We start from the raw sequence: 57,671 nt of genomic DNA, 5'->3' as shown, positions 1-57,671 counted from the left end.
CCCCATTCATCCACAACGCCGACAATATGTCCACGCTGTTTCAAAAAACGGAGCAGCAACTTATCCAGAGTCAAGGAATCAGGAATCAGCTGAAGGGGACGCATCAACTGACGCAACTTAATATCTCGATGACCGTCAGCCAACTTGTTGTAGGCATCGCGCCTCAAAATCGTTCCAATCCAATTGTCCTTATTCTTTTCGTAAAGGGGAATTCGGGAGAACGGCCAGTTTCCGCGTTCGTCCAGGGATTCACCCAAAGTCTTATTGGCATCCAGCGAGAACACCACCTGGCGCGGTGTCATCACCTTACGCACGGGAACCGATTTCAGCGCAAGAATATTCTTGATCACCAGGGACTGCTGACGGTCAATCACGTCTTCACGCAGGCCAAGGCTAACAAGGCTGTTTATATCCTCGATGCTCACATCCTTCTTTTCCTCGGATTCTCGAGTCCAATGTTTCGTCAAAGTCAGACAGAGCCAGATTAGTCCAGTCCAGGAAAGAATCTTCGTAATGTAGTAGAACGGAACTGCAACTAGGGGGGCTACAATTTTGGCCTGTTTCACGCCGAGAGTCTTAGGCGTAATTTCACCAAAAAGAAGAATCAGGATGGTCAGCACAATAGGTAAGGCCACCTGACCTGCAGGAGGCAAATTCCTTACAGCCAAGGCCGTCGCCAAGGAAGCACCAACAGTATTGGCAACCGTATTCACCACAAGAACCGACGCAATATAACGGTCAATATTATCCTTTACATGGGACATATAGCGGGCCGTAAACTTCTTCTGTTTTTGCAGAAGTTCTATGGTAGCAGGAGGAACGCTATAAAAAGACGCTTCCGTCACAGAACAGAACGCAGACGCCCCAAGACACAGAAGAACTGTTATGACAATACCTAACATTATTCCATCTCCCACAAATTGGGTTCAATGGCCCACAACTGAGTCTGATTCATTTCAGTAATGAAATTCACAAAAGCCTTAGAACTAGGCATCGGCAAAGTATAAGCCTTGTCAGAATCAAGAATCATCAAATCCACATCCGTAGACTTACCTACTCCAGCAAGATCCTTTGCCGCAGCGATGGCATCATCGATACCGCCCAGCTTATGAACAAGCCCCGCAGCAACAGCCTTCAAGCCCAACATAACACGTCCGCCACCATAACTGGAATCTACCGTAGCCTGGGGAATACCAGTCGCCCTCGAAACCACGCCAGTAAAGCGGTCATAGAAATCATCCATGTATTCCTGGAGAGCCGACTTTTCCACATCGGTCCACGGACGGACAAAAGTCTCGGCATCCGCATAATCGTGAGTTTTCACCGGTTCTGCACGAAGTCCCAACTTACTCATGAGTCCCGAGGCGTCAACCTTGCCGCCATAAATACCGATGCTACCCACGATGGCCATGGGTTCTGCCACAATAAGGTCTGCACCACAGGCAATATAATAACCGCCAGAAGCACCCATATGACCAATGCTAGCCACCACAGGAATTCCCCTTTCGCTTACATGACGAAGTGCCGCCCAAATCTTATCAGAGGCAATAGCGCTTCCGCCAGGAGACGAAATGCGGACAATCAACGCTTCTGCACCAGATCCAGGCAACTTGCGAAGAGATTCCGAAACAGATCGTTCCATGCGATTATCAATGGACCCATCAATATTCAGAACAGCAAACTTTGTGCGGGGAGTCCAACTTTCATTGAAAATCTTCTTGTCTGTAGGACGCCAGGTGCGGTAACTAGCCCAAGGCGCATCAAAACCAAAGAAAGACTTGATTGCATAGGCGGGAACCTGGTCAATATACAGCATGGTATCCACAAGCCCAGCCTTCTGTGCAGCCTTCGCCGTAACCATAGGCTTTGTAGCAAGCGTATCTAGATAGGCCACTGCAGAATCGATCGACATGGTCTTGGCGATTTTACGATTAGCAATAATCAACTCAAGAGTTTTCCACAAATCCCTATACAGGGAATCCATATTGGAACGGGCCTCCACAGACATGGAATCGGCAATATAAGGTTCTACGGCAGACTTGAATTTACCATGACGCAGGAATTCAACTTTTACACCAAGCTTGTCAAACAGACCTTTATAGAATAAGATATTTCCGCCCAGGCCACGCCAATTCAGATGAGCCGAAGGCTCCACCACAATACGATCTGCATTGGAAGCTGCCAAAAGGACAGATGGACGAATATCATCAAGATAGGCAACCACCTTGCCCCCGCGAGCACGATGCTTCATCACACAACGGTTGATTTCATCGGACACTCCGATGTTTCCCTTATAGCCCGAAAAGTCAAGAATGACAAGACCACTAGAAGGATCGCGGAACATATGTTCAAAAAGATTGCGGACCTTCCAGATACTAATGGAACTCTTGCGGAAAAATGCAAATTCATCCTCCCGTTCAGACACTTCCATATCCAGGGGTACACGAATAATCTGGGCACTCAAACTTGAACGAGGATTGCGGGCAGAATGAAATCCCCAGGCGCCGCCCTTGGGCAACAAATCGTCATACACATGCAAGGCGAAATTGTTGTAACCCCCGATAGGCATCGAAAAACTCAGTCGATACCCGTCATCCCCATAAATGGGTAGCTTAAGTCCCCAGCGGAAACCATAAGATTCCAGTTCTAACAAGAGACGATGATTCTCGAAATTTTCAACGTCATAGCTAAGGCTGAAAAAATACCCCAGACGAAGGGTCGCTCCAAGATTATGAATTCTCTTCTGGGATTCCGGACCGATAAAAAGCAGATTATCACAGGAATAGCCAAGAGAGAGACTGCGGAATGGGCGAATCAGGACACCAGGCGCATAACTCCACTCCGTCCCACGGAATTCAGAACTGCGGAAGGCCGTAATGCGTGTTCCCAAAAACAGGTAGCGGTTCAACCAGTCAGAACCGTGAGTTAGACTCCAACGTGATTCATCAAGCCCATCGGGCCCCTGCACATAATCAAAACCAGCAGCCCAATGATCCAAATTACCGCCGGCACGAATATTGGTAATTCCATTGTCAAAATCGTAGGAAACCAAGCCGCCCTTGGAATCAAAAGCAGGCACCCCCGCAGGGTTCCCCCAGATTCCATGTTCATTTTCCAGGGATACAAAACCCGACTCGCCAGGAATATAGGCGAAGGCCATCGAAACAAAAAAAACAATAAACACCGCAATCAATCGGGTGCTTTTCAAATAGTCAAATCCATTCTTCATAAACGCCATCACTATATAACATAAAAAATTCACGAATATGTTTTTTTCTAAATTTGCCGTGGAAAGCATAAATACAATTCCCTAACAAGGGGAGTCTAGGTATAATGGCAGACAATTTAAAGAAAAAAACCGCGCACGGAGTCATTTGGAGTGCCATAGAGAGATTTTCTACGCAGGGTGTTCAGTTCTTATTCGGCATCATCCTCGCTCGAATGCTTACGCCTGCAGACTATGGTGTAATCGCCATGCTAACCGTCTTTCTGGCCATCAGCCAGACATTCATTGACAGCGGCTTTTCAAATGCAATTATCCGAAAAATTGACCGTACAGAAAAGGATATGGCCACCATGTTCTTCTTCAATATCGGTATGTCTCTGTTTTGCTATGCAGTCATATTCCTGTTGGCACCATTCATCGCGCAATTCTACGCTATGCCAGAACTCACTCTCGTTTTACGAGTTCTTGCTTTAAAGATTATCGTACAATCCTTTAACGCGGTCCAGACAACAACACTTGTCATAAGAATTGACTTCAAGAAACAGGCTAAAATTTCGCTTGTGTGCGCAGTCATTTCCGGCGCCGTAGGCATCTTCTTTGCATACAATGGTTATGGAGTCTGGGCACTAGTCATCCAGGCGCTCTTCAGCACCGTACTCATGTCTACCCTATATTGGCTTGTCGTACGTTGGCGTCCCACCTGTTTTTTCTCCAGGGAATCCTTTAAGTATCTGTTCTCCTATGGTTCAAAGTTGCTCATTTCCGGAATCATTGACACCGTCTACAACAACATTTATCCGCTTATAATCGGAAAGTACTACACCCCCGCCCAGCTGGGAGGATACTCCAAGGCCGAACATTTTGCCCAATTCCCTTCGCTCAACATCACCCGCATTCTGCAGCGAGTATCATTCCCGGTCCTCAGCAAAATGCAGAACGAACCTGAGCGTATGCGCAACGGTTATTTGAAATTTTTAAACATGTCCACCTTTATCGTATTCCCGTTAATGATGGGCCTGTTCGCACTGGCAAAACCATGTACATTACTTTTCCTGACAGATCGTTGGGAAGGTATGATCATCCTGCTTCAAATTCTTTGCCTTGCCATGATGTGGTACCCTGTACATGCAATCAACCTAAATATGCTCCAGGTTCTCGGCAGATCCGACCTTTTCCTAAAGTTGGAAATCATCAAGAAAACGGTTGGATTTACCATCCTCATCATCACCCTTCAAATGGGTGTTTTGGAAATGTGCATCGGCCAAGTCATCTCCACATGGATAAATCTTTTCATAAACACATTCTATTCCGGTAGGTTTTTGAAAGCCGGTTTTTTCACTCAGATGAAGTTCCTGTTCCCCGCATTCCTGAATGTATCCATTATGGCAGCACTAGTCATAGGGATAAACAGCCTGCTACCTGAGAAACAGTATGCTTTGCAGATTGCAACAGGAATAGCAGTAGGTTGCATTTACTATTTTATCACCAGTTATCTCTTTAATAAGAAGACCATTGACGAACTACTAAGCATGATCAAGAGGAAATAAAATGGACAACAAGCTGATTACAGTTACCTCCCCGCTCCTCCCGTCTCTGGACGAGTTCATTCCCATGCTTCAAGACATCTGGGACCGCAAATGGTTAACAAACAATGGTCACTATCATGAAGAACTGGAAAAAGCCCTGGCAGATTACCTCGGCGTAAAATACATCAGCCTGTTCACCAACGGCACACTGCCCCTGATTACCGCTCTGCAGGCGATGAAAATTACTGGAGAAGTGATTACCACACCCTATAGTTTTGTGGCAACCACCCACTCAATCTGGTGGAACGGACTGAAACCGGTATTTGTAGATGTTGATGAAGAAACTGGCAACATCGACCCCGAAAAAATTGAAGCAGCCATTACCCCGCACACCACGGCCATTATGCCCGTCCATGTGTACGGAACCCCCTGCAACATGAAGCGCATCCAGGAAATCGCAGACATCTATGGCCTGAAGATTATCTATGATGCCGCCCACGCCTTTGGCGTCAAAAAAGATGGTGAATCCGTATTGAAGGCAGGCGACATGAGCACCCTCAGTTTCCATGCCACCAAGGTTTACAACACCATCGAAGGTGGTGCCTTAGTTTGCCATGACGAAGCCACCAAAAGGCGAATCGACTTCCTCAAGAACTTCGGGTTCAACGGAGAAACAACCGTGGTCGCCCCGGGCATCAACAGCAAGATGGATGAGATTCGTTCGGCATACGGCTTGCTGAACTTGAAGCAGGTGGACAGCGCCATCGAAAAACGTCAGGCCGTAGCAAACAGATATCGCGAAGCATTCAAGAACATCCCGGGAATCCGATTCCTCCAGGATATTGAAGGTGTTCGACACAACTATGCCTACTTCCCCATCTTCATTAGCGAAGAATACGGCATCAGTAGAGACGACCTGTACGCCAAACTGCAAGAACACAACATCTTCGGACGTCGTTACTTCTACCCGTTGATCAGCACATTCAGCGCATACAAAGGCCTGGATTCAGCAAATCCAGCAAACTTGCCCATAGCACACAAGCTGGCAAACCAGGTGCTCTGTCTGCCCATGTTCGCCGGCCTTGACGAAGAAAGCGTTAGCCGAGTCATCGACGTAGTCGTTCACAAGCGCTAGTAAAGCGGTAATTCCATGACGCAAAAAAAATTGATGCTGCTCGGCGGCCTTCGGTATCTCATCCCCGTTATCGAGGAAGCCCACAAGATGGGCATTTACGTCATTACCGCAGACTACCTGCCAAACAATATTGCACACAAGTATTCCGACGAATACTGCAATGTAAGCATCATTGACAAGGATGCCGTTTTGAAGGCTGCTCAAGAACTAAAGATAGACGGCATCCTATCTCATGCTGTTGACCCTGGGGTGACAACGGCAGCGTATGTTGCCGAACGGATGGGACTTCCCTTCCAGTGTTCCTATGAAGCCGCTTGCATTCTACAAGACAAGTCTAAATTCCGAAAGTTCCTTTCCGACACCGGATTTAACACCCCCAACGCCAAAGGATACAACAATGCAGAAGACGCACTCCGCGACGTCGATTTTTTCAACTGGCCTGTTATTGTAAAGCCAGTGGACTCTGCAGGCAGCAAGGGGGTCACGAAGGTTGAAAGGAAAGAAGACCTAGCGTCCGCCATCGCCACAGCACTATCCGCCTCAATCAGCAAGAACTTCGTCATTGAAGACTTCCTAGATAAGGTGGGCGCACAATCCAGTGCAGACGTATTTACCGTAGACGGAAAGCTGGTTTACCCTGCTTACTCGGACCAGTTGTTTGACGCTAACGCAGCAAACCCATATACACCGGCAATTGAAATTTGGCCCGCCTCCATGGAACAAAAATTCCAGGACGACCTCACCTGCCAACTTCAAAGGCTATTTACCCTGCTGAAGGTCAAGTCCGGCATCTACAACGTAGAAAGCAGAGTCTGTTCCAACGGCAAAGCCTACATTATGGAAGTCAGTCCCCGTGGTGGCGGCAATCGCATCGCAGAACTTCAGGACATGGCCACAGGTCAATCACTTATCCGCGCAGAAATTTGCAAAGCCCTAGGCATGCCCGTAGAAAACATCAGCACTCCCCAATACGATGGAGTCTGGTGCAACTACATTTTGCATTCATCCCAAAAAGGAACTTTGGTATCCGTTGAAATCGATGAAGATTTCAAGTCAAAATACGTCCGCGATATAGGTTTAATTGTAAAGCCGGGTGATCACATAGAGCCCTTTACAGGAGCGAATACTTCTCTGGGCACTCTGTTCCTTCAGTTTGAAAACCGAGACCAATTGTTGAATGCATTGAACAATGAAGCCCAATGGCTAAAAATCTCATTGGAATAACAGTATGAAAAAACGGATTATCTTTTTTGACGCAAACCTGTCAACTTTGCCTGCTATCAGATACGCAAAGTCCCGTGGACTTCATGTAGTTACATGCGATAACAAAGCCGAAAACCCGGGACACAAGGAAGCAGACGAATCACTGCTGATTAGCACATTCGACATTGATCTTATTGATGCATACATCGAAAAGAACCCTGTTGATGCAGTAGTTTATTTCGCCTCTTCAGCAGGATCATTTGCAGGTTGTCATCTCATCGAAAAATACAATCTTCCTGGCATTTCCTGCACAGTCAAGGACACTCTTTCCTACAAGAATAATTTTAGGAAGTTCCTCCAAAACAACGGTTTTACATCTTTCCCGAAATTCACTCTTTTCAACGGGAATGTAATTCCTGAAGAAGCGAAGGCCTTCCCCTACCCCGTTATTGTAAAGCCCACGGATTGCGGCGGGAACAACGGAATCACCAAAGTTTGCAGCGAAGCTGAATTACAGCCGGCCGTGGATTACGCACACAGCGTTTCCAAAAGCGGAAACATTATTATTGAAGAATTCATTGAGACTGATCTTCAGATAAACGGCGACTGCGTCATTGAAAACGGCGAAGTAAAAATATCATTTCTCGGCAAACATTTGTACGCTCCCAACAGCGATATTCTTCCTTACTCCACTATCTTTGGAGAAAACGTCATTCCCCAAAATATTCGAAACGATATTGAGGAAGAAATCAAAAAGCTGGCGTCTGCCATCGGCATCACTTCGGGCGTACTGAATACAGAATTTCGAATTTCAAAGTCAGGGAAAATCAACTTCATTGAAGTAAACTCAAGACACAGCGGAAACTTCATTTATCAACTGATGAACAAGGCTTACGGAGTTAGTCTTGAAGAAATTGGAGTCAAGTTGGCACTAGGGGAACCGTTAAACATTGACGGATGCAAGCCCACTGGATTCTTCGCCTACGCATTGATCTACTCTAACGAAGGCGGAACATTCAACGGCATTGAAATTTCAGATTCATTAAGTCCGTACACGCTCAAGCAATTGATATTCAAGAAAAACGGAGACCCCGTCAACCGCTTTACAAAACTGACAGATCGAGTCGGCATCATGCTTTTGCAATTTCCCACTTACGAAGAAATGCGCAAAATCATCGACAACTTCCAGAGTTACTACAAGATCAACCTTTTGAAATAGCGAACACCTATGTATTCTAGACTTAACGAAATTGCCAGTGAAGTTGGTTCTCCATTTTATATAGTCCATCCAGAACTATTCCGTGAGAATCTCAGGAATTTTTCAAAAGCTTTTAAGGAACTTTACCCCAAGTTCATCTTGTCTTATTCCTTTAAAACCAACTACACTCCGTTTCTGTTGGAAATCGTTAAAGAAGAAGGCCTCTACGCAGAGGTTGTATCTGAAATAGAATACAATCTAGCAGAATTGATAGGTTTTCGTGGAGAACACATTGTTCTTAACGGGCCCATTAAGGACGAGCCTCTACTGCAGCATGTTGCAAACAACGGAAGCATCGTCAATTTGGATTCCAGCTATGAAGTCGCCAACATCCTTAAGTTGAAGCAACAGTTCCCCGAAAAGGATTTTAGCGTCGGTCTTCGAATCAACATGGAGTTGAACACTCGTAATGGAGCCTCGGCAATTCAGGGTGGACTTACCGAAAGCCGTTTTGGATTCACCGAAGAAGTTCTTCAGGAAATCGTTCCCGAACTAAAAGCCGCCAACATAAAAATAAACGCCGTACATGGCCATGTATCAACAACAAATCATTCTGTGGACAATTACAAGATTATCGCAGAAAGATTAGTTCAAATTTGCGAAAAATTCCAATTGAACGATGTTCAGTATGTAGATCTTGGAGGAAGTTTCTTTGGCGCCGCCCCCAAAGAAGTTGATGTATCAAAACGGCCTACTTATCATGATTATGCTCAAGCCGTTTGCGACATTTTCCTGAACAACGCCTGGTTCGACCAGCACAAGCCATACATCGTCATAGAGCCGGGTGCAGCCGTTGTAACCAACGTTTTTGAACTGGCCACTAAAGTCTACCAGCACAAAAATGTAAATGGGAAACACTTCGTTTCTGTGGACGCCAGCATTTATCAAGTCCGTCCTAGCGGAAAAACAAATTATCCTTACGTCGAGTATAGCGAAAACGAACCTCAGGAACAAATCGTTGCAGACGTCGTTGGATCAACCTGCATGGAAGTAGACAAAGTGGCCGAACAAATCAAATTGACCCACTACCAGAAAGGTGATTTCCTTGTTTTTAAGGCTTCCGGAGCTTATCGAATCAATTTGACCCCCTTCTTCATCAATCCTCGATGCGCTATGGTATCCTTGACTGAAGACGGCTACAAAGTCATCCGCAAGCGCCAAGACGCCAAGCACCTATTGGACATGCTAAGGTAATTTGCATTTCATAGAAACATTTAAATTTCTTGAAAACCGCAGACGTTAAAAAACATTTGAAAAAAAACTATGCGGATCGTGGGAATCGCAAAAGCAGAAAAAGGAATATAATAACAATGTGTAACAAGCCATTAGTATCCATTCTTTGCACAACGTATAACCACGAAAAATATATCGCCCAGACCATCGAAGGATTCCTCCTTCAGAAGGTTAATTTCCCTATCGAAATCATCATCCATGATGACGCCTCCACAGACGGCACCGCAAAAATCGTACGGGAATACGCAGAAAAATACCCTGACTTAATCAAGCCTATTCTTCAGACCGAAAATCAATATTCCAAAAAAGTCAGCGTCTGGAACACCTTCGTCTATCCCAAAGCTCAAGGAAAATATTACGCGGAGTGCGAAGGCGATGATTATTGGATAGACCCGAATAAATTGCAAAGACAAGTTGATTTTCTAGAAAGTCATCCTGATTACATCTTTTCTCACACGGCTTTCAAATATTACGATCAGACCAACGACAAATTTCTAGAAGATAAATCAATTCAACAGAATTTGGATATTCAGAAAAATAAGCAAAGCGATTTAAGCCTCTATATCCTAGACGCCAATCAGTACCGAGTCCAAACGGTCACCACCGTCTACAGAAGTTCTCTCTGGTCCAAGATTAACGACGACTTCGCAATAAGCAAATATTTCCTCATGGGAGATACACAGCTATTCTTCTTCGCATCGACTCTTGGTAAAATCCACTACGATCCCACAGTCACATCAGTCTATCGTCTGACGCCCAACTCCGCTTGCCACAGAGGCGAAAAGAACAAGGCTCAATACCGATTCAATCTATCCTGCGAAGAAATGCGCGTGTACCTTTCCAAGTACATCAAAGACGAAGCCATCATCCAGAAATTCAAAAAGGATTTTGGAAAGGCCCTTATTCGCTATGCTGTATTCGATCCGACATTTCGCTCTAAAATCAACGAGGGCGTCATTTCGGCAAAACAGAAGATAGCCTTATTCTGCGCAAGACACAGCAGAATCGCCAGAAGAATCATAAAGAAGAAATGGAGACTCTAGGGAGTATTTTCATTAATCCATCTTCGTCTTCCGACGACCCACTTCCTTAAATTATTTACGGCTTCTCCATAGTTCCGAACACTATTGGAAATCCACTTGCCATGTTCATGAAGGATATCCCAGCGCTTAAAGTTGTTTTGCGCAGGTAATTCTAGGGCTACCCCAAGAGAATCAATAATTCCCTCAGCCCCTTCAAAAATCGGGCTTAACTTTTTCCAATACCGGTCAACTGTATCTGCAAAAGCCTTATTTGAAAATAATCTTGCATTCCAATAAGCATCTCTAGTTCGCCAATTTTCGCTTAACGCAAGAGCCTCGTTATAAATTCGCATTCCCCCAAAAGCTACATCAAAATCCCAAACAGGCCCCATTTTTATCGGGCAACCATCCGACCAGGTAAAATAGACGCTGGTAAAATAATTCGCATCTGGATTTTTCGCAAATTCCGGAATCCAAAAATGTTTTGAAAAAGCGTCAATGTCAATCCATTCAGAGATTTCCTCTATAGACGCCCCTTCAACCGTCAGCAAGAATCTTTCAAACGATTCAACATGATTTAACAATTTTTCCAAAGAACTGTCCGAAGCATTTTTAGGGTAATGAATTCGGAATGGCTTATTCGTATCTAACACATTGGCAAATACAACTTGTTCTCCTTCGTTATATTTGGCATCAAACTCCACCAGATAGGAATCCACATCTTCAGGGAGATTTACCTTATTTTTTCGGACTTCGATACTCTCTGTCAACAGGTAAACGCCCAGATATTCGCTATTTAAATAAAATTCAAAAAATTCACTTCGCGGAGAAAATTCCATTCCAATGTCAGATGCCAACCTATAAGCCAAATGATTTTTCATCAAACTTTTATCTGCATAGTTGGCGACAAGAACCCACTCCTTATTTCGAGGCATCCCCAGCATTGATTTTTTTTCTTCAAAAACGATTTTATAGCCCCGTTTCGGCATATCATTCCAGCTGGAGTTCCCACGTCCCTTGATGCGCATCTTTAACGATTCTCCCTGTGCAGAATCTTCCCCATACACACGCATGCTAGCCCATGTATAAACGCCCTTCTCAATATCACGCTCGCAAGAATCCGTCTCTATGACAATACGCTGAAGCCCAACAAAGGGATACTCAGAATTTTCAAATGGAAATTCATCTTCAAGAGCTATACTTTCTACGCAGGAAGCCAACGAAGATTCCGATGCGCCTTGACCAAAGGAATCATCATCCTGTGACGTTTCCGTACAGGACAATAGCACAAACGCTAGAAAAAAAAGGCAGACCGTTCTTAAAAGCAAACAATACCTCAAATAGATTTATGTTTCTACCCCGAACAAGCCAAAACAATAAAACTTATAATTATCTATATTAGTAATAAATACAAAAAAAAATTATGACTTTCAAACAAAAATACCAGCTATTCAAGACAGAAGTCATCCGACCGTGGATACTTTCATTTCCGAGCCGCAGAATTCGTACACGCTACCTAAAAAAGATCCTGGGAAAGATGGGCGAAGGAGTCTCCTTTCTGCGCCATGTCAAGCTGTTATACCCTAAAGGCATTTCCGTCGGGGATCGAGTCATCATCAATCAAGATGTACTTTTGGACGGCCGTGGAACGCTAGAAATTGAAAACGACACAGACATTGCAACAAATGTAATGATCTGGACCATGGACCACGACCCCAATAGTGAAACTCACGAATCCAGGGCAGGCAAGGTTCATATCGGTCACCATGTATGGATCGCTTCAAGGGCAACCATACTTCCCGGAGTAACAATCGGGAACGGAGCAGTCGTTGCATCAAATGCCGTCGTCACCAAAGATGTTCCCGCCAATGCAATCGTCGCAGGCGTACCCGCCAAAGTAATCGGCGAACGAAAGAATTCGCTCCAGTACAAGCACGACTTCCACCCCCTTTTCCGCTAGCCCATGAAGATTTATTTTGGCATTGACGAAAACGATTGTTTCAATCCGTATGTTTCGATTCTTATAAAGCGTCTAAAAGAAATAGACGACACCCTGGAAGTTGTTTCGGGAATTCAAACCTTCTGGAATGAAGAAATATTATCCTGCAACATCATACACATCCACTGGCCAGATATTCTTCTAAAGAACACAAATAGGACCCCAGAGGATCTGGGGTTACGTCTGCAAGCTATCAAGGAAAAGGGCGGCAAGATTGTAGCAACATGTCACAACATCAAGCCACACTTTGCAAAGTTTCCCTGGCAAACAGAAGCCTACACAGTGGTCTACGAATTATGCGACATGATCTTGCACATGGGGAACTACAGTCAAAACCTGTTCAAGGAATTGTATCCTCGCAGCAGACACGAAATTCTCCCCCATCATATCTATGATGACAGATACAAGGATCCCGTCACAAAAGAAGAGGCTGCAAAAAAACTTGGACTAAGCACCAAGTACACTTACATTCTATGCCTTGGAGCCTTTAGAGACCAGCAGGAACGAGATTTACTACTCGGGCTAACCGACTTCCTAAAGAAGAATTCCATCAAGATTCTTGCCCCATCATTCTTCATCGAGCGAAAGACAAAGGGCATCCGAATTTACCTGCGCCACGCAAAGACAAAGCTAAAATGTCTATTGCTGAATTTACTGCACAACATCAAGACAAGTGCAAAAATCATTCCCGAAGAGGAGATTCCCTTATTCGGAGCGATGGCAGACCTGATGCTATTGCAGCGCGTTGTCATTCTAAATTCAGGGAACGCCTCTATGGGATTCTATCTCGGCAAAGTTGTCGTAGGCCCCGATACAGGAAATGTAGGTCCGTTCCTGAAGGAATCCGGGAACCCCGTATTTGAAGTAGGCAGCAAGGAATCTCTGATATCCAGCATAAAGGAAGGCTTGGCGCAGGCTGCCGCCGGGTACGGCCAGAAGAACAAGACTTACGCACAACGGCATCTATCCAGCAAGACCATTTCTAGACAGCTTCTTGATTTTTACAAGAGCCTCCTGTAACTAATTCATTTTTCAAAAACAAGGTCTTTCTTCAAGAGGTCTTTTAGAAATCCTCCGTCTTCGCGGAAAATAAAGACGCAGGGAACATCAAAGAAGAACGCCTGCTGATTGAACTTGAATGAAGCAGCTCGGAACATTGTTCCACACACAATGTGGTTTGCGGCATCATAAATAATCTGACCCACAGGATCATTTTGAAGAACTAGAATACATTCTTTATGTCCGGAAGTCAAATGACCTGTTTTTGCCCCAACCTCCATGAGATAGGCATATTTTGCCTTTTGAGGAAGAATTCCATGATCAATCCATAGCGAGAAAATTTTTCCATGTTCAACAAATTTCGTTGTACCGATTTCACTCCAGTTTCCTTCACGATTTTCAACCTTTACCTTGAAGGTCTGACCGTCTAGACTGCGATAACCAATTCCATTATGCAGAACCATTAACGATTCAAGAGAGTCGCCAACGGCAGGAACAGACTCAAGCGAAAAATCCGTCGACAACAAGCGCTGATCCAGTGTTGTTCGGATCGGAGAATCAATCCTGCTAGAAATATCAGCCCCCAGGGCAACGACAGTGCCATTGATGAACACCCAGGTTTTCTTGGCAAAGATTCCCGAACGATCAACAATCATTGTTGCGACGCCAATGTTTCCTTCACTCAAGCCACCAACAAATCGAGACTCATTAGTCACACGTTTTTCCTTCTGTTCGGACTTGTCGTAACAAGTAATCCCAGGAAGCATAGACCAATCCCATAGAGGGTAAATATCCTTAAAATCATCCGGGTGACGGTATACAGATAGGACTCCCGCCCCTAACCAAAACCCCTTCCGATTTTCACGATTGATGCTTTCGCTACCTACCGTTTTCCTTGAAGACATCTTGAGAGAGATGTAATAATCATCGGAACGGCAAACCATCAATTCTCCTCGCTCAAAGTAATGGCAACCCGAAAGAAAATTTTCTCCTTTTATTTCCTTTTTCCACAAGGAATAATCTTCCGCACGGGAGGAATCTACACTTTCCAAATTCCTGATAATATAAACGTATCCCCCTGCATTCTTGTTATCGTCCTTACGAGAAATTTCACGGCCTAGAACCATGGGATCCACCATCCCTTTCCACATCATCCAGCGATTTCCATGCAAGGCAAGAGCGCTCATTGCATCAAGTGTTTCCTGATTAAAGGCATATACCGTCCCACGACAAAAGGACGCCCACTTCGCTCCAATAGACAAAGCCATTTTCCCGTACCCGCCATTATACAACAGATTGCCATGCATAAAAAAGGAATGGTCCTTCTGGTGCCCTTCCCTACTTGTAACAAGCATGGTGGACTCAATATTTTTCAGGCCATCATAAATCAGAGAATCTCTTCGCTCCAGAATTCCACGGATAACGACCAGTTCAGAAATCCATGTTCTGTTAACACCATTCCGACTCGGCAATTCAGGGAAACATCGAATAATTTTGGTCCTCAATGAATCAGGCAATTCATCCCACAGCAACAGTGCAATGGGAGCCAGTTCCCTCGGCACACCGACTTCATTCATCCACCAATTATCGTTTACAAAATCCTCTTCGCGACTAAACCAAAAAAGCAGAGACCTTATTGCGGCCTCCTTTATTTTTAGGCACTCACTATTGGCAGTCGGTCCAGCACAGGCATATGCATAGCTTTCCGCCAACGTTCTCGTCTTTTTCAAATGTTCAATGGGAGTATGCCCCTTCTCATGATATTTGGGGCCAGACCATGTTCCGTCAGAATGTAGGTCCTCAACAATTTTCAGGGATTCTTCCGGAGGAACATTCGAGGAATAGTCCTCTCTCAAACGATCTAAAAGGGAATCCAGGTCACTAGCCATGGCCGTAGATACCGCTAGTAAAATAGCGAAAATCAGTCCACAACCATTCATACGATCCCCTATCGGGAATTTCTAAACTGACGAACTAAACTGGAGAAGCTGTGGGAACGCAACAGGGAAATCAAACCACTGAAAGATTTTTTCCAGTTCGCCTGCTTTTTCTTGGCTCGATATTCCTGCATAAAACTTTCAAAGGCGGTCTTGAAAGATACTTCGTCCCATTCCTTATCCAAATACTTATCGTACATGCAATAAAGGAAACTGTCATATATCTGGCAGCCTTTCATTCCGCTTAAACCGAAATCATTCTGCTTCAGCATGGTGTAATACTTGAAGGCCACATCTACAGAGAACGTGGAAATTTCATTTACCACATTTTTCACCACAAAATTCTTCCAGGATTTTTCAACAGCCTTCAGCTCATCAGCCCTCATGGTCTTCTGTAAAAGACCAAAGGTGTTCAAGGTGCAGGGATAGGCTATATCCGGAGAAATGGACGTAATGGAAGTCCCTGTATTGATGCGATAATGAATAAACATCTTATCGCATACGACCATCCGTTTGGCACGAACATTCGCCATGGTCGAAAAGAAGCAGTCGTTCATGCGAGCCTGTTCCTGAAACCGCAAGCCTTCCGCTTTAATGAAAGAAGCCTTATACAGTTTATCCCAGGCAGCGGTTCTGCAAAACTGGAACAAATCCTCGGCAATATCCTTGCCAGAAAAAACCGTTCCCTTGGGCACAAGACGTTCCTTCAGGGAAAACGACTTTGTGGATTGAACACCTGTTTTCTGGTCAAATGTGGCAGCCTTGCAGAACACGATGTCAGCATCATCTTTTTTTGCCGCAGTCACCATCGTTTCCAGCATATTCAATTCAAACCAGTCATCTGCATCCAAAAATGAAAGGTATTCACCTGTAGTCACCGCAAGTCCTGTGTTACGGGCATGACCTGCATTAGACGCCTCCTGTGAAACAACCTTTATGCGAGAATCGCGGGAAGCGTAATCTTCGAGAATGGCAAGAGATCCATCTGTGCTACCATCATTAACGCAAATTATCTCTAAGTCTTTCAAGGTCTGATTGACAACAGTATCCAAGCACTCCTTTAGATACTTTTCACCATTATGAACAGGGATAACAACGGAAACAATTGCGTTCATATCACACCTTCTTAAAAAGGCTCTTTATCTTTTTGCAGATTTTCTTTCTAAAGATGTAGGACTTCAAAATCATACGTACAACAAAAATTTGAACGGAACTCACACCAGCATAATTCTTATAATAATAAGATTCCGATTCAAATCGGAGCATCAGCCTCTTAGAAAAATCATAATTTTTATTTATGATTTCAGAGTGATTATGAAGAAGGTGTACCGCCGGCACATAGTGGGTTACATACCCCCTGTCATGAAGTTTCCTTGAAAGAATTAATTCCTCGGCAAATAGAAATGTATTGGGATCAAAACAGCCAACTTCTTCAAAGATTCTACGGGGAATCAGGAAAAAAGCGCCCATGACTCGGAAAACCGGATTTTGAACAAAATTTTCTTGCAAGTCACCCGAAGTCAACTTTTTAGGCAAAAAGCGAGCCAAGGGATAGCAAAGATTGTCCAACCCCCAACGTAAAAAGAAATTCTTTTCAAAATAAGGGTTCTGCGGACGTCCATCCTTACCGACAATGGACGGGCCGACGATAGCCACATTCGGCTTTTCGGTCTCGGCAATCAGGGTGTCAACCGAAAGAGTATCATCAAGGACAAGCAAGTCATTATTTGTAAAAATCAGATAATCGCTTCCCAGGAACTCGCCTGCAATTTTCGCGCCGGCATTATTTCCCTTTCCATATCCAGCATTGCTAGTATTCTTCCACAAAAGCAGACGGTAGCCATCCACATTCTTTTCTTCCAGAACAGATCCATCATATTCTGTTATCGAAATAGTGGAATAGGCGCTAGACAGTTTCACGAAATTGCCATCGTCAACGCTATTATCAACGACAACAAAAGAAATTTCCGCAGGAGACTTCTTACACTTTTTTATATAGTGAGCAATGCAATTGAGCGTCGCCTCACCAGACTTGTAATCTACAAAGATAAAAGTCAGCATGAAGTTTCTCCGTAAAGTTCAAGCCATTCCTTCTTATGGGATTCCCAGGAATTTCTGGCCATGTACTGCACAGCAAGCGATTCCTTTTCGCCAATCTTACCGCTAACAAAATCAGAATACGCCTCGGCCATCTTTTCAGCAAGAATTTCCACATGTTCGCTTTCGGATTCGTAGTGATAGCCATACAGACAATCAGACTGTTTCAAAATATCCTTGACACATGCAATATCAGGGCAGATCAAAGTTTTCCCAAGAGAGAAAGCCAGCGGAATCGTTCCTGAATTCAGAGAAGAACGATAGCTGTAGGGCACAGTCATAACGCACGCCGACTCTACATAGGCAGACAATTCATCATCCGGAATAAAACCAGGATTAAAGACAATGCGTTTACAGTTTCCAATCAAATTACGTATATCGGCTTCATAGGAAGCAGGTTCCACCTTTCCGCAAATCAAAAGAACAGGCAATTCCACATTCTCGTTTTCACCGAATGCTTTCATAAAAGCCTTCACCAGCACCTCTATATTCTTGTAAGGCTGGATAGCCCCCGAGAACAGCATAATCGGAGAACGTTCATCAATCCCAAACTTCTTGCGAACATCAAGATCGCTTTCAGGGTAAGACCCGTAATAATCTCCATGAGGAACAAGCTTAACCTTCCCTGCATATTTTTCAAGATGGGCAATAGTCAGAGTGTCTTCGCACATCACATGAATAACACTTGAAAAACGGGCCAGCAGCTTAAAGAGAATCTTGTTGTAAAAAGGAGTCTTTACATGAGAAACGATATTGTGAATCGTCCAGACAATACGTTTATTCTTCTGTTTCAGAGCAAGTAAAAAATAGAGTCTCTTTAAAAAGGAGAAAAAAGTCTTACTCTGATCAAACCAGTTGATGTGATAAACATCCGATTCAAACAAATTCCCAGAGCCTTCTTTCTTCATTTCTTTGTAGCTCACACATTGAAAATTGCCCGAAGACTCCAGCAACTTCGCCAGATTAAACAGAAAATGATTTGTTCTTTTTTGACATGACGGATAGAAACAAACTTTTTTCATATCGTACCTCAAAAAAGATGAAGAACTTTCGTGGGAATATATTCAACAAAGAAACGGATAACACCGTAATAGAAAGCCTTAGCCTTCATTCCTGCACGCTGGTGACGTCGGAATGCGTCTTTTACCAAAGTTGCATGATAGGCCCAATTTTCCTTGAAGCTCAGTTCATCGTAGAGGGACTGATGCTTATTCCGGATGTATGAAGTATTTTCGGACCAGTTCAGCACGTTATTAGAAACGCGAGCCTTGACATTCACCTCATCTAGACAAACCACAAGGGCTTCCGGCACAAAATGAAATTCAGCCACCTGAGCCAAACGGATGCACAGTTCATACTCCTGCCAAAAAGTCAAACGTTCATCAAAATTTCCAACTTTTTCAAGCAAATTTCTAGGGAAGAAAAGGCATGAAGTGGAAGTCACGTAAGTGGTACGGATTAGGCGAGACAAGTTCCCAGAAAATTTCTGTGGAGGAATGACGGTATGAAGAGTTTCACCTTCACTTGAAACTTTTTTGAAAGTTCTTCCACAAAAAATGACGGAGCCCGGATGTTGATCGTGGAGAGCTAACTGTTTTTCAAGCTTATTAGGAAGCCACTCATCATCATCATCAAGAAATGCAATAAACTTGCCTGTGGCCCGAGCAATACCCTGATTACGGGCATAATTTCCACCTCGTGAATCCTTGGCATCAATGCGAACGTAAACGATGCGAGGATCTACGGCATAAATTTTCTGGGTATCATCAGTAGAGGCGTCATCCACAACGATACATTCCAAATCCCCCGTGGTCTGCGACAGGGCGCTCTGAATTGCCTTTTCTAAAAGTTGACAACGATTTTTTGTCGTAATGACAACAGAAAACTTATTCACTTACAGCCTCCTCTTCAGTAATCTTCTGAGATTCACCGCTTAAACTTTCTTCCCGCATTTCGTCATCTTCTTCAACACGGCATGCGCCCATACAATACCCCATCAGCATGTAGGCAAATACATTATTGCCGCCAATCTCACCAGACATACAGGCAGACACAAAAAAGACTACCGTAACCAGCATACCTCCCTGTCCATAGTCAAAACGTCGTCGTCTAAAGAAATAGAAGAACGCGAACAGGAACAGCAGAAAATAGGATGAGATTCCACAAAGGCCGTAGTCAATGAGTTGGAAGAAAATCACCGATTCCAGGCCACCAATTTCCTTATCGGTAACGCGGTCATTATAGGCGTCGCGCTCCATCACCGTCTTACTTGTATAACGAACCCCATTTCCATAAATGGGACTGTTCATGAAATGAACATAAGAAAACAGAAGTTGTTCCTGTCTCATCGATATGGAACTACCTTGTCCCTCGACAGAAAATTCTTCAACAAATTTATGTGCAAAATTTGCCACTGCAAACGCAAGCACAACAACGGCAAGGAACTTAATCTTAACATTGACCTTACCTAAGAAGAACAGCAGCAAACCAAGTAAAGAACAAGCAAGAGCCGTTCTTGATCCGGAAAGGCACACTAACAGGAACAGGGCACCCCATACAAACCACACCTTGTTGCGAGGCCACGGAATTCTTTTCATGCAACAGGTAAACATCATCAAGGCACAGCTCATCATACAGCCAAACGCAGAGGGATGAATCGTCGTCACGAATATTCTGTTTCGATAGCTTCTTGAAGCAGAAACGGCACTGTTCAAATCATAAAAGCCATCATAATTCGGGAACGCCTTACAAATCAGGGGGAAGATATAATTCGTACGCAGCACAAACTCGATTACACCCAGCACACATATGACAGCTACAGGATAGAACCACTTTTCCTCAATCTTTATTTCCTTAAAATACAAGCCACCCATATAGGCAACAATAAGGTAGGCATAGCTCTCCATGAAATAGCGGAAAGCATTATAAAGGCCCTTCGAACCGTCCCCATTCAATACAGCAGTTCCTGCTAGAGACATCATCAACAAAAACAGAGGGATACGCAAGGGATGTTTGATGACACCATCAACCAGAGCAGAGCTATTCCTTAAAACAGCCAAGCCAAAGAAACCGTAGAGGAAAGCCTGTTGGGGAGAAATCTGAGGGCTTTGGGTAAAGCTGACGCATTGCGGAAAAAGGATAACGCTTGCAAGAATCCAAGGATAACTCTGATTCTTATTCCCAAGAATCATCATTGCAAACAAAGCAAAGAACGCCAGCAGAACCGCAACACTAATCATATTTCAACTCAACAAATCCTGGTAGCCTCTTTCCAAGCAGCCCTTCACAACATCACCTGTAAAATGAGTGCTGGCACGTTCCCAACCCGCCTTTCCCATCTTCAGTCGCAAGGCCTTATCATTAACGATAGTCTCCAAAGCCTTCGTCAGGGCAAGAATGTCTCCGGGTTCACAAAGAATTCCGCAAACTCCATCTTCAACCACTTCTGCAGTTCCACCAACGAAGGTCGAAATCACAGGCAAACCAAAGCCGAGTGCTTCAACCAAACTCATACTAAAGCGTTCTGCATAGGAAGGAAGCACAAGCAAATCATACTTGGGCAACTGTCTGATATAATCCCCATGTTTCATCCAGGGCGACACGCTGATCAGACTTGATTTCGAGGACTTTTCAACACATTCACGAACCTTGTCCACTTCACCATCGCCAAAAAGGAACAACTCCACAGGCACAGAAAAAGAAGACTTATCAAAGGCTTCAATCAAATCATACACGCCCTTACGATTTCCGAATCTTCCTGAAAAAATCACCTTCACAGGATTTTCATGCAAAGAAAGATCCTCCGGAGCACCGGCAATACTTTCGCCAGGATTCGGGATTACCACGAAATTTTCGGAAGAAGGAGACACCGATCTAACAATATCCTTCATTTCCGAAGAGAGAATGAAAATCTTTTCGGAATGAACGAAATAATCCTTCAACATTAGCTTTACAATTGAAGGCGCTCCATTGCAGAATTTATCAAACAGGCTTCCGTGAATGTGACAAACGTACTTTCGACCGCGAAGACGGAGGCAGCGGCTAATCAAATATTTGCGAAAGAAACTTCCATAACTAGAAGTGTGAATCTGAAAGAAATCAAACTGGCTCGGCGGGCAAATAAGAAGACGCAAGCAAAGCAAAAAAAGAACCGGAAGAGACTTCACAAAGGAGCCATTGTAGCTAGCAATAAAATTGCCCTCAGGCAATTTAAAAAGCTTCTTATAACTCACAAGAACAGAACTGATTCCACCCTGAACATAAAGAGCCGGCCCAATATGACAAATTTTTTCAATCATGAAAGCACCTTAATCTTCGTTTCAAAACTTGAATTTCCAGAACACTTCTTTTGTGCGTACAGCACCTTGCAAGGGACCTTTTCCCCAAAGTGTTCAGAATACCACCCCATCACAGGAGATTCTTCGCCAGACACAATACGATATTCCAGCGACGGATCCGTAGTGATTTGCACCTGACGAGCCCCGGCAACAGAGATTACAAAGACTCCCTTGGAAGTTTCAACCACCTGCGCACAAGGACTTAAATGGAAGGGTATTTCCGCATCATGAGATCCGTCAGACTTTAAAGAGTCCGTGATTATAAATTCTTCCTGGTCCCGCAAGAATTCGACCTTTCGAGAATGACAGACGCCAAGCTTATCATAACCACTGTGGGTTGCAACAACAGAATCATTTTCAACCTGCAAGGCTCTGCACTTAAAATGATTCAACCACATGGTAGGTCCGGCCTGAGTGGCCTGATCCATAAAATCAACGCGGACTGTATTATGGGCAACAGTTCCCATAAAGTATTTACGCCAAACCTTGTGAGTATGATAAGTAAACGTACCCGAATCCACAACAACAGGGAAACCGTCCACATGCAAGATAATGCTCAATGCATCGGCATGACCATGTGCAGCGATACTCAAGAAGCCCAAAGGAGCAGCATCAAAATGGAGAAATGTTTCCCTTCCTCCAGCCATCTTTCTAAAAATGTAATGACCGCTTTCTGTCAGGAACACATTCTTGTCAGGATTATCGCCGTCGGCGTTCAAAGCGTCAAAAGCAGCCTTTCCCTGATTGTCAAAAATCAATTGGTTCTTATCATCCCAACTCAAGTCGGAACGTTTTAGGGAAGCATCAGCAAAATAGGTTGCAAAAGATGTCAGCAGCGATCTAAAGTTATTGAAATGACCACCAGCATCAGGACGCAACAGGAATCCATCATCCCCATCTCCATACATGGGATAATTGTAGTTCACATCCAGCATGGCATTCAAGTAACGAGCCATCTGATGAAGGCGGTCCTTATACGACGACGACAACGGACACCCCGCCTCATCTCCCATCACGGAGGCAAGCAAAAAGAAGTCATCAATAAATTGGATGTACTCGGCAGCCTCTTCTCGATTTACGCCATCGGACACATTCTGCAAGAGAATTTCTCTTTCAAGTCCTGCCTTGGCATAAGCACGATATTTTTCACGTTTTGGAAAATCCCAGCAACATGACGCAATAAAGAGGCCAGCATATTCTGCAACAAGGTGATTATTCGCAGACGAATACAGCGACGGATGCTTCCTTGAAAATTCAATATGCTGGTTCACGAGGGGAAGCCATACTTCACGGACAAATCGTCCGAAGTTTTCGTCAGACTTACAAAGATTTTCAGCATCCAACAACTTCCAGCAATACGCCCAGTTAATTAGACGGATGTTTACCTCGATATTGCTGTACCAGTTTACCCCCCGCAAATAGGGATTCGAATCCATCCACGATGTCACATGATAGACAAATAGATCTAGTAAATCACGATTTCCCGATTCCTTAAAAAGTTTTGCAATACGCGTCAGGAACAGCATGCGGTTAACTTCCCACACATACTTGGCGCTGCCAAATTCATCGGAACGAATATTAATCTTATGGGCAAACGTTTCAGGGAACGATCTTCCCGACGAAAGATCACGATGCCAGTCTATCGGCTTATAAATATCAACAGCCGATTCAAAGATAGGATACATCAAGTGAGCATTTTCATCAGCAACCAAACGGGGCGGAACTTTCCCCTCTAAATTGCATTTTGCAACGTTTCGTTTAAACAGACGTTTATCAAGAACATGCGTGCGGAATCGCTGACCTACACGATAAAAAACCTCTTCGGGAGAAAAGGTCTTAATGCGTTGAATATACCATACTAATGACATTCTCTTTCAAAGATAGAAAAATAGAACAAGTCGACTAAAAATGGAATAAACAAAAAAACTTGAAAAAGCCCAATTTCTTTATTACATTACACAGATGATGATTGAATTAAAAAACACACTTTCCACAATATCGACAATGCTATTGACGGCATTTATTCTTTCATCGATATCCAACTGTGCAATATTTGCCTCAGACGAGGAAGACTCCTCCGAGGAACAGCGTTTACAGGATCGGGCTCACATTTCCATATCAGAAATTCAAATTCAAAATTTAGATTTTAAAGACGATGCAGGTCAATTACCTAGTTGGATCGAACTATACAACTCAAAAGATTCAACCGTCAGCCTCAAAAACGTCTACTTGACAGATAACATAGCGGAACCCGACAAATGGAAATTTTCCAGCGAGGAAATTCCAGCCAAATCATACAAAATCGTCTTCTGCGATCAAAAAGATTCAAATTTTCATACAAACTGGAATCTAGGCAAAAAGGGCGGCAGTATATATCTGCTAAATTCCAAATTTGACGTATTGGATTCAGTCACCTACCCTCAGTTGACAAACGGAATCAGTTACGGGAAAAACAATGACGGGATCTGGGGATACTTCTCAAAAGCCACCCCAGAAAACGCAAACGTAGATTCAAACTGGTATTCGGAAATAGCCAAAACCATAAATCTAAATACAAAATCCGGATTCTACAAAGATCCTTTTATCCTGCAGGCACCGACGCCATCCGACAAGGAAACCATCCGCTGCACACAGGACGGATCTATTCCCAGCAAAAATTCCCCCATTTTCAGTAAGAATCTCCTCATCGAAAAAAACACCATCTTGCGTTGCGCCGGTTTTAAAAACGGAGCACTTACCATAAACACGACAACCAGATCCTACTTTGTCGGCGAAAAAATAAAGATGCCAGTAATCTCCGTTAGCGTAGACCCCATCTTTTTCAAGGAATCCTACTATTACGACAATCACTCATGTTCTGACCCCAACGCGGATGCCGGATATCTCAATGAAACGGAATACCCCGTCCACGTCGAATATTTCGCAAAAGGAAGTTCATCCAAGAAAGCCAGTTTTGAAATTGATGCAGGAATTTCCATTGCAGGAGGCTGCACCCGATACTACCCAAAGAAATCCGTCAACATCAAAATGAGAAAAGTCTATCAAGACGGCAAACTCACCTACACGCTTTTCGACACTCGCCCCAACAACAATAAATTCAAATCTTTCCGTCTTAGAAATCTCGGCAATCGATTCTACAAGGATTATGTAGGAGACGCCGCATTCACAAGCCTTCTGGAAGGGACAACCATAGATTACCAGCGTTCACACCCCGTAGTAGTTTTCTATAACGGCGAATACTACGGAATCCACAACATACGCGAAATATTAAACGCTGATTATATAGAGACCAACTACGGAATCAACTCAAAAACCGTAACCGTCGTAGAACATCACCGCGAAAATTTCAGCGGAAAATCAATTAAAAAATACGTTGATTTCATCAGGTACATCGCCAATTCCGATTTTTCAAGGCAAGACGAATACGACACCCTGCAAACAAAATTGGACATAATAAACTTTACGAACTACATGGCTTTTGAAATTTACAGCCTCAACGACGATTGGCCAACAAATAACGTTCGTGCCTGGAAATCAGATTCCACACGTTGGAAATACATGGCATTCGACATAGATCATGGTTTTAACCTTGATTCCTATGAATGGCAAAAAAGCAACCAGAACATATTCGACTGGATCCGAGACCGTTCAACCCCATGGTCATTTGCCAAGGTTTACACTCAACTCATTCAAAATGATGACTTCAAGAGAGCCTTCATCAATCATTCCGCCATTCTGTTTAGTCACTATCTAACCGCCGAAAAAGTTTCCAATGCAGTTAAGACGATTCTAGCCCAAATTGACTCCGACGAAATGGACCGTGACATGGAACGATTCCCTCGCTCCGTTTCTAAAGACGGCGAGGACATCATAAAATGGGCCGTAGAACGCGACAAATCCGTCATAGAAGATTACAGAAAAGAATTCAACCTAGGCAAGACCACACCTGTTTCTTTCGAAGCCAAGGGAGCTGGCTACATAACCATCGACGGAATGCGGCTTCCAGAAAATCATTCAAAAACATTTAGTGGAACATTCTTTAGAGGAAACAAACTCCTAATAGAGGCCATCCCCGAAAGCGGACACAGCTTTACCCAATGGGACGACGGCGTTACAGAAAATCCGCGCCTAGTTTCCCCAGAAAAGAAGTCTTCCTATACAGCAAACTTTAAATAAAAAAAGCCCTCAAAGTGAGGGCTAATTTTACTGTTAAACCTTCAGCAGCTTCTTATAGGCCCCGATCAGCTTCGGGCGTTCATATTCCCAGCTTAACTCGCTTTCGACACGCTTGCGGCCAAAGCGGCCCATTTCTGCAGCCTTTTCGGGATTTTCAAGCAACCAGAGAATCTTTTCTGCAAAATCTTCCGTGCTAGTATTCTCTGCATAAAGAGAAGCTTCCTGAGCGCTGAACTTACCTTCCTTCAAGGTGAACTGCACAATCGGCTTTCCAAACGCCATGTACTCCATAATTTTATTCATGGTAGACTTGTCGTTCATTTCAGAGGGCAGGTCCGGATTCACACACACATCCGCAGTATTCAACACATCGGCCAGATACTCGTCCGACACGCGACCCGGGAATTCCACATAATCAGAAAGACCCATGGACTGATTCATCTGACGGAGTTCTTCAAGAGAAGGACCGCCGCCCATAATGCAGAAACGGATATCCTTGCGACCTTTCTTATTTACGATATAGTCGACAGACTGGAGCAGCAGATCAATACCTTCCTGCTTTCCCATAACGCCAATATAACCAACGAGATGCTTAAAGCCCTGCTTCACTTCAGGCTTGGCCGGGCCCACTTTCAGCTTCTGGATATTGGGACCGCTACGGACAACCGTCACATCTTCTTCCCGCTTTTTACCACGACGGATGGCAATTTCCTTGTAGGATTCATTAGTGACGATAGCGTGTTTAGCAAAATGGTACGTCAAACGTTCTACCAGGAGCATAGCCTGGTAACCCAAGCCCTTCTTACCGAACTTGGCAATCCACAGTTCCGGATTGATGTCATGATGATCAAAGAGGAACTTGCAGCGGGTCAATGCATAAAACGGGAATGCCGCAATGAAAATCAAGTCAGGAGGATTGCAGGCATGGATTACATCCTGCACGCCCTGCTTCCGGAACACCTTCAAGAGCAGTCTAAATTCATGAAAGAGAGCACAGAAATATTCCTTGAAATAATCCAAGGTTCTGTTTGCTTCAGGAAGCGGATGACGATAAATCTTGATACCGTCGAGTTCTTCGTACGCCAAGGGATACTTCTTTGTCTGGGGACAAATCACAGTAACTTCGGCACCAGCATCATGAAGCGACGTTGCTTCCTGCCAGACGCGCCTATCAAAAGGAACCGGCAAGTTTTCAACAACGATACAGACTTTCTTTCCGCACAACTCAGACATAAAATACTACCAGCAGAAGCCCTCATAATTGGGCAAGCATTCTACAGAAGAATCCTTCACACGGTCCAGATCGAAGAAACGTACGTTCGTGTACTTACGGATCATCGCAGGAATATCGGGATTACGCACGGTCACAATCACCAGGGAACTGCACTTCACCACATCCTCGGTGCAGCCCTTCAAAAGGGGCAGCAAATGAGGAATTCGAGAATTCAAATCCTTAAGGTTCGTTTCTTTTTCCAGAGCCAGGTTCAGGAATCTGTCAAAGATACGGACATTGTAACCGGACTTCATCAGAGCCTCGACCATACGAGTCGAAGCAGAATTTCTCAAATCGTCAGTGCCGGCCTTAAAGGTCAATCCAATAACGCCCACATCCTTGCATCCAGAATTCTTGACCAGTTCAACAACTCTATCGATGTGAGCATCGTTACTCTTTTCAATGGAGTCAAGGACAGGTACACTGACATCATTATTTTCAGCAAGGAACTTCAAACCCTTAAGATCCTTAGGCAAGCAAGAGCCACCATAGGCAAAACCGGGCTTGAAATAGTACGGAGAGATATTCAGCTGAGTATCCTTGCAGAACAAGTTCATCACCTGATGGCTATCGATTCCCAGAGACTTACAAATTGCGCCAACCTCGTTACCGAATGTCACCTTGAGGGCATGGTAAGAGTTATTGACAAACTTGATAATCTCAGCAACCTTTTCGGGAACTTCGGCAATTTCACTGCCAAGAGGTTCATACAAGGTACGCAAGGTCTTAACCGCAATCTCGTTCTGAGATCCAATAACGGTAATGGGAGGATTCAGGAAGTCCTTTACTGCAGTCCCTTCACGCAGAAATTCCGGATTGGAAACAACAGCAAAATCCATATTGACCTGCTTGCCGGAAATTTCAGCGATACGTTCTGAAATCATAGCGTTAGTTCCAGGAGGAACCGTACTACGGATAATGACAATATGGAACGAGTCCTTCTTCTTGAGTGCAGAGCCAATACTTTCTGCAGCGGTTATCAAATAAGAAACATCCAGATGTCCATCAGGTGCATTGGGAGTTCCAACGCACAGGAAAGACAAATCCGTATTCAAGACAGCCTCTTCGACAGACTCGGTTGCAGAAATCAACCCAGCCTTGAAGCCTTCTTCCATCAATTCATCAATGTCTCTTTCGACAATGGTCGGAAGACCCTTGGAAACACGGGAAACCTTGTTTGCATCAACATCGCAGCCCACCATCTTGTTGCCCAGTTTCGCCAAGCATGCAATGCCGACGCAACCCACATACCCAAGCCCAAAGACACTAATTGCTGCCATAAAAAATAATCCTTTTTACTCCGCCTTACCCTTACCGATACTCGTCACTTCGAAACCAATCTTGCGAAGAGCATCTGCATCCAAAATATTACGGCCATCAAACACGAAGGCAGGCTTAGCCATGGAACTGTAAATACGGTTCCAATCCAGTTCAGCAAAGCACTTCCATTCAGTGCAGACCACCACCGCATGTGCGCCCTCGGCGGCCTTATACGGATCTTCGTTAAATTCAACCTGATCCAGTACATCCTTCAGGTCACGCTTTGCATCGGGAATAGCCTTCGGATCAGTTACAACCGGCAGTGCATGTTCAGAAAGGAGGTCGCGAACAACCAGGTTTGCGGGACTTTCACGAGTATCACCCGTATTTGCCTTAAAGGCGAAACCGAAGACGGCAATCTTCTTTCCGGCGATGGTGTTGAACATGGTTTCCAGCATACGGTCCACCACGCGATGGGTCTGCCATTCGTTAATCTTTACCACGCTTTCCCAATAGGCAGCCACTTCAGGCAGTCCATAGTAACCGCAAAGGTAAACCAGGTTCAAGATGTCTTTCTTGAAGCAGGAGCCACCGAAACCGATAGAAGCCTTCAGGAACTTAGGACCGATACGCTTGTCCTTGCCCATGACAAAGGCAACTTCATCCACGTCGGCACCGGTACGTTCGCACAGGGCGCTAATGGAGTTGATGGAGCTAATACGCTGAGCCAGGAAGGCGTTTGCAGTAAGTTTTGTCAGTTCAGAGCTCCACAGGTTCGTGGTCAGGATGCGATCACGGGGAACCCAGTGGGCATAGACATCGACCAGCTTCTGGCAAGCGGCCAAGCCGGATTCAGTCTGGTGACTACCGATAAGAACACGGTCCGGTTCAAACAGATCCTGGATGGCGGTACCTTCAGCCAAGAATTCCGGATTAGACAGAACTTCGAAGTGGAGTCCCTTATCATTGGAATTCAGGATGCGTTCCATTGCGGCGGCAGTACGAACCGGCAAAGTGGACTTTTCCACGATAATTTTGCCTTCATCGGCAATTTCAAGAATATTTCGAGCGGTTTTTTCCCAGTACTGGAGGTCAGAAGCCTTTCCGGCGCCATGACCGAACGTCTTGGTCGGAGTATTCACAGACACAAAGATGATGTCCGCTTCCTTAATTGCAGCCGGAATATCGGTACTAAAGAAAAGATTACGGCCACGGGCACGCTTAACGACGTCATCCAGTCCCGGTTCAAAAATCGGGAGGTTTTCGCTATTCCAGGCATCAATGCGGGCCTGGTTAATATCAACGACAGTAACTTTTACATCAGGACACTTGTCGGCAATAACGGTCATGGTGGGACCACCGACGTAGCCCGCACCAATGCAAAGAATCTTTGTAGTAAAACTCATAATACCCTAAATTTAGAAAAAAAACGTTTTGGACACCCAAAGTGCTACCTAAAAGTGGCTGTTAGGGAGGTTATTTCCTCGGGGAGAATTGTTCGGGTAGCGTCCATGACACCATCAGCCCAGCCAGCCCACACACCACCTGACACCGGAGCAGCGGTAAGAGTCACGGGTGTGCCGGCAAAGAACTTGACAGTCATAGAGTTACGATCCAAGGACAACCCATGGACAAGGATGGTTCCATGCCCCTCCACAGATAGGGAAACCTCCGCCACCTCGCCCAGACCGAAGAATTCCTGCAGTTCCGTCACGATTACGGCCTGACGGGTTTTGGCAAAACTCTTAATCTTATCAAATTGACTACTCATGTAAGAGGATTTATGGTTCCAACAATCCTGATCCCTAGAAATTTCCGACTCAATTTCACCCATCATGGACTCGATTCGAGCAAGAATCCTACTGGACTCAAAATTCATGGAAAGGAGAGTTGTCATACGATTTATGAACGCAATTTTAAACGTCTGATTTTTAAGGAGCGTCCTTAAAAGGAACGTAGATTCCGGTCCGTTGGGCCAAGATTTGCCCTCCTCCGTAGTAGTAAAGTCAAAAATATTGCTCTGATCCGTGGAACTGCCACCAAAACCAAAGTCAGTATCGTAAATGAACCATTTCCATTTTGTTGCGGGATTTTCACAGCGCCACTTCTTAAGATTGTTGGCAGGCCAGTCCCTATTATTTGCAAAAATTTCCGTCTGCATGTAATTCATCAAGTTGTCTACATCAATCTGTTCCGAAACATAGGCATAATTTTCATCCAAAGACAAATCATGATCTTCCATCCAGGACATCAAATCGGTGTAGCCAATAGCGGACCCAGCCGATGCGGCATTATCCGCCTTCAGCAAGTCAATTTCATCGGGGTCGTATCCATAATGGGTTTCGAAATAATATTCCGTAGAGCGTTCACGGATGTTGTGAATACCGTAGTACTCGCCATTGTAATAGACGATTGCGCCACGCCCTCTCTGATAGTCAACGCCAAGCCCTTCTGAAATAGAACTGGCCAAACGATCTCGAATATAGTCGTTGTTAAAATTGCTACCATTATTCCTTAACAGGAAAACTTTAAACTTAGTTAAATCCGGGAAATCAGGGAACAAGGGATAGTTCAATCTTTTGTCGCCATACTTTTCTCGGAATGTAATTGCCACGGATTTTTTTTCATTCTGACGACTGTAGTTTCCGAAAATTTTCAGCCCGGCGTTCTTGGCAAAAGCAGGAGCGCCCTGCCCCACTTCAAGTAGTTCAACAAAAACAGGAACTTCCTTGTCTTCCCAATAGTTGGCACCGTAGTGAGGTTCCGCATGTTCGGCATTGGGACCTTCCATGTAGATTCCCGTATCAGGGTCAAACAGGGAATTGGGATCGCTAGTTATAAAGACCGTCGGAACACTGGGCGTCGTTTCAAAAAGGTAAGTTCGGTTCAAGACTTCTCCAGGGAGGGCGCCCGGAATAAAGCTGGCGCAGCGAACTACAGCGGAGTTGTCCACCTTCAACGCCAAAACCAGTTGGCTATTCTCCGTAGGAACGGCTCCACCAAATTCACAGCGCACCATACTTTCCTTCGGGAACGACACTACAAACTCATCCTGGTAAAAACCTGACGGAGGCAAATCAGTCAAAGTATCCAAAGCAGGCGACCTTTCCGAAACCACATCGGAAACTGTCACACCATAAGGCGTCGCATCGGCAAAGCCCCAGCGGCCATCACCCAAAGACCAGGTCTTTTCAACAGGCAGTTTGGGGTACGCCACAGAGTCCATAATTTCCAACGCATTTTTCATCAAGTATAGCGAACCACCTTCGTTCTTGATTTTGAAGGACGTATGAGGTTCATGCCCTCTGTTTCGCGCGATGTAAGAGAAGGCCTTCACGGTCACTTCCTGCTTTTCCTGACTTTCCGGGCTCATCCTAGTTCCATAAATGATGGACAAGTCAGGGAACGTCTTCCCCGTAGGAAGCAAGGCGCGATACACTGTAGAAGAATCCCCCGTTCCCGTAAAGACCAATTCGTAACCTTTCCAGTCATCAAGTCCCGTTTGCCCCAAACGGAAGGACACCTTTCGATCCCTGGTGATAAAGGCATGAAGCAAAATCTCATTGGTAGCCGAAATGTCCAGCACATCATTTTCGCCGCTACTCCTCGTCCCCACAAAGGACGAAATGGAAGACCAGCCCAGTTTCTCATTTTCGCCTAGACGCATCCGGGCGCCAAACATCCGTCCATTATTTTCCGTAAAGCACAATTTTTTCTGTCCGTCTAACGGTTCAGAATAGCTTTCTCCCGGGGGATCATTCTGGGCATCTGTCCAACTCCAGCAACCCGTTCCAATCAAGCTGATTGAATCATGAGGAGCAACAAAATCAGGCAAATTTTTCCCGGATAGATAAACCAGCATGAAGGAATCTGGCTGTAGAACCACATCTCCAAAAATCCATTTTTCAGGCTTGTCCAGTGAATTGGTCAAAGCCATTCCCTTTAGATTCACCGGTTCGCTGGAAGAATTATACAGTTCAACCCAACCGGCATCACCACCCTCATGATCATCATAGACCGTATTGATGGGATCCACTTCTGTAAAAATAATCGGGCCGCCCACATAGGAAAACTTCGGGGGTTCCGTAACCGTAGAATCTTCCGATGACGAGCTCATTTCAGATTCAACAACCTGAACACTTTTGGTTTCACCACTCTCGCTGGAACACGCTACAAACACCAAGGTCAGCATTAACACCCAGAATTCAATTACCAAAGAATTTAGGCAAATTTTTTTATAGTCTAACATAAGCATACCCGATTCAAATATATACAGAAATGCCCGCCTAAGGGCGGGACTTGCAATCTATATCACACAAGGGCAAACAGATCTTTCACGAATCATTAGGCCTTTTCGCCTTTCTTTAAACGAGGGCGACGAACCACGAACAGGGCCGCTCCCGTAAGAACAAGCGCAACAGAAATCATCTTTCCAAGAGGGAATGCCTCGCTAAAGACCAAGGCTCCCGCAATCGTAGGAACAGCAGCACCGACAGCAGCGCTGAACGGGATAATAAACAGGGCTCTGCCCCGAGAAAAAGAAACTTGGGAATACAAGAAGGCAATGCCGTAAGTGACAATATAACCCAAAGTTCTAAAGTCTAGAAGAAGGGCTCCCACGGAAGAAAGAGTCACATTGTCAAGGTCAAAATCCATGGCGAGGCTCTTATAGAATGCAGCCGAAATTCCAAAACCCACACCCATAATCAGGGAATCCACCATTTCGCGATCCTTAACCCAAAGGTGAGCAACAAGGGTAGCACCGCAAACGACCCCGGCATAAGCCCACAACATAGAAACATCCTGTACGCTGGTCGCTTCGCCAAGGGATTCTACAGAATAAAGAAGGCCTACCACCACAAAGCAGATCGCTACAACAATACGGCGAGTCAGAACTTCTTTCAGAATAACAAAACCCATCAATGCCGTCAAAACCGGATTCAGCACCATCATAGGCTGCACCTGACTCAAGTCATAGCGTGCCATGGCTATGTAATAACCAATAGTCGCAAGGCCGGAACAGCTGATGCCCAACCACCAAAAGCCATTACTCAGGACGCCTTTCAGAAACTGCCAAGGATTAGACACACCACCAGTACGTTTGCCCACGGTGGAAACACCCGATTTTTCAAGGATATTTCCGCAGGCAAAAAGAAACGCGGGGCCAATGGTCAAAAGAAGAAAAAGCATGGGGAGTTAATAGTGAAGAGTGATGAGTGATGAGATTCCTTGAGTGTCATTCCGAGCGAAACGAAGTGGAGTCGAGGAATCTAGCGGTTTAGATATCAATTACGAATTATGAGTTAATAAGCTAGGAGCCTTCGGCGCGATTATTTACCTCAAAGGAGCCCCAGGCTCCGCCCTCATACCTCGTACCTGTCGCCTCGCGTCTTACAGTTCGTCGTAAATTTCCTGATAGATCCAGTAATTACCCATGACGCGCTTTACGTAGTCGCGGGTTTCCCAATAGCTCACATCTTCAGCACGGACATCCCAAGGGAGGCCCTGGCCTGCAGCCTGCCAACGTTTGGTGGGCTTGGGACCTGCATTGTAATTGCCCAGGACATACATATAGTCATCGTTATACTCAGCCTTCAGATCCACAAGGTAACGGATGCCCAGACGGATGTTCATATAGGCATTGTACAACTGCTTCGGATCGAAGTTCTCGATATTTTCCAACTTTGCCAGGGTCTTTCCTGTAGCGGGCATAATCTGCAGCAAGCCGCAGGCGCCAACAGGAGAAGCAATTTCAAAGTTGAAAATGGATTCCTGACGCATAACGCTATACACGAAGAAGGGGTCGATGCGATCACCGGAATGGAACTTCACCTGATCGCGATAAGGAATGGGGAACAGGTAATGCAGGACGGCAATGGGCGGAGCCATAAGACGGCGACGGTCCATATTGTTCTGGAACTGACGAGCCAGTCGGTAACCGGCAGCAGTTTCGCCCACTTCATAGAACAGCTGACCATATTCATAAAGGAAGTCCAGACGCTTAGCATTCTTCTTGCGAGCTTCATCGTAAAGAGCGAATGCCTGATCCGTAAAGCCATAATGGAACAAGGTCTTTATGCGGTTATAACGTCCCGGGCTATAAGTAGCGTCAGGCTTGCCCAGCTTTTGAGAGTCACGAATCCAGGCCAAAGTCTGTTCGGGCGACATGGGAATACCATGGGCATAGGGAACGTCCTTCGCATCCATCAGCTTGTATTCCACCAGCTTCATGCGACTACGATGAGCGTAGTAGGCCAGCGGGAAATCGCGGATACAATCTAGGTAGGCTTCGCGGGCCAGGGAATCCTTGCCCAATTTCATGTAGGCATCCCCCAGGAACATGCGGGCGCCACTTCCACTCCAGAGGAACTGATCCTTGGTCGCATCGGTGAAAGCATCGATAGCTTCCTGCCACTTTTCCTGCTTGAAGTAGACAAAGCCTATGCGGAACTTGGCCCACTGACGCTTAACATTATTTTTGAAACGCTTGTGAGAAAGCTCGCGGTAGCAAACTACGGCGCTATCATACTTCTGATTCTGCTCGTATTCAAAGCCACGAACCCACAAATTGTTGGCGTTTTCCTTGCTGTACTTGCTTACGTCGGCCAGCAGGGAATCGAACATCTTAATTTCGCGGGCATACTTGCTAGAGTTGTTGCGAAGCAGACGCAGGGTAGACTGAATCCACAGAGGACGCATTTCCACAGAATCCAGCAAGAATCGGAACTGCTTAATGGACTCATCTTCCCGCTTCAAGCCGCGAAGAGCGACAGCGCGTTTTTCCCAAAGGTTAATTCGAGTATCCATGTCCAGGCTGCTCACAGGCAACTTGCTCTGGATAGAATCTTCAGGAAGAGCCACCGCAGATTCCGGAGACTTGGCAAGCAAGGCCGCATCAAGAATCTGAATGGAATCCAGCAAGGTCAGGCAGCTAGCAGCCTCGTCCTTGGCGCAGGCCATCTTGGCATAGGCCACCTTCTCCGACAAGCTTTCCGGAGCGCCCTGAACCTTACGCAGGCGACGAATGGCCGAGAAAGCAGAATCCTTATAAGAAGTAGAACTTGTCAACAACTGCATGTAGACGCGTTTCGCATTCTTCAGCTGCTTGAACTGTTCCAGATACTTGGCATAACGATACTTAAGGGCAGAAGCATCGTCAGACTTAGGATACTTATCAATAAAGGCCTTGATGGAATCTGCATGGGCACGATCACTCAAAGTAGAATCGGCCATGGCGGCCTCGATACGGAGGCGGCTTGCCTGACGGTCCCAGGAGGCATCCTTTTCCATGGCCTTGTTCTTCTGGAGGGTTTCGCGCATCTGCTTGAAGTCACCCTGCTGGAACTTAGCCTTGGCCATACGGAGAACGACGGCACCATCCAAGGCCGTATCACGGCCCATCAATTTGCTGTAAGCGTCAAAAGCACTATCCCACTGTTCCTTATAGAAGAACTGGGCCGCATTGGCAAAGTCACGAACATCCCTAGGCTGGGATTCGTCCAGGCTCAAGGCGCGGGCACGATCATATCGAACCACCATGTCCTGGAATCGATTTGGGGGAATCTGTTCAAGTTCTGCATACGGATTTACAGGTTCCACAGGCATAGAAGCCACAAGGCTGTCAGTTGCCTGAAAGGGCTGCGGAACGGCATTATCTATAATAGGTTTATTCTGAACAGAATCCGTCTGGACGGAGTCAACCTGAGCATATGCGCCCACTGCACACATGCTTATTATTGCAACAAAAACACCAAATTTCACTTTTCTCTTACTTCTTGCTGTTATCGGCCTGGCCCACCACACTAAGCACGCCCAGGTCTCTAATAGCCTGCGCATACTTCTTGTGAAGATAGGCGTTTACGCTTTCGGCATCGTCCATCTGAAGCACGGTCAGAGCCGTTTCCCTGACATCTTCAAAGTTGATGGATCGAATAATCTTCTTCGTAGACATGACGTTCCATGGAGTCATGGAAAGTTCATCAATTCCAAGGCCAACCAGCAGCAAGACGCTCATGGGGTCAGCACTCATTTCACCGCAAACCGCCACAGGAATACCTTCACGATGGGCTGCCTTGACAGTTTCATAAATCATGCTAAGCACCGCCGGATGGTGCGGCTGGAACATGTCTGTAATAAGTTCGTTGGTACGGTCCACAGCGAGGGTGAACTGAATCAAGTCGTTTGTACCAATGCTGAAGAAATCCACTTCCTTGGCAAGCTTGTCAACAATCATGACAGCGGCAGGCACTTCAATCATCACGCCCACCTTCACCTTGGCACACTTCTTACCTTCGGCTTCAAGTTCATCACGGCAGCGTTTGATGCATGCCTTTGCACGGCGAAGTTCCGTCATGCCAGAAATCATGGGCAGCAAAAGTCTCAGGTTGCCCTTGGTATTTGCCAGGAGCAAGGCCTTCAGCTGGGTACAGAAAATATCTTCGCGATCGAGGCACACACGAATGGAGCGCCAGCCCATAAAGGGGTTAGACTCACTCACAGCATTAATGCCACTAACCAGTTTATCACCACCAGCATCCAGAGTACGGATCGTCACTGGGCACGGAGACATTGTCTCGAGAATATAGCGATAGGCATCGCGTTGTTCATCCTGCGTGGGAGCATCCTTGCGCAGGAACAAAAATTCAGAACGATAAAGGCCAATACCCGTCGCACCGAAATCCGTTACTTTATCTGCTTCACCCGGAATTTCGATATTGGCGTGGAGGGTAATATACTTACCATCACGGGTCATAGGTTCCAGCTGTCGCATGGTAAACAGTTCGCGACGCTGGCGTTCAAAGACTTCCTGCCTTTCGCGGAAATCCTTAATGTCTTCTTCGTTGGGGTTTACGACAACCTTGCCGCTAGAGCCATCAACAATGACGACGTCCCCAGCCTTGATAATGGCGGCTGCGTTACGCAAACCAGAGACTAGGGGAATCTGGAGAGAGCGTGCAAGAATGGCCACATGGCTAGTACGGCCACCGGTATCCATGGCGAGACCGCTCACCTGCCCCGGCTTAATGGACATCAACAGGCTAGGCAGAAGTTCATGGCCAACCAGGACAACGCCTTCTTCATGAGCCACATCCTCCAGCACAGGTCCGGAGTCTTCCATGGCGGCCATCAGACGATTATACAAATCCCTAAGGTCAGCCGCCTTGTCTCTCATGGCCGCAGAATCAATAGATTCAAAGCGGTCAATGTAAGCCCCAAGAACCACATGCACAGCCCAGCGTGCATTCTTACGGTCCTTGCGAATCTTATCGATAATACCATTTACCAACCCGGGGTCCTGAAGAATCATCAGGTGGGTTGCAAAAATCAGGCTATCCTTCATGCCTGCGCGGCTTTCGGATATTTCCTTGATCTGGGCGATTTCCTTGGCCGTCTTGCTAACAGCCTTCAAGAAAAGCTGTTCTTCGTCTGCCAGTCGACTTTCAGGAAGAGTTTCCTCTACTACAGAAATTTCTCGGTTCGAAACCGGGAAAACCCGGCCCATAGCGAAGCCGGGAGAAGCGGGAACGCCGGTCAGTACAGTGCGTCGCAACGAACCGTGAACCGGATTCAAGCCATCATTCTTAGCAGGGTTCTTCGTTGAAGTGGTCATTGAACAAACCTTCCAGCAAGGAAGCTACATTCTCTTCATCTTCACCATCGATTTCGAACTTTACTTCGGAACCAGCGGGAATAGCAAGCATCATCACGTTCAGGATGCTCTTGGCGTTTGCCTTGGCCCCTTCAAAAACGATGGAGATGTCGCTCTTAGCCTGGCCGGTAATATCAACAATCATACCGGCGGGACGCGCGTGAATACCCAACTTGTTTGTGACCACTAATGTCTTAACTATCATTTTTTCCTCAGAAAATATCCACGTTGACGTCCAGACCGTCCTGCAGAATAATACGGAACAGGCTATCAGCCGAATGAACCGTCTTCACGATGTCGTCATGCAGGGCTCTGTCGTTCAACAAAATACCGGCGGTGTTGTCCTTGGATTCCAATTTAGTCTGGACTCTTCCAACCAAATCATCTAGGTGCTTGGTCACACCTTCCAGTTCGCCAATCAAATTATTTGCGTTACCCATCACCTTATCGGTACTTGCAAACATATTGTCAATGGGAGACTTTACACCATCAATAAGGCCATTCACCTTTTCCGTCACCTGGTTCAAGCCTTCCAGACTCTTCTTCAGCTGGGGATCGGTGGTATTCAGCATAAGCATCAGACGGTCTTCCAGCTTTTCAGCCTTAACAAGCAGGGTCTTGAAACGATCCTGGAATTCCGGATTGACGATAGTCTGGTTCAGAGCCTTCTTTACAGATTCCAGAAGGACCTTGGTACTATCGCAAACTTCACCGGCAAGGCCGATGGCTTCTGCAATACCGGCGTCGAACTGACCCGAAATGGTATCACCCGGGACGAAGTAGCTTGTGGAATCGCCGAGAATCATACCGATCTGACGTTCACCCATGATACCGATATTCTGCACTCTGATTTCGGAATCCTTGGGAATCTTCACGTCGGTACGAAGTCGGATCGTCACCACCACGCGGTGTCCAGAAAGTTCGATATTCTCGACCTTACCTAGACGAACACCGTTCACCTTCACAGGGTCATCCAGCACAAGGGTACTGACCTGGGTAAAACGCAGGTAGTAAGTGTTGAATGTTTCGCGAGGATCCTTTTCGTTCAGGAAAAATACGCCAAATACAAGAATAATGAGCGCCAGTATTACAACCAGGCCCACAGAAAAATACAGTGCAGAATACTTTTTCATTTGGCTTTTAATCTAGTTATTATTCTTCGATACGTTTGATAGGACTATTATTTTCAATGCCATTTACATGGCGATCCAGCCAATCATACAGCAAAGCGTCGCGTTCTGCCTTGGGGAGCAGGAACTTTTCGCGGCCTTCCTTCTGCATGTATACATCCAGATAGGTCATCAGCACGCCACCAGCCACAGAAACATTCATGGATTCGGTAATGCCATACTGAGGCAGCTTGAATTCATAGTCGGCATGGGCCAGGGTGTCCGGGTGGTTACCATGGAACTCGCTGCCCAGGTAAAAAGCGGTAGGCTGGCTCAAGTCCAGATCCAGAACGGAGTTGGTAGTATTGGTGCTGGCCACGGCAATCTTATAGCCCTTGGCACGAAGCTTTTCCATGCAGAGCATGCGCTTCTTGTAAAGGTAAAGGCTCATCCACTTGTAGGAACCCTTCAAGATGGACTTGTTCACGCTATAGGCGTTATCTTCTTCGATCACGTGCACATCCTGCAGGCCAAAGACTTCAGCCGTACGGATCACTGCAGAAATGTTATGGGGATCGAACAGATCTTCCAGCACCATGCAGAAATGCCTTGTACGACGGTCAACGACAGAAGTCAACAGTTCCTTTCGACGGTCCGTCACACGGGCCAGCAGGGATTCCAAGCTTTCCTTTTCGATCAAATCACTCATTTTTTTTCCTCTAAAACTTGATTGTCCTTCACTATAATTGGAACTGCGTCCAAATCCTGTTTACGCTGCGCGACGCGTTCCTTCTGAACCTTTTCGAAGTCGCCTAGTTTCCAGGGCGCCCCATTCACCACGCTTTCAAAATCCAGAACATACTGAATATTATCCACTGACTTCAGGGATGCATTTTTCAGCATGGGCTCCTTGTCCCCAGAGAAATACTTGCCGGCAGCCTTCTTCACATCTCCCACAATATGGTCGATCTTTTCATTTACCACTTTCTTGAACACACCCATCTGCATAATGGAATTCAAGACGGAGTTGGCCGGGAACACAATAGCCGTTAATTTGTACTTAAGTTTCGTCCTCGAAACGGGATCCATGTCCAAATAGGCAATTGCAGTACCATGCAGGGACCATTTCAAGACCTTGGCATGTCCGTATCCGAAGAACAAGTTGCGCAAGCCCAGCTTAGTACCGGCACTATCCTGCAAGGCCCAGTAGAATTCTCCAGAAAGGCTGCGGCCATTGCTGCCATTAAAGAACCGACGATTCCGATGAGTATACTCGAGGGTGTAGTTTTCATCCAGGTAAGCGTTAATCAGCTGTGCTGTAAAAGGCATATTGTCAAAGAGGTAGCTGATCACATCTTCATTTAGCGGAAGGGTCCCCTCGTTCACGTAAATCGCACGATACTTGCGTCCTAGGCGAGCGAAAACCTCATGCACCATAGGCTGCTTGGGATCAGGGTTGAAACCACGACTTACAATTTCCTTGTAGGGAGCGCAGAATTCATCGTTGTACTTCACCTTAGGCCATGGTTTCAAGTCTTCTTCGAAACAACCTTCAAAATCCACATTCAGGCAGGCCTTGAGCCCCGAGCAAAGAGAACGAACGTCATCTTCATTCCCGAGTTTTTTCTTCAGGAATTCATGTTTACCGATTTTCTTCAAGGAATCTGCCGAGATCGCGGTAACAAAAGAAGCCGCAGAATTCGTCGTTCCAGAATCCTGGGCAAACGCCGGCAACGCAAGTCCAAGGACAAGCAGCACAAAACCAGCAATTTTAAAGAAACCGGCTATCACTAGTTACGAAATTCCAGGCTATCCAGGGGGACAACGGTAAAAGGTTTAATCGATTCAAGTTTTGCCACAGGAGCCACAATGGAAACGGTCATCTTGGACCTGTCAAAGTACTTTGCCACCATGGCCTTTACCTGTTCCGGAGTCACAGCGTTGATTTCCTTGACATAATCCAGATAATGGTCAAAGGACTTTCCAAGCAGTTCGCCCTTGGCAAAAATGATTGCCGTAGAAGAAGGGCTGTCAAACAGGCTGGGCAGGCTTTCGATCAGGGACTTCTTGGCCTGGGCTAATTCTTCTTCGGTAGGACCTTCCTTGGCCAGCTTTTCCACTTCTTCAAAAATCAATTTCATGGCAAAGTCCACCGATTCCACCTTGGTCTGCAAGGCGATGGTGGTCATGGCCGTATCGCGATAATCATTACCGACGGAACTATAGACACTGTAGGCAAGACCTTCATCACTGCGGACTCGATTCATAAGACGGCTAGTAAAGCTTCCGCCGCCCAAGATGAAACTGGCCACTGCAGCCGGATAGTAATCCGCATGAGGACGCTTTACAAAAGGCTGGTTCATGGAAATGTTGGCCTGGGTAATATCCTTGTCCACCACGTAAATTCCAGGCTTGTTCAGGAAGGTCAGCGGTTCAGGCTTCGGGCGAGCTACCTTGGCAGAATCCACCTTCCAGTTCGCAAAGAATTCCTTTAGGGCAACAATTGCAGAATCCTTATCCACATCGCCAGACAAGGCGAAAATGATTTTCTTCGAAGAGTAGACACCTTCTGCCAGACGCTTCACATCGGCAGGAGTGACAGCCTTGTATTCCTCGGCGTTGGCATCCCAAAGTCTTGCGTTGGGGGCATAATTAACCTTGCTCTTCAAGGCAGACAGAACCTTAGCCGGGGTATCGTATCGACGGTCGTAGGCCGTCACATAGTTAGCCTTTATAATTTCAAGCTGTTCCCCATCAAAGGCGGGAGCCGTAAAAACCTGACGGGCCATATTCATCATGCCCGGAAAATCCTTGGACAGGCAGTTGATATCGAACATGGAGCTGAAAGTTCCAACAGAGGAACTGAGACCAGCACTAATGAATTCCAGGGAATCATCCAGGGCATGGGGAGTTATTCCACCACCGCCACCACGGCGAAGCATGGAACCCACCATGGAACTGGCCGCCTCATCCTTCAAGGAGCTAGGCACATCCGATTCATCAAAGTAGACCGTAAAGTCAACCAAAGGCAGACTTCTATCGCTAACGATATAGCCCACGATTCCCGAGGCGATTTCTACGCGGTAATCCTTGGGATGGGGAGCCACATACTGGAACTCGGGGAACTGAACATCCTTATAGCTCCCGGGAAGTTTTTCTTTTGCAGAAACTTCAACCGTTTCTACCGTTTCAGCCTTTGCAACGTCGGTCGCAACAGCGGATTCCACAGGAACCGTTTCGTCAGCCTTTTGAGTTGCCGGAGCAGAAGCGCAGGCACCAAGGGCAATCGCCAGGGAAGACACGCAAACACCGGCGGCACCATAAAAAAATCTGGAATGTCTATTAGCCATTTGCCCCTCAAGATAGCAAAAGAAACGACCGCCCATTTTTCAGGATTCAGTATTTTATAACTTTGGGCCATGTCAGGAAAAATCCGTTTCGCACCAAGCCCCACCGGCTACCTCCACGAAGGCCATTTGCTTTCGGCACTTTACGTCTGGGCCGCCGCCAAGAAATGGGACCTGCACATCCACCTGCGAATTGAAGATCACGACCAGGGAAGAGCCCGCCAAGCCTACATCGACGGCATCCGCGAAGACCTGGAATGGCTCGGTTTTGAGCACCACAGCGAAAGCATCCAGAGCGAACGTCATCACATCTACCAGGCTGTCCTGGAAGAACTTTCCCAGAAGGACCTAGTGTACCCCTGCACCTGCAGCCGTAAGCAGCTGGAGGCCGAAAATCCCAGAAGCGAAACTGGAGAAATTATCTACCAGGGGAAATGCCGAATTTTAGATGAGAGACGAGAGGCGTTTGGCCACCTTCAGGTGGGAGACAAGGAACCGGAAAATAATGGGATGGGGCTTGCGCCCCATAGCCTCAGGGTTAGAATTTCTAACAAAATAATAAACTGGAAGGACTATCGTCTCGGAGACTTCAGCGAGAATCCGTCAGAACAATGCGGAGACTTTCCCATCCGGGATCGCGACGGTTTCTGGACTTACCAATTCGCCGTCTGCGTCGATGATTTGCATCAAGGAATAACCCATATCGTTCGAGGCGAAGACATCCGCAATTCCACGGCACGTCAGATTTACCTCTCAGAATTAATCGCCAACGTCTGTGCCGATTCCACCCGCATACAGATGCCCGCCTACAAGCGCCCCTTCTACCTGCACCATGCCCTAATCGTGGATCCCAACGGCAAGAAGCTTTCCAAACGTGAGCTAGCTCACAGTATTCGGCAAGATAAGGAAGATGGCATAACCCCCGAAGCCCTCATTGGCCGAGTACTTTACAAGGCAGGCTTCCAAAATACCCCCACCCCACAGCCCCTAAATGCGGCAGTTGAACAAATAATCCATACTTTATAAAGTTTACGTAATTTTTACGCGGGGGAAAAAATTTATATTCATAGTATGGCTCAAGTGTCTCCTTCTGCAATCATATCGAAAATTCGTCAAGAAGCAGCTCTTTTTGATTCAAAAGATCGTTTACTGAACTTTTCTACCAAGGGTGACTTCCAATCTCCTCTTATTATGGAGGCTGGCGACCTTTTCTTCGAAAAGTGGAAAAATTCCAATGGCCCGCTGCCGCTGGATTCCTTCTTCCCTGTGAGCGACAAATTTAGCGCACAGCAGAAAGCTGAAACCATTGAATCCGTCTGCACCGTCCTTAAAGAAAAAGACGAAGATTTCGGCAGATCGGACCTGTACCTTCTTCTGGGCTTCCTGAAGTGGGACGGAAACGCACTTGCACCAAGCCTTTTAATCCCCCTCGATGTCGACACGACAAAGAAGACTCTCTACATTTCCAACAGGACTCCTATTGAGAACGTAGTCCTTAGGGAACGCCTCAAGGATTCCGTCCCCCTGCCCAAGGCAGGCGATGCAATCATCAATGGGCAGTTCAGCCTCTTGCTGTACTTCTCCATGTTCGAAAAGTCCATCGCATCCATGAAGAGCTGGAAGTTCACTCGTCATGGTCTTTGCCTGGGATTTTTCAACACCGGTCGACTCCTCCTGAAAAACCGTTTTGAACAGGGATGGAACGACAAGAAAATTGACACAGCCCCGGTACTTTCATCCCTTCTTCGAGAAGACGGCTTTAAGGTAAAGGAATCCATCTTCGAGGAAAAAGATTTCAATCAGGTATTCAATCCCTGTGAACATCACTTCCTCTATACCATCGATTCCCATACTAGCAAGGCTGCCATAGACGCCCTGGATCCAGAAGTAGAAGCCTACGCAATCCAGGCGCTGCCGGGCACCGCAAAGATGAAGGTTGCCGCCAACATCGTAGCCGATTCTGTCGCCCAGGGGAAGAACGTCCTTGTGGTCAGCCGCAGAGCAACCACAGCCAGGGAATTTCTGAACACATGGAAACCGCCTTTCCGCACGTTCGCCAACGTTGACCGCAATGCTGTCGCCCAGGAACTCCATAAGGCCCGCAAGGATTTTTCAGACTACTATGACGCAGTCAACAAGCCCCTGCAGCCATCCGGCATCATGCTTTCGGGCCTTCTCAAGGAATTCATCAAGGCCAGAGCCCCCAAGCAGAAATTCCCGGAGACCATTTTCCAGGGAGTGCCCGAACTTAGCTTCGAAAGGTACGAAGCCCTTAAAAAAGATCTTGCAGAGCTGACTGAGCTATACTTCGAGAAAAACGGCATCGAAGCCCGTACAGCCTTCCAAGGCGTCAAGGTTCCTAGCCTCACACCAGAGCAGAAAAACTCTCTGGCCGATGAACTGAACCGCGCCGCCGAACGGGCCAGTGAACTGGATACCATCCTCAAACGACTTCAGGAAGCAGGCCTGTTCCCCACAGGAATCTTCCTGGCCGGTCTCTCCGATATCCTTGAACTATTCAAAGACAACTTTAGCGAAAGCACTCCCACCTACGACCAATGGCAGCTCCGTTCCAGCAACTGGGACGCCTACAGAGAAACATTGTCCATGCTGCCCGAAGCGGGCGACAAGTGGGTCCGCTACCGCCGTCAGACGTCCGACATTTACACCGACAATGCCGTAGACGAAAACATCCTTACCGCACGCGAAGACTTCGTTGAAAGTCAGAAGGCCACCCTAAAGGGTCTGTCAGACCGTTACCGTTCTTCTAGGCGCCAGCTCCTCCAGGTTCTCCGCAACCCCAAGGAAGTCCAGTCCGACGCCCAGCTTATCGACCTGATAGACACCCTTCTGGAACTGCAGGACAACAAGAAGGCATACAAGGAATCAGCCGTTCTGGGCAATCACCTCCTCGGAAAAGATTGGCTCTACGAACGTTCCAACTGGATTGAACTGAATACCAAGATTCAGTACTTGTACGACTTCCGCGACAAGCACAAGGACAATCCTCGTTTTGAACTGCTCCTGCAAATTCTTGAACAGTGGAGTCTCTTCAAAGACCTACAGCCCAAGTTGGGCGATCTTTGCGAAGCCGTACGCAGTCTCCAGCAAGCCATCCGCAAGATTACCAAGGAAATGAACCTAGAGGAACCTCTAGAAAGCCAAAGCATTGAAAAGTGGTTGGGCACAATCAAATCCTGGAACAAGAACTGGGATAGCTTGGACACCCATCTACAACTGTCTGCCCTTACAAAGAAAATCGCAGACTACAACTGTCCCAACCTTTCAGCATTCCTAAAGGATCCCAGCAAGGCCAATCGGGAAATCCCGCAGGCCGTAGCTCATCATTGGGCAGGCTCCCAGGTGCAGACCGCAACCAAGGTTTTCCCGGAACTGTTCTCCTTGAATCCCAAGGCACACGCCCAGAAAGGCAAGGAATACAGAGACATCCAGGACCGTTTCTGCAACGCGAACTTCAGGGAATTACACGACACTCTTCAAGCCTCGCCCGAAAGGTTGACATCCATCAGTCTCAGCGATTCTTTCTGCCTGCCTGAAGACAGACACTTTGACATCGCCATCATTCTTGATGCAGAATGCGTCTCTGTCGTAGAATCCATTCCTACCCTGCTCAGCGCAAACAAGATTATTCTTGTGGGTGACCCCCACTATCCCGCTCTGGAACCGCTCACTTACGACGCCTTCCAGGAACCGCCGATTTCTCATACGACACTGTTCCACGATAGCATTCTGTCAGCCTCTCTTCGCCAGGGCATTTCTACTCGCGAACTGTGGTTCTCGACCCAGTATTCCGACGCGACCCTGGTAAGTTTCGCTAACCAGAAAATCTACAGCCGCGGCATCAGACAATTGCCTGTTCCCAGTCGCGAAAAATTCACCGGTATCAAGCTCAAGGTCGTCCAGAACAAGGTGAATGCAATCGCACAGGCAGCCATCCGCCATGCAGAAAAGAACCCCAGCAAGACCCTAGGTATCGTGGCATTCCATCAGACGACCTGCCACGAAATCGAGGAATGCATCAAGAATATGGTGGCGGCAGGTTCCGCAACGGCACGATTCTTCACACAGCAGAATCCGGATATCCGCTATTACGTCAAGACCCCGGAACGAGCCGCGGGACGTTTCCGCGACGTGATCCTTGTTTGCGCCGAATCCGAAGGCGTTACTGGAGTCAACGGCGACAACAAGATAGCCGTCTGTTCCACTCTGGCAAAGCACGAAACCCACGTCTACATTTCCGAAACGGATCTCGCCAAGCAGGGCAATGCCAAGCACAATCTCTTCTGGGACTGGATCACCTACCTGCAGGCCAAGGACTTCACCGAAAAGAACGACCTTCATACAGCAGGGTCCGACATTCACGATTCCATCGTCGACGCCCTTAAGAAAGAAAACTTCCAGGTCGAAGACTCCTTTACCAAGGGAGGCATTCCTGTGGGACCGGTCGTGGCAGACGCCAATAATCCTAGCCGCTTCCTAGCACTCATCGAAGACGACTGCACTACGGAACGTTTCCGTGAATCCGTGGAAGACCGCGACTATATCCGTCCTACCATCCTGAAACAGACTGGCTGGAAGGTCCTGGCGCTCTGGCTCCCCTTCTGGTACATGGCAAATCAGGATGAAGTCAGCCACCTGGTAACAACGCTCGCCATTGAACAAAGTATCGCTCCGCCTCCCGCCAGCGACGAAGAACCGGAAGATGAAGACGAACTGGAAATGCCCGTCAGCGAAGGACCGCAGGTGGTGGCCTACCAGGTGCAACACCCCAAGATCGAGGGCACGCCCCACGACAAGCCTATTGCTGAACTGCCGGCTGCAGCCATTATCACCCAGCTGAAATTCTACGTAGATCACGAGGCACCGATTCACGAAGAGATCCTGATCCAGCGAATTCTGGAGCTGCATCACGTGGATCGCGCAGGTCCTGTACTCCAAAAGGCACTGACCGAAGCACTGAACCAAGGTCTTCAGAAAAAGCGCTTCGTCAAGACCGGCCCCTTCTACTATTCCCTCAAGCCCCAGGAATTGGTTCCCCGCAACAGGAGCGGCCGCCCGGACTTCGAGAGGAACCTGGTTTTTGTTGGTCCTGAAGAACGAGCCCTGCTCCCCTCCAGCATGGACGAACACGCTATCAAACAGGCACTTGGCCTGCTAGTGTAAAAAGTCTAACGGTTATACAAGAAAAAGGTACTGCGGACAACCGCAGTACCTTTTTTAATCTTTGCTGCAAGGAATTTCACAGACCCAAAGGTCCGACAATTCCCTTCTACTTAACCTTTACTACAAACGCATTGATATTGTAGGCAGAAAGTTCGCGAGCCTTATCTTCAGCGGCTTTCTTAGTAGTCCATCCACCGCCACGAAGCTTGTAGAACGGAGTATCGAATACAACCTGGATTGCATAACCCGTGCTAGCGGAAAGCTGGGCACGACGACGCTGAGCCGCATCAAAGTCAGCAACAGCTTCGAACTGCAGCATATAGTAACCGTCAGACTTGCCGGACTTGGTATTTGCCTTAACCACGGCGGCACTCTGCTGGGAATCAGCAGAATCTCTGAGGGACGCATTCAATACAGGCTTATATTCATGGCCCCTGAAAAGGGAATCCAGATCAGTGGGTTCGGCAGCAAACGCAGCAGAAACACCCAGAGCAAAAAGCGATACAACAGCTAAAATTTTTCGCATGGAGAAAATATAATAAAAAAGGAGCGGATAAATCCGCCCCTTTTTAAAGCACTTGTTATCAAGACTTAGTTGTTCTTCTTGAAGTCTTCCCATGTGCGATCAATGGGATATGCATTCTTAGACTTCTTGATACCGAACATGGAAGTCTTGTCCTTGCGGTTTTCCTTAGAACCGTTGATTCTGACGTAGGTATCGATCTTGGTGATGTATGCACCAGTACCAACCAAGCGACCTTTATCAGAGGTCATGTTCCAACCGATGTAGTAGTTGGTGCCATGAGTAGTACAGTTCTTGCCAGCACCACCGAAGAAGTACTTCTTGTTGTGCTGGAAGTTCAGATCGTCATCGCAGTAGATCTTTGCAGAGGAACTTGCCACATAAGCACCCAGGTTGGTGAAGTATTCAACCTTGTAGTAGAAGTAGAAGTCACTCATATCAACGTCTTCGTTAGCAACCTTCTTCTTGTCGTACAGAGCCTTCATATCAGACTTGACCAAGTGACCCGGGATACCCCACTTGCTCTTGATGACCTGTTCGTTTCCGTCCAGAGAAGAGACAGGGATCGCGGTAATCGGGCTTGCGCAAGAATCAAGGAGACATTCAGCAGCATTGCCAGTGTAGGCGAAGTTCACATCGTAAACACCCACTTCGGCGTCACCGGTAACCAGCACCCAACGAGAGGGCAGACGCTTGGTTTCGTTGTAACCAGTGGGAGAGTTCCAGTGGTAATCTACGTCAAAGGAAGTACGCATTTCATTTGCACCGTAAGCGGTGGAATCCATGTTATCGCGCCAGATAAGCTTAGTCAGGTCGCCGCCCAGACGCAGGTAGTCACCAGCATGGGGAGACAGAGCGTTACTAGACGTCTTGTAAATCACGTCAATCTTGCCGTAGCCATCTTCACGAGAACTAGGAACAGGAACGATAGAAGAGGTCACCACAGTACCAGTCGGACCAGTTGCAGAAGCGAACTTGGCAACAGAGTCAAGGCTAGTTGCAGAATTCAGGTAGAAGTCGAAGGAAGTAGTGTTGGTCGGATCCAGCAAGGTCACCGGTTCAGAGAGAATCACGGTCAAGTTGTCGTAACCACTCAGTTCACCATCCTTATTCTTCTGGGAAATCACGATTGCTTCGATAGGTACAGGAGCGATACGATCCACGATGTTGCCTTCAAAGCCCTGCTTGATGTGCTTACCATTATCATCGAAGGATGCATAAGAGTAAACCTTACCGGTACCAGCAGTCTTAATGCGGCTAGAAAGGGTCAGGCCGCCAACTTCGAGGCGATTGTCGCAATAGCCAGTAGCTGCATCGAGATTCAAGCAGGAATACTGAGTCTTATTGACGATAACATTGCAGTACTTAACGGAGTCAGCCTTAAGGGTAGACATACCGTCCTTGAAGGGATAAATCGTATCCGCAGCAACAGAATCCCACAAGATGCAGATCTGTTCCGGCAGAGAGTCCTTATGAATATTGCGGTTGAAGTAGATGGCGATAGAGTCACCCACACCGTCCAGATATTCGCTAGCAACATAGTCGCTATAAATCTTCATAGCTTCAACAGGAGCTCCCTTTACGTCGAAGATATCAGCAAACTGCGGCACAGGTACCGGCGGTTCACGGAAGTAAATCGGGTGGTAGTGAGCCATGATAGCATCGCTACCGTTACCAGAAATGGAGATTCTGGCCGGGTTGCTGTTAGCAGGATTTTCAGCATCATAACGATAGGTCTTACATTCATTACCGCTGCAACGGATCTGCACTCTTGCAAAGCCATTTTCGAAGGGTTCAGATGCAGAAAGTACAAGACCTTCAGATGCCACGCCGGCAGCCATAGTCAAGCCAACGTTACAATCGTCGCACTTGTAGTAGGCAAAGGAACCATCGGCCTGCTTGGAGGGCTTCAGAATAACCATGTTGAAGTCCTGATCGGTATCAGTCCAACGTTCTTCGAAACCAGGAGCGGCGGGATCATCACCAGTAATTTCCTTCCAGTTGGAATCCCTGGAATCTACGAAGGCAAGCTGCGGCAGGTAGAAGGTCAGAGACAGAGCCTGCTTACCAGATGCGGTAGAAATCTTGTAGGTTTCCATGGAGTAATTCATATCACCAAGGTCAACAGTGACATAGACGGTATCAATACCACCATCGGGGCCAAAGCTGCGAGCAGCACCCGGATCAATGGGGGTAAAGGAGCCATCTGCTTCCTTAACGAAGTACTGCAGGTAGTTCTTTCCATCAGCGCGATCAGTAGTAGACTTCAAGGTGTAGCTAACGCTTCTTGCGTCATTGGGCTTGATCAGCACGGAATCAGAGGATACCTGGATTGCAGAAATATAAACCGGGACCAAATCGCTACCCATAGCGAAGTCAACCACTTCGTACTTGGACTTTTCAACACCCATGAAGCCACAGGTTGCCTTTGTACAGGGGTTTTCTGCTTCGGTAGTATCCAGGGCGGTAGCGTTATTGAAGACAACTTCCACTTCACCCTGAGACTTGTAAGTATAAACCTTGTTCTTGTCGCCATCGATATAGGCCCAGACAGTCCAGGTTCCCGGCGGCAGAGCAATCTGTTCGTAGGTGAACTTGGGCACAGCCGGGTTAGACAGGTCAATACCCGGAATAGAAGCGTCATTGGCCAGAAGCTGTGCAGAAGAGAGATCGGCAGGGAACTTGGTACCAGCGACCAGATAGTACTGGAACTTGAAGCTCGTACATTCAGACTTATTAACGAAGTCAGCACCGCAGCATTCGATGGCCTTATCGTCACCAGAAACTGCAGCAGCACAAGAACCTTCACCAGTCTGAGTATAGCACATCTGGTATTCAGGATTCTTGGGAGTGTAGTTTTCAGTCTTTTCCTTGGTAAGGGCAGTCTTCTGCTGGATGTACATATTGGTCTTGATACGAACGTTACTCATATCAGTACGACGGTCGCAGAAGAAGATGTCAATGTCATAGGTCTTGTTAGCAACGAGAGCACCCTGAGCACCAGTAAATTCATCCAGGTTCACGTAACCAGGAGCGGCAAGGTGGGTACCACCCAGGTCCACTGCCAACTTGTTATCGATATAGACCCAAATGTCATCGTCACCGCGGAAGGAGAACTGCATACCCGGACGGTAAACGAAGTGTGCGTGAGACTCGAAGCAGAACATCTGGTTGTTCATGCCAGAAATACGGGCATCCCAGGAAGTGTTGTCATAAACGTCGGGATTGGTACCGGAGTCGAATTCGCCGGCAGCCACAGGATAAAGGTCGATATAGGGGAGACCGCTCTTGGGTTCCAGGTCAGACCAGTCGGCCACGACACCCAGCTGAGCCTTAGCTGCAGCGGAAACCTTAGCCGGAGTACCGACACCGTATCTGACGTTGCCCAAACCCTTACGAGTAGCAGCAGCAGTAGCGCAAGTACCAACACAAGTACCGAGAGTAACGGAGTCCTTAAGGTCATTCAAAATGGTAAATGCACCGGTGGGTTCGTTATAGCTATCGTATTCCCACATACCGTCAGAAGACTGGGTAAAGAGCACGTCGCGGCAATGCATTGCATTGACATTGGGAGTTTCGCGGAACATCACGTCAAAAGCTTCCTGACTTACAAAGCAACCAGAAGCAGCATTGTAAGTCGGCTTCTTGGTCAGAGGATCCAGGAAGTCACCAACGATACCCTTGGTCACACCGATACAGGGAACAGTATTTGCAGCACCGCCACCCGGGAAACCATAGGGAGCAGAAGCCACATAGCAACCGTTAGAAGCCACAGCAGGATAAGCATCGCAAGTGAATGCGCCATGGAGGGCGGCATCGGTATCATAAAGGATTGCAGCCAAAGTATAGGAGCAGTTACCTTCGATTTCAGGGTCAACTACAGAGAAGAGCTTGCCATCCGGAGCTTCATCCGGGTCAGCAATAAAGTAAAGTCTATCTACACCGTATGCATCGAAGAATGCTTCAACGTCAATGGCTTCAAGAGTGTTGTTCCAACCGTTGACACCGATTGCGTCGGCCAACATTTCGTCGGAATCCTTAAAGAGAACAAAAGAAGTGGGAAGATCTTCGTCCATCCACACAGCGTAGTACCATCCGCACATGGTGGGGTCAACCTTGAAGGGCTTACCACCAGCGTAGGTTCCATTGTCAGAATACATGGGAACGGAGGCCTTCCATTCTTCATCGTCCGGAACCAAGATGTAGAAGTACTTGATGTTGGGCTTTTTACCGTAAGAGATAAGAGTCTTGCCGGCCTGCTTGGGGTTTTCAAGAATGTAGACATCACCCTTGCTGTTGGGGCAGGCGAAGTCACGGTTGTTCATGGGATAGTTGGGATCCTTGGCATTATCCTTCGGGATACCATTCCACTTGGCCGTCGTAATATAGCGGATCGTAGAATCCGACATCATCGTATACACGGTGAACGTGGAGTCGTAGGCTTCACCACCGATCTTGGAAAGGTCATATTCGTAATAACCAGTCGTTGCATTGTAGGTCATTACAGACGTAACCTTCTGCTTGTTATTCATAGCAGTGTAGAAAGTCACTGTCGGGGCATTATTAGCGCCCCATTCCAGAGGCGGCTGAAAATGCAGCGTACCGGAACAGCTAGACCAGGCGCTCTGCACTCCCATGAGCACCATACATGTACCCAGAATCCACTTAAAGGCTCCCGCGAGGAGAGTATTCTTCTTGTTCTTCATAGTATTATTATCCATCAATGGTTTTCCTTCCAACATTCTTTGGCATAACGGAAAGACCGGCCATTCCGAAATGCCACACCGGCTTGAAATTTATCCTTTTCTAGCGCAGAATGCCACTCATTTTTTGAAATTTAAGTAAAAAAAGCGGTACGTTCTGTATACAAATGGTGGATATGTCGCATATTCGTGCATACATCACGCAAAATCGCGATAACAAAATTTTACATTTCATTTTTAGTTGCTTTTTTGAGCAAACCCTCTCATAAATTGTTAGATTTTCATACGGAATTCCAGGAGAGATTTATGCAGGATATGGACCAGACAATCGCCACCGCTGGCAACACGATCAAGTTTCCCACAGCGGAAATGCGCCCCCACCTGATAGTCCTGTACCCGCCCACCCACTTTAAGCAGATCCCCCTGTCCAAGGGAATAACAGTCCTTGGCCGCGGAACCGACGCAAACGTTCGACTGGACGATGAACTGGTCAGCCGTAAGCACTGTCAACTTTACTTTGACGGCCGTTTCGTTACTGTTTCCGACATGGGCAGCACCAACGGAACCTTTGTAGACGGCAATCCGGTCACCACCTGCAGGCTGGAATCCGACAACAGACTGCAAATCGGGAAAATGGTGCTGAAGGTCGATTATAAGGACCCCACCGAAGAAGCTTTTGACCAAAAACTGTATGAAGCCGCCACGAAGGACCCCCTGACACAGATCAACAACCGCAGAACCTTCATGGACCGCAGCCTGGGAGAACTGGCCCTGGCCCGCCGCAATAACTATTACGTCCACTGCATCATGCTGGACATCGACCACTTCAAGAAGGTCAACGACACCTGGGGACACCAGTGCGGAGACGCCATTCTCAAGGAAGTGGCCGCCATCATCAAGGATGAAAAGCGAGAATCCGACCTTCTTGCCCGCTACGGCGGTGAAGAATTCGTGCTGTTACTCTCTGGCGTAGGTGTCGAAGACGCAAAGAAAAGTGCCGAACGTTTCCGTTCTGCCATCGAGCGTCACCATTTTTCCTGGAAAGACACGATTGTTCCCGTGACAATCTCCCTAGGTTTGTCAAGCAGACAGGGAGAGCAAATCGGTAAAATGGAAGATTTGATAGCCTCAAGCGATAAACTTCTCTATATCGCCAAGGAAAACGGCAGAAATCAGGTGGTTTCCGAGTAAAGCCCTCCAAATCTTGCCTTACAGGGAGCCTTTTTCTAAATTGCGCTCCCGAAATGACAAAAATACACTCAGAAAGACTGAATTCCTTCGGAACAGCCAGCATCCCCAAGCTGGTTTTGCAGTTTTCCGTTCCCGCCATCATCAGTATGGTGGTCAATGCACTATATAATATAGTGGACCGTTTTTTCGTAGGTCAGGGCGTGGGCAGCCTGGGCATCGCAGGCATCACCCTATGCTTCCCCATCGCCCTATTCATTATGGCCATGTCCATGATCGTGGGCGTAGGCGGCAACACCCTTTTCTCGATCCGTCTGGGCGAAAAGAAGTACCAGCAGGCAGCCATCATCCTGAACAACTCCTTTGTGCTGCTTATTATAATGGCAGTGGGAGCCTTCGCCTTTGGCGAAATCTTCATGGAACCCCTCCTCAGGCTGTTCGGCGCCAGCGACCAGACCCTCCCCGTAGCCAGCAGCTACATGCGTGTCATCTTGCTGGGTGCAGTTTTCCAGACCGTGGCCCCGGGCATGAACCACTTCATCCGTTCTATGGGTCACCCCAAGACAGCCATGTTCCGCGAAATTATCGGCGCCGTCACTAATGTGGCACTGGACTACATCTTTATCATGCGCCTCCACTGGGGAATCGAGGGCGCCGCCTGGGCAACCATCTGCTCCCAGCTGGTCAGCAGCATTCTCATCACCCAGTTCTTCCTGAAAAAGAGTACGCCGGTGAAGATCAACCGCCGCTACATGAAGTTGCGCGCCCCCTTCGTGCGCAAGATCTACATTCTGGGCCTGCCTCCTTCTGTAATGCAGATTTGCAACAGCCTCATGAACGCAATTCTCGCCTGGAGCCTGACTACCTACGGAAACAAGAGCATTGAAGCCTCCTCCACCATGTCCGGCGGCGACATGGCCATTTCCGCTTTCGGCATCCTGAACAGCATCGTCTCTATTATCGTGCTGCCCCTGCTTGGTTTTGTAAACGGAACCCAGCCCATCGTGGGGTACAATTACGGAGCCAAGCTCTACACCCGAGTCAAGAGCGTGGTCAAGTTTGCCTACCTTTACGCCATGATTTTCATGGTTCTGGCATGGGCTTTGGTCCAGTGGCAGGCCCCCGCCTTCGTAGCCCCCTTCGCCCCAGGTGACCTGAGAATGCAGGAAGTGGCTGCCAAGGCATTGCGCCTGTTCACCTGCACAATTTTCATGGTCCCGTGCGGTATGATTGCAGGTAGCTTTTTCCAGGGAACCGGAAAGGCAGGCAAGTCTATGTTCCTAAACGCTTGCCGTCAGCTGATCCTGTTCATCCCCTTCTTGATGATCCTCCCGCTGTTCTTCGGCCTAACCGGAGTTTTCTGCGCCCAGCCCGTAGCCGACGTGGGAACCGCATTTATCGGTTTGTATATGCTCCGTAAGGAATGGAAGCGAATGGTTTAACCAGCAATCCATTGAACTAATTAAACGTTTATCAATAGACATACAAAAAGCCAGCGCCTTTGCGCTGGCTTAATGTTTATCTAAACCGTTAGATTGTCTTTACTTGAACTTCACAATTTCATGGTGACGGCCGGAACGGACGACGAAGGTACCCTTGCTAGGAGCAACCACCTTAGTCTCGCTCGTTGAAACGGTCCCAGAAGCTACAACAGATCCAAGCATATCCATCACCTCGTAGGATTTGGGCTGAGATGCGATCTCTTCGTTAAAGACAATCACGAAAGTAAAGGGAGCAACCATCTTTACGCGGAATGTAGGTTCAGCATAATTGCGGTCTTCATCATCCTTTTCATCACTGCTGTCATTCTTTCCATTTTCCTTAGAACTGGAGCTGGAAGGATCGACATTGCCGTTACCGTTTTCTGCTCCTTCAGGATTCTTACCATCTTCGGTAGCAGAAGCAGATGAACCGGCAACAGGATTTTCTTCGGAACCGCCATTGCTGTTAGAAGAGCCGTCCAATTCGCCTCCGTTGGAACCACTATCGGAGCTGCTGATTTCTTCTTCGAAGGTTCCATTTTCATCAATGGTAAAGGTCATGATCTTCTTTGTAGATTTATTGATTTCAATAAAGATGCTCCAACGGCCGGGAGCCAGCTTCATCTTGTCATAATAGATCATAGGTACCGAGGGATCAGTCAGATCAATGCCACCCACGTTCACTTCACCGGCAGTCAACATCTTTGCGGTAGACTTATCCAGGGTTCCTCCGCTTACTAGATAATAAGACGGAGTCAATCCCAGGGAAGCAAGTTCATTACCGCAAGTTTCTACGTTCTCACTACCATTCAGGGCAGCTGCGCAGGATCCGCCATTGTTTACGCTATAGCATACACCATAAGTGTAAGTTCCGCTGGCAGTTTTTTTCTTGCTCACCGTTAGGCTCTTCTTCTGCTGAAGATACATATTGGTACTGATACGGATGTTACTCATATCGGTTCGACGGTCACAGAAGAAGATGTCGATATCGTAAGTTTTTCCAGCAACGAGATTACCCTGAGCCCCCTTAAATTCATCCAGGTTTACATAACCAGGAGCAGCCATATGGGTTCCGCCCAAGTCAACAGCGAGTCTGTTGTCGATGAACACCCAGATATCATCATCGCCGCGGAAGGAGAACTGCATACCGGGGCGATAAACGAAGTGGGCATGAGACTCAAAGCAGAAGTGCTGATTTCCCTTGCTCTTTATGCGCAAATCCCAAGACAGATTGTCGTACACGTCAGGATTCGTTCCCGAATCAAACTCACCAGAAGCCGTGGGGTACAGGTCAATATACGGAAGCCCCGTCGTAGGTTCGATGTCGGCCCAGTTTTCCACTTTACCCAACAACGAAATTGCAGCGCTAGAAACATAGCTCAGCGAACCAGCACCATATCTCACATTTCCGAGTACGTTACGGAGTGTAGCGGCAGTGGCGCAGGTACCAGTACATACCCCGGCAGCAACAGAATCCTGAAGGTCATTCAAAATGGTAAATGCGCCAGTAGGTTCATTCTGACTGTCATATTCCCACTTGCCGTCTGCTGTCTGAGAAAAGGGCACATCGCGACAATGCACGGAATTAACGCCCGGAGTCTCGCGGAACATCACGTCAAAGGCTTCCTTACTGGGGAAACAGCCACTGGCAGGATTATAAGTCGGCTTCTTGGTAACAGGATCCAGATTTTCATTGACGATACCCTTGGTCACACCGATACAGGGAACAGTATTTGCAGCACCGCCACCCGGGAAACCATAGGGAGCAGAAGCCACATAGCAACCGTTAGAAGCCACAGCAGGATA

General features: G+C 46.9%; 39 protein-coding genes (1 of these 39 running past the window's edge). 13 read left to right on the top strand and 26 right to left on the bottom strand.

The annotated features are described in order from the left end of the window. Positions 1–902: the 5' portion of a hemolysin family protein gene (locus B7992_RS10245; protein WP_088666216.1), read on the bottom strand. It extends 271 nt beyond the left edge of the window; the window shows 902 of its 1,173 coding nt (coding positions 1–902); it begins with the start codon at positions 900–902; the stop codon falls past the left edge of the window. Then, positions 902–3,229, bottom strand: a complete 2,328-nt coding sequence (locus B7992_RS10240; protein WP_254917678.1) for a S49 family peptidase — start codon at positions 3,227–3,229, stop codon at positions 902–904. The genes B7992_RS10245 and B7992_RS10240 overlap by 1 nt, the downstream gene beginning before the upstream one ends. 104 nt (positions 3,230–3,333) lie before the next feature. Between B7992_RS10240 and B7992_RS10235 the strand changes: the two genes are divergently transcribed. From B7992_RS10235 to B7992_RS10210, 6 genes are all read left to right on the top strand, one after another. Beyond that, on the top strand, positions 3,334–4,773 hold the full coding sequence (locus B7992_RS10235) for a lipopolysaccharide biosynthesis protein (RefSeq protein ID WP_088666215.1): 1,440 nt from the start codon (positions 3,334–3,336) through the stop codon (positions 4,771–4,773). Position 4,774: 1 nt separating this feature from the next. After that, positions 4,775–5,887, top strand: a complete 1,113-nt coding sequence (locus B7992_RS10230; RefSeq protein WP_088666214.1) for a DegT/DnrJ/EryC1/StrS aminotransferase family protein — start codon at positions 4,775–4,777, stop codon at positions 5,885–5,887. A 15-nt stretch (positions 5,888–5,902) separates the two neighbouring features. Continuing rightward, positions 5,903–7,111: an ATP-grasp domain-containing protein gene (locus B7992_RS10225; RefSeq protein WP_088666213.1), complete on the top strand. Its 1,209-nt coding sequence runs from the start codon at positions 5,903–5,905 to the stop codon at positions 7,109–7,111. A 4-nt stretch (positions 7,112–7,115) separates the two neighbouring features. Then, a complete protein-coding gene (locus B7992_RS10220) occupies positions 7,116–8,309 on the top strand; it encodes an acetyl-CoA carboxylase biotin carboxylase subunit family protein (RefSeq protein ID WP_088666212.1) in 1,194 nt (397 codons plus the stop codon). Positions 8,310–8,318: 9 nt separating this feature from the next. After that, positions 8,319–9,542, top strand: coding sequence for a hypothetical protein (locus B7992_RS10215; RefSeq protein ID WP_088666211.1), 1,224 nt, complete (start codon positions 8,319–8,321; stop codon positions 9,540–9,542). A 116-nt stretch (positions 9,543–9,658) separates the two neighbouring features. Further along, complete coding sequence (locus B7992_RS10210) at positions 9,659–10,624, top strand: glycosyltransferase (RefSeq protein ID WP_088666229.1); 966 nt, start codon at positions 9,659–9,661, stop codon at positions 10,622–10,624. Here the strand turns inward: B7992_RS10210 and B7992_RS10205 are convergent. Next, positions 10,621–11,823, bottom strand: coding sequence for a CotH kinase family protein (locus tag B7992_RS10205; RefSeq protein ID WP_176421913.1), 1,203 nt, complete (start codon positions 11,821–11,823; stop codon positions 10,621–10,623). The two genes, B7992_RS10210 and B7992_RS10205, sit on opposite strands and share 4 nt — an antisense overlap. 317 nt (positions 11,824–12,140) lie before the next feature. Here B7992_RS10205 and B7992_RS17290 point away from each other — a divergent pair, with 317 nt between their 5' ends. Both B7992_RS17290 and B7992_RS10195 read left to right on the top strand, forming a co-directional pair. Then, positions 12,141–12,563 (top strand): DapH/DapD/GlmU-related protein, encoded by a 423-nt coding sequence (locus B7992_RS17290; protein WP_073157920.1) that lies wholly within the window; start codon positions 12,141–12,143, stop codon positions 12,561–12,563. Positions 12,564–12,566: 3 nt separating this feature from the next. Continuing rightward, positions 12,567–13,622 carry a hypothetical protein gene (locus B7992_RS10195; protein ID WP_073157513.1) on the top strand — a complete coding sequence of 352 codons (1,056 nt, stop codon included), beginning with the start codon at positions 12,567–12,569 and terminating at the stop codon, positions 13,620–13,622. 5 nt (positions 13,623–13,627) lie between these two features. Here the strand turns inward: B7992_RS10195 and B7992_RS10190 are convergent, their stop codons facing one another. From B7992_RS10190 to B7992_RS10155, 8 genes are all read right to left on the bottom strand, one after another. After that, entirely contained in the window at positions 13,628–15,541 is a 1,914-nt protein-coding gene (locus B7992_RS10190) for a polysaccharide lyase family 8 super-sandwich domain-containing protein (protein ID WP_088666209.1), read from the bottom strand. Between the two features lie 8 nt (positions 15,542–15,549). After that, positions 15,550–16,653 carry a glycosyltransferase gene (locus B7992_RS10185; protein WP_073157519.1) on the bottom strand — a complete coding sequence of 368 codons (1,104 nt, stop codon included), beginning with the start codon at positions 16,651–16,653 and terminating at the stop codon, positions 15,550–15,552. Position 16,654: 1 nt separating this feature from the next. Next, entirely contained in the window at positions 16,655–17,599 is a 945-nt protein-coding gene (locus B7992_RS10180) for a hypothetical protein (RefSeq protein WP_088666208.1), read from the bottom strand. Continuing rightward, positions 17,593–18,543, bottom strand: a complete 951-nt coding sequence (locus B7992_RS10175) for a glycosyltransferase (RefSeq protein WP_176421912.1) — start codon at positions 18,541–18,543, stop codon at positions 17,593–17,595. Before B7992_RS10175 ends, B7992_RS10180 begins: the two co-directional genes overlap by 7 nt. 122 nt (positions 18,544–18,665) lie before the next feature. Beyond that, positions 18,666–19,529, bottom strand: coding sequence for a glycosyltransferase family 2 protein (locus tag B7992_RS10170; protein ID WP_073157527.1), 864 nt, complete (start codon positions 19,527–19,529; stop codon positions 18,666–18,668). Continuing rightward, positions 19,522–20,874, bottom strand: a complete 1,353-nt coding sequence (locus B7992_RS10165) for an O-antigen ligase family protein (RefSeq protein WP_073157529.1) — start codon at positions 20,872–20,874, stop codon at positions 19,522–19,524. The genes B7992_RS10170 and B7992_RS10165 overlap by 8 nt, the downstream gene beginning before the upstream one ends. A 3-nt stretch (positions 20,875–20,877) precedes the next feature. Beyond that, positions 20,878–21,933 (bottom strand): glycosyltransferase, encoded by a 1,056-nt coding sequence (locus B7992_RS10160; protein WP_073157532.1) that lies wholly within the window; start codon positions 21,931–21,933, stop codon positions 20,878–20,880. Then, positions 21,930–23,684: an alginate lyase family protein gene (locus tag B7992_RS10155; RefSeq protein ID WP_176421911.1), complete on the bottom strand. Its 1,755-nt coding sequence runs from the start codon at positions 23,682–23,684 to the stop codon at positions 21,930–21,932. The genes B7992_RS10160 and B7992_RS10155 overlap by 4 nt, the downstream gene beginning before the upstream one ends. Positions 23,685–23,934: 250 nt before the next feature. Between B7992_RS10155 and B7992_RS10150 the strand changes: the two genes are divergently transcribed. Further along, positions 23,935–26,148 (top strand): CotH kinase family protein, encoded by a 2,214-nt coding sequence (locus B7992_RS10150; protein ID WP_088666205.1) that lies wholly within the window; start codon positions 23,935–23,937, stop codon positions 26,146–26,148. Between the two features lie 33 nt (positions 26,149–26,181). Here the strand turns inward: B7992_RS10150 and B7992_RS10145 are convergent, their stop codons facing one another. From B7992_RS10145 to B7992_RS10090, 12 genes are all read right to left on the bottom strand, one after another. Beyond that, positions 26,182–27,381, bottom strand: coding sequence for a glycosyltransferase family 4 protein (locus B7992_RS10145; protein ID WP_073233270.1), 1,200 nt, complete (start codon positions 27,379–27,381; stop codon positions 26,182–26,184). Positions 27,382–27,387: 6 nt separating this feature from the next. Continuing rightward, positions 27,388–28,701 (bottom strand): nucleotide sugar dehydrogenase, encoded by a 1,314-nt coding sequence (locus tag B7992_RS10140; RefSeq protein ID WP_073157544.1) that lies wholly within the window; start codon positions 28,699–28,701, stop codon positions 27,388–27,390. A gap of 15 nt (positions 28,702–28,716) precedes the next feature. Then, on the bottom strand, positions 28,717–30,087 hold the full coding sequence (locus B7992_RS10135; protein ID WP_073157546.1) for a nucleotide sugar dehydrogenase: 1,371 nt from the start codon (positions 30,085–30,087) through the stop codon (positions 28,717–28,719). Positions 30,088–30,131: 44 nt separating this feature from the next. Next, positions 30,132–32,930, bottom strand: a complete 2,799-nt coding sequence (locus B7992_RS10130; RefSeq protein WP_254917677.1) for a CotH kinase family protein — start codon at positions 32,928–32,930, stop codon at positions 30,132–30,134. 95 nt (positions 32,931–33,025) lie between these two features. After that, positions 33,026–33,871: an EamA family transporter gene (locus B7992_RS10125; protein ID WP_073233266.1), complete on the bottom strand. Its 846-nt coding sequence runs from the start codon at positions 33,869–33,871 to the stop codon at positions 33,026–33,028. Positions 33,872–34,072: 201 nt separating this feature from the next. Beyond that, positions 34,073–36,442, bottom strand: a complete 2,370-nt coding sequence (locus tag B7992_RS10120) for a lytic transglycosylase domain-containing protein (protein ID WP_254917676.1) — start codon at positions 36,440–36,442, stop codon at positions 34,073–34,075. A gap of 7 nt (positions 36,443–36,449) precedes the next feature. Then, positions 36,450–38,291 carry a phosphoenolpyruvate--protein phosphotransferase gene (gene ptsP, locus B7992_RS10115; protein ID WP_073157558.1) on the bottom strand — a complete coding sequence of 614 codons (1,842 nt, stop codon included), beginning with the start codon at positions 38,289–38,291 and terminating at the stop codon, positions 36,450–36,452. Further along, on the bottom strand, positions 38,263–38,535 hold the full coding sequence (locus tag B7992_RS10110; protein ID WP_073157561.1) for an HPr family phosphocarrier protein: 273 nt from the start codon (positions 38,533–38,535) through the stop codon (positions 38,263–38,265). The genes ptsP and B7992_RS10110 overlap by 29 nt, the downstream gene beginning before the upstream one ends. Before the next feature lie 7 nt (positions 38,536–38,542). Further along, entirely contained in the window at positions 38,543–39,463 is a 921-nt protein-coding gene (locus B7992_RS10105; protein WP_073157563.1) for an MlaD family protein, read from the bottom strand. Positions 39,464–39,482: 19 nt separating this feature from the next. Next, positions 39,483–40,148 (bottom strand): RNA methyltransferase, encoded by a 666-nt coding sequence (locus B7992_RS10100; protein WP_249269426.1) that lies wholly within the window; start codon positions 40,146–40,148, stop codon positions 39,483–39,485. Further along, on the bottom strand, positions 40,145–41,230 hold the full coding sequence (locus tag B7992_RS10095) for a hypothetical protein (protein WP_088666204.1): 1,086 nt from the start codon (positions 41,228–41,230) through the stop codon (positions 40,145–40,147). The genes B7992_RS10100 and B7992_RS10095 overlap by 4 nt, the downstream gene beginning before the upstream one ends. Beyond that, positions 41,230–42,789, bottom strand: coding sequence for a pitrilysin family protein (locus B7992_RS10090; protein WP_073157925.1), 1,560 nt, complete (start codon positions 42,787–42,789; stop codon positions 41,230–41,232). The genes B7992_RS10095 and B7992_RS10090 overlap by 1 nt, the downstream gene beginning before the upstream one ends. A 69-nt stretch (positions 42,790–42,858) precedes the next feature. On the opposite strand from B7992_RS10090, the gene B7992_RS10085 reads away from it, so the two are divergent. Continuing rightward, the gene (locus tag B7992_RS10085; RefSeq protein WP_073157579.1) at positions 42,859–43,812 is read left to right on the top strand and encodes a glutamate--tRNA ligase family protein; all 954 of its coding nucleotides are present in this window, start codon (positions 42,859–42,861) and stop codon (positions 43,810–43,812) included. Positions 43,813–43,857: 45 nt separating this feature from the next. Further along, positions 43,858–47,970: a DUF3320 domain-containing protein gene (locus B7992_RS10080; RefSeq protein ID WP_073283370.1), complete on the top strand. Its 4,113-nt coding sequence runs from the start codon at positions 43,858–43,860 to the stop codon at positions 47,968–47,970. Between the two features lie 106 nt (positions 47,971–48,076). Here B7992_RS10080 and B7992_RS10075 read toward each other — a convergent pair whose 3' ends face one another. Together B7992_RS10075 and B7992_RS10070 are read right to left on the bottom strand one after the other, a co-directional pair. Then, positions 48,077–48,496: an SPOR domain-containing protein gene (locus tag B7992_RS10075; RefSeq protein WP_073157927.1), complete on the bottom strand. Its 420-nt coding sequence runs from the start codon at positions 48,494–48,496 to the stop codon at positions 48,077–48,079. A 65-nt stretch (positions 48,497–48,561) separates the two neighbouring features. Next, positions 48,562–53,214: a fibro-slime domain-containing protein gene (locus B7992_RS10070; protein WP_217897597.1), complete on the bottom strand. Its 4,653-nt coding sequence runs from the start codon at positions 53,212–53,214 to the stop codon at positions 48,562–48,564. 288 nt (positions 53,215–53,502) lie between these two features. Between B7992_RS10070 and B7992_RS10065 the strand changes: the two genes are divergently transcribed. Then, entirely contained in the window at positions 53,503–54,387 is an 885-nt protein-coding gene (locus tag B7992_RS10065) for a GGDEF domain-containing protein (RefSeq protein ID WP_088666203.1), read from the top strand. Between the two features lie 53 nt (positions 54,388–54,440). Next, positions 54,441–55,826 (top strand): MATE family efflux transporter, encoded by a 1,386-nt coding sequence (locus B7992_RS10060; protein WP_088666202.1) that lies wholly within the window; start codon positions 54,441–54,443, stop codon positions 55,824–55,826. A 99-nt stretch (positions 55,827–55,925) separates the two neighbouring features. On the opposite strand, the gene B7992_RS10055 is transcribed toward B7992_RS10060, so the two are convergent. After that, positions 55,926–57,671: fibro-slime domain-containing protein (locus B7992_RS10055; protein ID WP_141100438.1), on the bottom strand; the 1,746-nt coding region annotated here is incomplete at its 5' end.

This window comes from Fibrobacter sp. UWH1, assembly GCF_002210365.1.
Taxonomy (GTDB): domain Bacteria; phylum Fibrobacterota; class Fibrobacteria; order Fibrobacterales; family Fibrobacteraceae; genus Fibrobacter.
This window is presented reverse-complemented; position numbering and strand designations above follow the sequence as displayed.

What these genes read in the sequence shown, in the direction of transcription:
- B7992_RS10125 (WP_073233266.1), bottom strand. Translation starts at nt 33,871, where the DNA reads ATGCTTTTTCTTCTTTTGACCATTGGCCCCGCGTTTCTTTTTGCCTGC.
- B7992_RS10080 (WP_073283370.1), top strand. Translation starts at nt 43,858, where the DNA reads ATGGCTCAAGTGTCTCCTTCTGCAATCATATCGAAAATTCGTCAAGAA.
- B7992_RS10135 (WP_073157546.1), bottom strand. Translation starts at nt 30,087, where the DNA reads ATGAGTTTTACTACAAAGATTCTTTGCATTGGTGCGGGCTACGTCGGT.
- B7992_RS17290 (WP_073157920.1), top strand. Translation starts at nt 12,141, where the DNA reads ATGGGCGAAGGAGTCTCCTTTCTGCGCCATGTCAAGCTGTTATACCCT.
- B7992_RS10215 (WP_088666211.1), top strand. Translation starts at nt 8,319, where the DNA reads ATGTATTCTAGACTTAACGAAATTGCCAGTGAAGTTGGTTCTCCATTT.
- B7992_RS10065 (WP_088666203.1), top strand. Translation starts at nt 53,503, where the DNA reads ATGCAGGATATGGACCAGACAATCGCCACCGCTGGCAACACGATCAAG.
- B7992_RS10190 (WP_088666209.1), bottom strand. Translation starts at nt 15,541, where the DNA reads ATGAATGGTTGTGGACTGATTTTCGCTATTTTACTAGCGGTATCTACG.
- B7992_RS10060 (WP_088666202.1), top strand. Translation starts at nt 54,441, where the DNA reads ATGACAAAAATACACTCAGAAAGACTGAATTCCTTCGGAACAGCCAGC.
- B7992_RS10160 (WP_073157532.1), bottom strand. Translation starts at nt 21,933, where the DNA reads ATGATTGAAAAAATTTGTCATATTGGGCCGGCTCTTTATGTTCAGGGT.
- B7992_RS10070 (WP_217897597.1), bottom strand. Translation starts at nt 53,214, where the DNA reads ATGGATAATAATACTATGAAGAACAAGAAGAATACTCTCCTCGCGGGA.
- B7992_RS10090 (WP_073157925.1), bottom strand. Translation starts at nt 42,789, where the DNA reads ATGGCTAATAGACATTCCAGATTTTTTTATGGTGCCGCCGGTGTTTGC.
- B7992_RS10165 (WP_073157529.1), bottom strand. Translation starts at nt 20,874, where the DNA reads ATGATTAGTGTTGCGGTTCTGCTGGCGTTCTTTGCTTTGTTTGCAATG.
- B7992_RS10235 (WP_088666215.1), top strand. Translation starts at nt 3,334, where the DNA reads ATGGCAGACAATTTAAAGAAAAAAACCGCGCACGGAGTCATTTGGAGT.
- B7992_RS10220 (WP_088666212.1), top strand. Translation starts at nt 7,116, where the DNA reads ATGAAAAAACGGATTATCTTTTTTGACGCAAACCTGTCAACTTTGCCT.
- B7992_RS10240 (WP_254917678.1), bottom strand. Translation starts at nt 3,229, where the DNA reads ATGAAGAATGGATTTGACTATTTGAAAAGCACCCGATTGATTGCGGTG.
- B7992_RS10180 (WP_088666208.1), bottom strand. Translation starts at nt 17,599, where the DNA reads ATGCTGACTTTTATCTTTGTAGATTACAAGTCTGGTGAGGCGACGCTC.
- ptsP (WP_073157558.1), bottom strand. Translation starts at nt 38,291, where the DNA reads ATGACCACTTCAACGAAGAACCCTGCTAAGAATGATGGCTTGAATCCG.
- B7992_RS10100 (WP_249269426.1), bottom strand. Translation starts at nt 40,148, where the DNA reads ATGAGTGATTTGATCGAAAAGGAAAGCTTGGAATCCCTGCTGGCCCGT.
- B7992_RS10225 (WP_088666213.1), top strand. Translation starts at nt 5,903, where the DNA reads ATGACGCAAAAAAAATTGATGCTGCTCGGCGGCCTTCGGTATCTCATC.
- B7992_RS10110 (WP_073157561.1), bottom strand. Translation starts at nt 38,535, where the DNA reads ATGATAGTTAAGACATTAGTGGTCACAAACAAGTTGGGTATTCACGCG.
- B7992_RS10195 (WP_073157513.1), top strand. Translation starts at nt 12,567, where the DNA reads ATGAAGATTTATTTTGGCATTGACGAAAACGATTGTTTCAATCCGTAT.
- B7992_RS10185 (WP_073157519.1), bottom strand. Translation starts at nt 16,653, where the DNA reads ATGAACGCAATTGTTTCCGTTGTTATCCCTGTTCATAATGGTGAAAAG.
- B7992_RS10075 (WP_073157927.1), bottom strand. Translation starts at nt 48,496, where the DNA reads ATGCGAAAAATTTTAGCTGTTGTATCGCTTTTTGCTCTGGGTGTTTCT.
- B7992_RS10105 (WP_073157563.1), bottom strand. Translation starts at nt 39,463, where the DNA reads ATGAAAAAGTATTCTGCACTGTATTTTTCTGTGGGCCTGGTTGTAATA.
- B7992_RS10210 (WP_088666229.1), top strand. Translation starts at nt 9,659, where the DNA reads ATGTGTAACAAGCCATTAGTATCCATTCTTTGCACAACGTATAACCAC.
- B7992_RS10175 (WP_176421912.1), bottom strand. Translation starts at nt 18,543, where the DNA reads ATGAAGAAAGAAGGCTCTGGGAATTTGTTTGAATCGGATGTTTATCAC.
- B7992_RS10150 (WP_088666205.1), top strand. Translation starts at nt 23,935, where the DNA reads ATGATGATTGAATTAAAAAACACACTTTCCACAATATCGACAATGCTA.
- B7992_RS10145 (WP_073233270.1), bottom strand. Translation starts at nt 27,381, where the DNA reads ATGTCTGAGTTGTGCGGAAAGAAAGTCTGTATCGTTGTTGAAAACTTG.
- B7992_RS10085 (WP_073157579.1), top strand. Translation starts at nt 42,859, where the DNA reads ATGTCAGGAAAAATCCGTTTCGCACCAAGCCCCACCGGCTACCTCCAC.
- B7992_RS10140 (WP_073157544.1), bottom strand. Translation starts at nt 28,701, where the DNA reads ATGGCAGCAATTAGTGTCTTTGGGCTTGGGTATGTGGGTTGCGTCGGC.
- B7992_RS10130 (WP_254917677.1), bottom strand. Translation starts at nt 32,930, where the DNA reads ATGTTAGACTATAAAAAAATTTGCCTAAATTCTTTGGTAATTGAATTC.
- B7992_RS10230 (WP_088666214.1), top strand. Translation starts at nt 4,775, where the DNA reads ATGGACAACAAGCTGATTACAGTTACCTCCCCGCTCCTCCCGTCTCTG.